This window comes from Cohnella cellulosilytica, from assembly GCF_042431195.1.
Lineage (GTDB): Bacteria > Bacillota > Bacilli > Paenibacillales > Paenibacillaceae > Cohnella > Cohnella cellulosilytica.
This window is the reverse complement of record NZ_JBHMDN010000035.1, coordinates 1-57,671: the sequence shown is the minus strand read 5'-3', so window position 1 is coordinate 57,671 and position 57,671 is coordinate 1. Positions and strand designations below refer to the sequence as shown.

Genomic DNA, 57,671 nt, shown 5'->3' with positions numbered 1-57,671 from the left:
TTTATTCACGCGGCGGATCTGCACCTCGACAGTCCGTTCAAGGGGCTGTCGAAGGCTCCGTCCGCCGTGCGGGAGCGGCTGCGCGAATCGACGTTCGCCGCGCTGCGCCGGCTCGGCGAGCTGGCAGCGCGGGAGCGCGTCGACTTCATCGTGCTCGCGGGCGACCTGTTCGACGCCGCGGACCGCTCCCTGCGCGCCCAGCTGCGGCTTCAGCACGTCCTCGGCGATCTGGCCGGGCATGGCATACGGACGTATATCGTAACCGGCAACCACGACCACGAGGGCGGCACGCAGGCCAAGCTGGATTGGCCGGACGGCGTGCACGTTTTCGGCTCGTCGCAGGTGGAATGCCGCGCGGCGCTTACCCGCGGCGGCGAATCGGCCGCCCATATTTACGGCATATCGTACCCGACGCGCGCCGTCGGGGACAATCTGGCGCTTCGCTTCAAGAAACGGGAGGGGGCGCCTTTTCATATTGCCGTGCTGCATGCGAACGTGAACGGCGACCCGGCGCACGACGATTACGCCCCCTGCCGGCTGGAGGAGCTGGCGGCGTCCGGCTTCGACTACTGGGCGCTGGGCCATGTGCACGATCGCCGCGTGCTCAGCGAGTACCCGCACGTCGTCTATCCCGGCAATCTCCAGGGGAGAAGCGTGCGGGAGACCGGGGGCAAGGGCGCCTACGTCGTGTCCGTCTCCGCCTCGGGGAGGGTGGACATGCAATTTCACGATCTCGCGGACGTTCTCTGGCGGGAGATCGCGGTTTCGATCGACGGGATGGAGCGCGAGCAGCAGCTTCAGGAGGCGCTGCTGGACGCGCTGGAGGAGGCTCGCCGCGCTTCGGCCGGACGCGCGACGATCGCGCGCCTTCGCCTGGAAGGGCGGGGAGCGCTGCATGAGCGTCTGATGCGGGCCGAAGCGGCCGAGGAGTGGCTGGAGGGGCTGAGGGAGAGCTTGACGCCGCCGGAGGAAGCCGACGACTGGGTGTGGCCGGAATCGCTGCACGTGCGCACGGCCGGGGAGCTTCGGCTGGAGCGGGCCGCCGAGGAAGACGGGTTTCTGGGCGAGCTCGTTCGCCGAGGGATGCTGGAGGCGGCCGATCCGGAGGCGGCGAAGGCGCTGCTGGACGAGGCGGCGGCGCCGCTGCGCAAGCAGCCGCGGCTTCGCCAGTGGCTGGACAGCCGCTCGCGCGAGGAGCGCGAGCAATGGATTCGCCGGGCGATGGAGCTGAGCGCTTCGCTGCTGCGCGACGAGGATGCGAAGTAGCCGCGAGCGAGGAGGTTCGGGAGAATGTACATAAGGGAAATCGAAGTGGACGGATACGGCGCGCTGAGCGGGCTGAGGCTCGCGCTCGGCGAAGGGCGGACAACGGTGCTCTACGGCCCCAACGAGGCCGGCAAAAGTACGTTGCTTCGTTTCGTGCGGAGCATGCTGTACGGCTTCCCCACGCGCAAGGAGCCGGTGGAGCGAGGGGAGCCGGTGTTCGGCGGCCGACATGGCGGACGCCTTGTTCTGGCAGACGCGGGCGGGCGCGAATGGCGGATTGAACGCCATGCGGAGCGGAGCGGCGAGATTCGGCTGAGGGACGATTCCGGGAACGAGCGGATCGTCGGTCAGGCGGAATGGGAGCGGCTGCTGCTGGGCGGTCTGTCGGAACGATTGTTTCGGCAGCTGTTCGCCGTGTCGCTCAACGAGCTGCATGAGCTGAGAACGCTGCAGGGCGAAGAGCTGGGCAACTATTTGTACCATGCGGGACTGGCCGGGGGCGCGTCGATTACGGAGGCGCGCCGCCGGATCGGCGCGGAGCTGGACCGCCTGTACCGGCCCAAGGGCTCGAACCAGGAGATGAATCGTCTGCTGGCGGGCATCAAGGAGCTGGAGACGGCGATACGCCAGAGCCGCGACGGCATCCGCGATTACGCCGAGACGACGGAAGAGCTGGAGCGGGTCGGGGAGCGGCTGGCGCGAATCGACGAAGAGCTGCCCGCGCTCAGGCTGGAGTCGGCCAAGCTGCAGGGCGCGCTGGACCTGCGGGAATGGTGGCTGAAGCGGGAGGCGCTGCTCGCGGAGATCGCCGAGGCGCGGTCGGTGCTTGCCGATCCTGCCGTGCCGCTGCTGTCCGAGGAAGCCGCCGGGAGCTGGGCCGAGCTGAGGAGCCGGCGCAGCGCCGCCGCGGACAGGCTGGCCGCGGAGAGGGAAGCGCTCGGGGAGCTGAGGCGGCAGCGGGATGGGCTGCGCTGGGACGACGAGCGGCTGTCGGCGTTCCCGGAGCTGGAGCGGCTGGAGGCGATGCGCGAAGGGATAGCGGCCAAGCGGGAGGAACGGATCGCGCTGGAAGCGGAGCGCGTGGCGGCGGACGATACGGTGCGTGGCTCGCTTGCGCTGATCTCCCCGGATTGGGGAGAGGCGGAGCTGGCTGCGTTCGGGGGCCTGGCGGCGGACCGCGAGCAGGTTCGGACGCTGCGGCATTCCCGCGAGGAGGCCGAGAGGGCGTCGATGACGCTGCAAGCCGAGCTTCGCAGACTGGAGCGGCAGCGCGAGGTGCTGCTGGAAGAGGAGGCGGCGATGCAGGCCGGGGAGGAGGCGGATGGACGGGAGCGGCCGATGACGCCGTCTGCGTTCGGCTTCCTGCCCCGGACGAAAGCCGAGCTGCTGCAAGCCTGGCATCAAGCGGAGGATGCCCGCAGAGCGTTCGAACGGATCGTCTCCGCGGGAGGAGCGGGATTGCCCGGGCGCGCGGTCCCTTCTCGCTCGGGAAGGGAGAAGGGCCGGGGCATTCCCGCGTGGCCCGTCTGGCTTGCGGCCGTCTTGGCGATCCTGGCGTTCGTCTGGCCGTTCCTGCCGGGGCAGGAGGAGCGGCTGTCGCCGGTTGCCTTTCTTTTCTCGGCGGCGCTGCTGGCGCTGGCAGCCGGTCTGGCCGCTTACGCCTGGAGCCGGCGGGGGAAAGAGGCCGCTGCGCAAGCCCCGGGGAATCGCGGGGCATCCCCCGAGGCGTATCTGGCCGGCCGGAGCCAGGTGAACGAGAAGCTGCGGCTGCTGCTGGACGGCGGGGAAGCCGCGGCGGCGTTCCTGGCGGAGGATTCGCCGGAAGAGGGCACGGAGGTTCCGGCCGAGGAAGCGGACGCCCACTGGCACAGGCTGCGCGAAGCGGTGCACGAGCAGATCGGGCTGTGGGAACGAAGCGAGCGCGCGGCCGCGCGAAGACAGCAATTGCAAGGCAGGATGCAGGAGCTGCTGAAGGAGAGAAATTTGATCGCACGCGACGCCGACGAGCAGCGTGCAGGACTGGAAGCGGCGGACGGGCAGTGGAGGGAGTGGCTGAGCACGCGCAGGCTGCCGCTCCATCTGACGCCGGGCGGAGCGTCGGAGCTGTTCGCCGCGGCGGAACGCGGGCAAACGGCGCTGCGGCACAGGAAGCGGCTGGAGGAGCGCATCGACGCGCTGGATCGCGCGATCGGCGATTTCGATCGGACGGCGGCCGCGCTCGCGGAGAAATGGCCGCCGCCCGCCGGACTGGGATCGGACGTCCATCTGGCCGTGCAATGGCTGTACCGAGAGACGGCGGGAGAGCGTTCCGCCAAGGAGGCGGCCGAGAGGCTGGAGGGCCAGATCGCGGTCGCGCTGGCCAAAGCGCAGGAAGCCGAACGCGAGCTGGAGCTTGCGAGTGAACGCGCTGCGGACATGCTTCGCGAGGCCGGAGTCCGCTCGGAGAGCGAGCTGGCCGAGCGGATACGCGTAGACGAGCGCTGCCGGGAGCTGCGCAGGGAGGCGCGCGAAATGCAGCTGCGGCTGGAATCGGGCCGGGACGCCGCCGCTCAAGCCGAGCTGTACGAGCTGCTGGGCGCGCTCGACGAAGCCTCGCTCGCCGCACTCGTCCAGGAGCGGCAGGCTCGTCTTGCCGAGGTCGAGACGAGCCGGGCGGAGCTGCTGGACCGCCGCGGGCGTCTGTCGCAGGAACTCGAAAGACTCCGCGGGGAGGCCGAGCAGGAGGACAAGCGGCAGCGGCTGGGAGAACTCGAAGACCAATTGGAGGCGCTGACCGAGCGTTACGCGGTTTTGGCGCTTGCGGACAGCTTGATCGTGCGCACGAAAGCGGTCTACGAGCAGGAGAAGCAGCCGGAGGTGCTGCTGCGGGCTTCGCGCTATTTTCGACAGATGACCGACGGGGCCTATTCCCGCATCGTCGCGCCCGGCGATTCGCGGACGCTGCTCGCGGAGACGGAGGGGCGCGCGCAGCTGGACAGCATTTACTTGAGCCGGGGGACGCAGGAGCAGCTTTACTTGGCGATGCGGTTCGCGCTGTGCGACGCGGCGTCTCCGGAGCATCCGCTGCCGCTGCTGATGGACGACTTGTTCGTCCATTTCGACGAGACGAGGCTGGCGCGCACGCTGCCGGTGCTGGAGGAGCTCGGGGGCACCAGGCAGGTGCTGATGTTTACCTGCCACCGCCATGTCGCGCAGACGATCGTCTCCGGCATTGCCGGAGCCAGCCTGCTTACGCTCGAAGCTTAGGCGGAGGGCCGGACGGATCGGGCGAGGGCGGACCGGGCGGCGGCAGCGGCAGCGCGCGGTCGCGGCCGATCAGGAACAGCCAGCCCAGGCTGAGCAGGCCGAACATCGGATACAGCGCCGAGAGCAGCGTGCCGAAGCCGAATTGCCCGGCGAGGAAGCAGAGCAGCAGCAAAGCCGCCGTCAGCATCCAGGGCGAGACTTTCGTCCGTTCGTGCAGTTGAAGCGTAAGCCCGTAGATGTCGGCGACAAGCGTCGTGAAGATTTCCATGAAGATCAGGAACACGTACACCCAGTGCAGCCACGCCCCGAGCTCCCGGGCAATCCCGCCCATCGGAATGTCGAACTGGTCGATGCCGGGCATGCGCGAAGCGAGAGCGAAATGTCCGGCAAGGAGCAGCGCTCCGATGCCGATTCCGCCCATCCAGGCGCCTTTGCGCAATACGAGGGCGTCGCCGATTGCCGAGCCCAGCGGAACGAGAACGGCCTGGGACATCGACAGATTAAAGGCGGCGTACAGAAACGGGGACAGCCAGGCCGCCCAGGGGGATTGCTCGTTCGGGGCGCGGAACCATTGATCCGATAACGGGTTGCGCAGCGTCTCGAACAAAAGAAACAGCGTAAAGAAGATCATCAGCGGGACGACGATCGTATTGATCGTCAGAATCGCGTTCATGCCTTTGCGCAGCAGCAGGAAGCAGGCGAACATCGTCACGATCAGCCCGGTCTGGTAGCTGAGGTTAAGATGCTCCGAGAAGACGGAGCCCGCGCCGGCCAGCATGACCGCGTTGACGCCGAGCAGCACGACCAGCATCGCGTGGCTGACCCAGCGTCCGGCATAATCCCCGAACAGGTGCTTGTTCAAATCCTCGTAAGACCTGGCGTTCAGCTTCGCCGACAGCAGCATCACCTTCGCGCCGATCCATACGAAAAAAAACGTGGAGACGATAATAAGATACGGTCCCCAATACCCGAATCGGGTGAAAAATTGCAGTACTTCCCTGCCGGAAGCAAAGCCCGCACCGACGACGGTTCCGATAAATACGAGCGCGACTTGAATGCTTCTGGCCCAATGTTTCATTCGCGGAACCCCCCGACCCCAACTCGTCCATTCTTATCTCTACTCTATGTTGCCGATTGGACGGGCATGACTCGGAAGGCACTCGGAGAGCGCTTTCGACGCGCAAACTCCGACAGTCGCCGGGGTCATGCCCTTATATTTCTGCTGCAACAATAACCGTTCGCCTGCCCTTATCGTTGGCTCTCGAACGGTTGTTGGCGTTAGGCGGCCTTGATTGCTCCGCACGATTTCACCCCTTTTCCGTACGATTTGACCCCCTGACGAACCCGGATTTCCCCCTAATGACTACGGTAGAACCTGCAAGCGACAATCGGATACGAAAAGGCGATAGATTCGCAATATCGTGGCGTTACGGCGGGAAGCTCCCTTTTCCTATAATCGAAGTGGTTGGAACGTCTAAAATAAGGGGGCATCGAGAGCGATGACAGAACGGGCGCCAAGAGAGCCGCTGCTTGTGTCGTCGGACGAACGGGCGGTTTGGCGGCAGACCGAGCCGAGATTTGCGTCAGGGCATCCGACGATCGACTTGGCATGGACAGGCGAAAAGCATCAAAGGATGGAAGGGTTCGGCGGATGCGTCAACGAATTAGGGTGGTTGGCGCTCAAGTCGACAAGCGAAGAAGCACGGGAGGAAGTGCTGAAGGCGCTGTTCGACAAGACCGGAGACGGGCTGCGCCTGGAGCTGAACCGGATTCCGATCGGAGCGACCGATTACTCCGTGAACTGGTACAGCTGCAACGACAATGAGGGCGATTACGAGATGGAGCGGTTTTCAATCGACCGCGATCGGCAGAATTTGCTGCCTTACGTCAAGGCGGCGCAAGCGATTCAGCCGGACATGAAATGGTTCGCTTCGCCGTGGAGCCCTCCTACGTGGATGAAGCATCCGCAAACGTACAACTACGGCAAACTGGTCGCGACGGAACGGAATTTGCAAGCCTACGCGCTCTATTTGCTAAAGTTTGCGGAAGCTTATGCGGAGGAAGGCGTGCGGATCGCGCAGCTTCATTTTCAGAACGAGCCCGTCACGCATCATCGCTTCCCTTCGTGTGTATGGACCGGGGAAGAAATGCGGGATTTTCTAAAGCATTATCTCGGTCCGTTGTTCCGGGAAAAGCAGCCGGAAATCGAGCTGTGGCTCGGCACGCTCAATACCGATTCGTACGACAGCTACGCAGGCGCCGTCCTGAACGATCCGGAAGCGAAAGCGTACGTGAGCGGCGTCGGTTATCAATGGGCGGGCAAGCAGGCGATTCAGCGAACGCATATCGCGTTTCCGGAAGTGCGGCTTATGCAGACGGAAAACGAATGCGGAGACGGCAAAAATATGTGGGAATACGCGCACTACATTTTTGGCCTGTTGTGGCATTATTTAAATAACGGCGTCGAAAGTTATGTCTATTGGAACATGGTGCTCCCCAAAGGCGGGGAATGCACGTGGGGCGGATACCAGAACAGCCTCGTCAACGTGGACCCGGATAACGGCGAGGTGACATGGAACCCTGAATTTTATTTGTTTAAGCATATGTGCCGCTTCGTCGGCAAAGGTGCGGACAGGCTTGGCCTCCGGGGAGGCTGGAGCGGCAACGCCATCGCGTTCGAGAACACCGAAGGGCGCAAAGCATTCATCGTGCATAATCCGCATGATGCGCCGAGAACGATTACGATCGCTTGCGAAGGGGCCGTCTACGAAGTGCCGATGACCGCGAAATCTTTTCATACGCTTGTTATTTGAACTTAAAAGGAGCGAAACCTTCCTATGACATGGCTATCTGTGAAAATGAAAAAGTCGGCATCCGTCGTGCTTGCAGCGACGCTTGTCGCCGGTTTGGTCGCAGGCTGCACGAACAGCAATAATGATAAGGGCAGCAGCGCCTCTCCGTCGGCCGAGGCCTCCCCTTCCGCTTCTTCGCCAAGCAATGCCGGCAGCAGCGGAGACAAAATTACGATCCGCTTCGCTTACAACTGGACGGGTGCGGACCCGAAAGCGTCGTATTTCGAAGGCAAGCTGAAGGAGTACGAGGCGAAGCACCCGGAAATCACCTTCAAATTCGAAGCGACACCGGGCGAGGAGCACCGCACGAAAATCAAAGTGGACACGACGGCCGGCAATTTGCCCGACATTTTCACCTACTGGCTCGGGCCGGTTAACCTCAAGCCGCTTGTCGATGCGAACGAAATTCTCGACATGGACGAATATTTAAGCAAGAGCGGCACGGTGAAAAAAGAGCAGTACACCGATATCGCCTGGTCGTTCTTCGATATCGAAGGCAAAAAATACGGTCTGCCGCTCGAAGCGTTCAAAGGCTTCTTCATGGCCAACCGCGAGCTGTTCCAAAAGTACAATCTCGAATATCCGAAAACATATGCCGATCTGACCGAAGTCGCCAAAGTGTTCAACGACAATGGCATCGTGCCGTTCAGCATGGGCAGTAAAAACGGCCAGCCTTCACACTTGTTTTTCAGCTATTTGGCGTACCAATTCCAGGACGGCTTCGACGACGCGCAGAAAATCCCGCAAACGTACCAATACGATACGGACGCGGTCCGCCAAGCGGCGCAAGCGGTCGCGCAGATGAAGGCGGACGGCATCTTCCCGAGCGACACGGTCGCCAATGGAGATTGGGGTCCGCAGCTGTCGCTCTATAACGAGGAAAAAGCGGCGATGGTGTACGAATTTCCGTGGATGATCGGCAATGTGAAGCAAGAGATTGTCGATAAGAGCGATCTGATCGACTTCCCTGCTCTCGAAGGTTCCGTCGTCGACCCGTCGTCTTATACGATCGGGGCCGTCGCGATGGGTCTGCTCATCAACCGCAAATCGTTCGAAGACCCGGCGAAGCAGCAGGCGCTCGTGGATTTCGCCGACTTCATCAACTCCGACGAGGTGCTGGGCGAAGTGGCGAAGGGCGGTTTGTTCCCGGCGAAGCAGATGGAGCTTGATCCGTCTACGCTGTCCCCGCTCTACGCCAAAGCGATGGAATTCACGAAAAACCAAAACGTATGGCCGCATCACGAGAGCTACGTTCCCGACAGCAACGCCTATTCCGTCATCCTGAGCTCTCTGGACGAACTGTTCGCGGGCTTCGTATCGCCCGATGAATATGTGTCCAAGACGCAGAAAGCGCTCGACAAGGCGAAGTGACGGATATCGCGGAACAAGGAGGAGGGGGCGCGTTCCCCTCCTTTTGTTTACGCAGCTGTGCAAGGGAGGAGGAGAAGACTATGCGGCGAAAACAAGATTCGCTTTTTTACGGCGGATTCGTCTTGCCCGCGGTGATCGTCTACACGCTGTTCATGATCTATCCTGTCGCGATGTCGGCGGGGTACAGCTTGACGGAGTGGAACGGGGTAACCGCCAAGACGTTCGGAGGGCTGGGCAATTATCAAGAGTTGATCGCGGACGGCGATTATTGGCAGGTCGTTCGCAATACGGGGCAATTAATCGCGTATTCTCTCGTCTTTCAGGTGGGAGCAGGGCTCGCGATCGCCTATTTGCTGGCGAAGGTCGTGCGAGGGTTCCGGTTTTACCGGTCGGTATACTTTATTCCGGTCATTATTTCGCCGGTTGCCATCGGCCTGATGTTTTCGCTGTTTTACAATTCGGATACCGGGCCTTTGAACCACTTGCTCGATTCGCTCGGTTTGTCCTCTTGGAAGAGACAGTGGCTGTCCGATCCGCACACGGTGCTGAAGGCGGTCATGGCGCCGCAAATCTGGCAGTACATCGGCCTGTACGTCGTCATTTTTCTGGCGGCGATCCAGCAGGTGCCGGAGGAGCTTGTCGAGAGCGCGCGGATGGACGGAGCCGGCCCGTTCCGGACGTTCTTCAACGTCGTTATGCCGCAAATCTGGGACGTGTTCCAGGTGTGCGTCATTCTGGCGGTGACGGGCTCGCTCAAGTCGTTCGACCACGCCTGGGTCATTACGTCGGGAGGGCCGGGCAACGCATCTTCGTTCATCGCCCTGCAAATGTTCAAAACCGCGTTTATCAGCAACGAAATCGGCTACGGCAGCGCGATGACGATTACGATTTTGGCCTATGCGACGCTGTTTACGGTGCTGTTTAAAAGAATTTGCGCCAGACTGTATAATTGAAAGGGGAATGGAGGATGACTTACGCCATAAGGCGGGCCGCAGGGTTGTCGCGGGGCCTCGTGCTCGCGGTTTTCGCTTTGTCGACGCTGTTCCCGTTTTATTGGGTGCTCGTCAGCTCGCTCAAAGACAAGCATCAAATTTACGCCAATCCGTTCGGCCTGCCGGCGAATTGGCATTGGGGCAACTATGCCGATATTTGGCAGACGGCGCATTTGTCGCGTTATTTTTGGAACAGTCTGTTCATCTCCGCCTGCGCGGTGGCGATTATGCTTCTCATTGGAGCGATGGCCGCGTACGTGCTTGCGCGGAAGGAGAGGAGCGGCTGGCTGTACGCGTACTTCACGCTCGGGATCATGATTCCGGTGCACGCCATTCTGATTCCGTCCTTTGTGCTGCTCAAGCAGCTTCATCTTCTGAATTCGCATTTCGGTTTGATTCTGATATACGTGGTAAGCAATCTGTCGCTGTGCGTGTTCATCCTGCACGGCTTTCTGAAGGGCATTCCGCGCGAGCTGGAGGAGGCGGCGGCCATCGACGGGTATGGCCGGGTGCGCACGTTCGTCTCCATCGTGCTTCCGCTCGCGAAGCCGGGGCTGGCGACGGTCGGGACGCTCGGCTTTCTGAATTGCTGGAACGAGTATTTGTTTGCTTACGTGCTGATCGGCAGCGAACCGTCGAAGACGCTGACGCAGGGCGTGATGGCGCTAACCGGGCAGTATTCGACCGACTACGCGCTCGTATGCGCCGGACTTGTCGTTTCGATGCTGCCGCTCTGGCTCGTGTATATGCTGTTTCAAGAACAGATTGTCAAAGGCATGACGGCGGGCGCGGTCAAAGGCTGATCGGTTCGACTTCGGGGAGGGCAAGCGCGATGGGCAAATTCAAACAACCGGGATGGCGGTCGCCGTCCATCCAGACGAAGCTGATCGGCGCGTTGTTCGTTATCGCGCTGCTGCCCGCCCTCGTCATCAATTGGTATTATTACGAACGCACGAACGTATCGTTGGAGCAGAAAATCAGATCCTATAACGAAGAACTGCTCAAACAATTAAGCGATAAAGTCGGTTTCGTATCCGAGCAGGTGAGGACGACCGAAACGCAGTTGATCGCGTATTCCGTTACTTCCCGGGCATTCATGGACTACGCGGAAAAGACGGGCGCGGAAAAGCTCGACACGCTCAAGAAGACGGAGGAGCTGCTCGCCAACTTCAAACGATCGTATCCCTATATTACGGAGATTTACATGGTCGGCTCCGACGGCACAATCTATTCGACCGATCCTTACTTGAACCGGGATGAATTAAAAGCGATGACCTGGGTCGAGGAAGCGCTCCGCACGCCGACAGGCCAAGCGGAGGGCGAACTGCTGCTCTCTCATACGCCGACCTATACGCTGCTGCAGGAGCGCGAGGTTCTGTCGTTCGTTCGCCAGGTCGGCGCTTACGGCACCCGCAGGGATCTCGCCCTGATCCAGATCGACGTCGACGCGGCCAAGTTCGGCTCATTATTGCAGCTTATGCCGACGGACCAGGCCGAGAGCGTCTTTCTCATGGACAAGCAAGGCCGCATCATTCAAGAGCGCACGTCGGCAGAGCTGTCGGATACGGCAGCGGCGGACATTCGCAAGCGAGTCGCAGGCAATACCGGAATCGCCACGACGACGGCGAAGTCGGACGGCCAGACGCTCATGCTGAGCGTGAGGCCGCTCGAAGAGCGCGGGTGGGCGATGGCGGTCGCCTCTCCGCTGTCGCGGTACAGCCTGGACTTCCGTCATTTGCGCAGCATCCTGCTTATCGTCGCCGGTCTCGCGCTCGCCGTTGCCGTTTTGTTCGCCATTTTGCTGTCGCATGGCATTCTTCGTCAATTCCATACGCTCATTCGCTCGATGAGAAGAGCAGGCGAGGGGCAACTGAACGTCAAAGTGCCGGTGTCGAACAGTCCGGACATCGGCATGGTCGCCGTCACGTTTAATACGATGGTGGAAAAAATCGATCAGCTGCTCAAGGATTCGGTGAAGAAGGAGGAGGAGAAGACGGCCGCCGAGCTGAAGGCGCTGCAGGCGCAAATCCAGCCGCATTTTATATACAACACGCTGAATTCGATCAAGTGGATGGCGATATCCGAAGGGGCGGACAAAATCGCCGACGCGGTCGTCGCGCTTGTGAAGGTGCTTCGTTTTACGTACCGAACGAACGAAATTTTCATTCCCATTAAAGACGAGATGGAGTTCATTCGGGATTATGTTCAGGTGCAGCGGATGCGGTTCGGGGAAAAAATCGAAGTGGAATACGAGTGGGATGAGCGGATCGACCGCTATTACACGCTCAAGTTCATCATTCAGCCGATCGTCGAAAACGCGATGATTCACGGCTTGGCCAACAAGGCGTACAACGGTCTCATCATCGTGCGCGGCGTGCTGGACGAAGCGAACCGGCAAATCCGGTTCGAGGTCGAAGACAACGGCGTCGGCTTCGCGCCGAAGCCGAGGGATCAAATGTCGGGCGTCGGCATGGCGAACGTAGACGACCGGATACGGATGCATTTCGGCGAACAGTATGGGCTAACTGTAGAGAAACCGCTGCGTCTCCATACGCGCATCGTCGTCACGATTCCGATTTTGACCGAAGGCAAGGTGGTCTAGATGTACGATATTTTGATCGTCGAAGACGAAATGCTGGTCACCGTCGGCATCGTCAACAGCATCGATTGGCGGGAGGCCGGGTTTAACGCTCCGCATACGGCGGCCAATGGCAACCAGGCGTGGGAGCTGATGGAGCAAATCAAATTCGACGTGATCATGACCGATATCAAAATGCCGGAGATGGACGGTCTCGATCTCGTCAGAACGATGCGCGACCATAACTATTCCGCGGAAGTGATCATCCTGAGCAGCTACACCGATTTCGAGTACGTAAGCGAAGCGCTGGAGCTGCAGACGTGCAGCTATTTGCACAAGCCTGCCATGATGCCGGCCGATATCGTTCAAGCGGTCAAGAAAGCGGCGGCGCGGCGGGAGGAGTCCAAGCGGCAAGCGCAGACGGCTCATCGAATTGAGCGGTTGTACCTTAACAGTGCAAGAAAGCTGAAGGAACGCTTGCTGCTCGACTTGCTCGCCGGCAGCGAAGTCGGCGACGCGCAGTGGCAGGAAGTGCCGCTTCAATGCGACCCGGCGGCGAGCATCGTTGCGGTTGTCCGTTTCCGCAACGGGGATCAAGTGCTGCAGAACTCCTTCAAGGGAGATGCAACGTTGTTCGCATATGCTGCGACGAATGTGATCGATGAAGTATTTCGCGCCGAATCCGGGTACGAGTCCGTCTGCAAAGCGCCGGACCTCGCCGTCATTTTGTTATCCGGTGCGTCGGAAGACAGGGAGGGGAAGCGGAGCGAGCGGTTCACGACACTGTCGCGCGTGCTGCGAACGTATTTCCAGCTCGATGTCGAGATGGCGCTGCAGACCGGGCCGATCGCCTTGCGCAAGCTATCGCAAGCCGCGGGCGCACTGCTCAAGGTGCTGGACGAACGCGAGCAGCGCGTGCCTGCGGATCGGCTGATCGTTGTTGAAGGAACCGCGGAGCCGCGCTGGACCTACCGCTCTGAGGAATGGCTCGACGGCGGCTGGTTTAGCGATTCGTTCCCCGGCGCGGCTAAGGTGGAACAAATTTATCGCGAGCTTGAACGCAAAAACGCCACGTATCGCCAGACGCTGGAGCTGAGCGGCATGCTGCTCGGTATGCTGCTGCAGCGCGCGGCATCTTATCCGGGCGTTCTGCACGAGCTGTACCGCGCCGAACCGGAGATGTACTCCCGGCTGCAAGCGCTGGGCGCGGCGCCGGAGCTGAAAAGGTACGTGATCGGGCTGTGGGGAACGGCGCAAACGCTTATGCAAAGCTCGCATCCGCAGGAAATCGAGAAGGCGCTGCAATATGTCGAACGGAATCTGCACGACCAGAAGCTCGGTCTCGAATCGGCGGCTGCGCTCGTCAACGTGAGCCGCGCGCATTTTAGCAGATTGTTTAAGGAACATACCGGGGAGACGTTCCACCAATACGTCACGAAGTCGCGTATCCGAAGAGCGGAGCATCTGGCCCGCACGACCGATCTGAAAATGTACGAAATCGCCGAGAAGGTAGGCTACCCCAGCTCCAAATATTTCAGCAAGCTGTACAAGAAGCGAATCGGCAAGCAGCTGTCCCATATCCGCTCGCACAAAAAACTCTAACCGGGATTTCCTCGGTTAGAGTTTTTACTGTATGCCCGGCAAAGGGCCATAGGCTATAGATTGCGGTCGAGCAGCTTAAGAGCAAGAACGTTCTGCGTATCGGGGTCCAGATCGAGCTTCAACCACCCTCCGGATACCTCCAGCGACAGGACGTTCGTTCGGCTGCCTTCGGGAATGCCGAGCAGCTCGGCTGCTTGAGCGCCTTTCATGCCGTAATCGAGCTTCTCGATTCCGGTGTCCACGGTTTTCGAAGCGATCTCGATGTAGACGACTTTATCCCGTTCGTTCAGGCCGACGGACAGGCCGTCGTACTCCCATATTTCGATCGTTTCGGCATCGTCGGGTAACGGGTAAGTGTCCTTGGGCGTTCCATAGCGCTTGATCACGTCTTTATCCGTATAACCGAGCTTAAGATAGGCGAGCGACGGAGATTTGGCTTGGAAGGACGAATGGTTCGGAACGGCCGGTTCCTCGGGCGAAACGGAGGAATGGACGGTCGACGTCTCCACGGAGGTCTCGGAAGGCTCCGTCGGTCCGCCGGATTCGACGGGCGGAGCTTCGGACGCGGAGGAGCTCTCTGGCTCGTCGTTATCGGACGCTTGCGGATTTGCGGAAGACTGCTGCTCGGGCAGCGGGAGCTTCGCCATGTTCGTTGGCGCTGACGGCGAAGTCGGAACCGAAACCGATGTCGGACCGGGACTCGAAGACGCCTCGGACTTGTCCGGCGGGGATGAAGTGCATGAGGCCAAGCTGACGGACAGGAGCAGTATGCTCCCGGCTCGCAAGAAAACCGGCAGATCGATCGTCATGTTTCATCCCTCCCTGAACTTCCCTTCATCTATATAAGACAAGACATAAGCTGGAAAAGTTTCGGATGTTTGAATTTATTTTTATTTTTCATGCTATTGTCGCATAAGGTCAAAATAACGCCGGGACTTTAGTCTTATTTTTGAACGGGGCTATTTTAGGTTCCGACTCGCTGAAAAATCCGAAAATCCGGTGTTGCGCGGGGCAAAAGGATATGGTACGTTAAACGGAAACGACAACGGGGGGTGGAGAAGACGATGGAGATTCTCAAGGAAAGAATTTTGAAAGAGGCCAGCGTCATCAATGCAGGGGTGTTGAAGTTGGATTCTCTGCTCAATCATAGCGTCGATCCTCAGCTGACGATGGAGATGGGCAAGGAATTCGCGATCCGGTTCGCGGGCGAACAGATTACGAAGGTGCTCACGGTGGAGTCCTCCGGCATTCCCGTCGCTTTCGCAACCGCGCTGCAATTCGGCGTTCCGCTCGTATTCGCGCGGAGGAAGAAGACGCTGCTTGAAGAACCCGATGCGTATTGCGAGCGCGTTCCTTCGTTTACGAAAGGAATCGTCACGGATCTGATCGTGTCCCGTCATCTGTTGAGCAAGGAAGACTCCGTGCTGTTCATTGACGATATTATCGCCAACGGCGACGCGGCGCGCGGATTGATCAAGATTATCGAGCAATCGGGAGCGAAGCTGAACGGAATCGGCATCGTGCTGGAGAAATCGTTCCAGGCCGGCGGCAAAGCGCTGCGCGACCTCGGATACCGTGTGGAGACGCTGGTGAGAATCCAATCTCTCGAGAACGATAAGATCACGTTCGAAGATTAGCAAATCGGGCGGCGTTCATTCTTCCGATCTTGACGGCAATCACGTATAATAGAATTATCCTGCAGAAGGGGAGGCGAACTGCAATGGCCAATTCGAATCAAATCAACTTGCCGGTCGACTTTTTCCTGAACAAGCTGGAAGAGGCTAAAATTCACTTCGAGCGCGCGCTCGATTGCAAGCATACGGAATTCGACGACCTGTATCCTTACATGATCGAGCATCCGCAATTTTTCTGGTATAAACGCTATGTAGCCTGGTCGGAGCTGCTGACGATCGTGAAGCTGTGCGAGCAATTGGAGCTTTCTTGGACGGAGAGCTTTGCGCCTCATCAGGCGGAATACGTACAGGGAAGAGTCATGTCCAGCAAAGTGCTCGACTACTGGTACGAGACGAACGATACGAAAGAACACGTCGGATAATGCGAATCGGCGACCCTATCGGAAAACCCGCTTGACGCCGTGTCCAGCGGGTTTTCCTGTGTCAACGGAAGAAGGAGGGAACGCAATGGACTTATTGAACGATGAACAATTGGACAAGCTGCGCGTGGACGGGACGAAAATCCGCATCGTCCGGGATGCGCTGGCGGAAAACGACGTAAGAGGCATCGTCGTCGCCTGGGATGAGGAATACGTATTGGTCCGCCGTCCCAATCGCAGGGTCATCAAAATCAAGCGGAGCTATCCGATTCAGCTGGCCAGCGAGGAGCGCAAATGGTCGGCTGAATGAAGCGGGCCCTCCGGAGGAATGCTGAGAGGAGGCGGGCGGTTAGGCTTTGGCCTGATCGCCTCTAACGATTCCCGGTAACGGAGGAGATCAATCGCATGACGCAACGGTTCGAAGAAGGCTCGCTGGACGCCAAAACGAAGCAGTTGATCGGTCTGGGCGCCGCTCTGTTGGCCAACAACGAGGCGCATACCCGCATGTACGCTCAAGAAGCCAGGGCGCTGGGAGCCAGCGACGAGCAGATTATGGAGACGGTACAGGTCGCCGCGGCCGCGGCGAGCGGGCAGGTTCTGGCCAATGGGACGGCATGGCTTCAAAGCGGATGGGCGGGGAACGTATTCGGCGCGACGCCGCTCCCGGGGGAAATCGGCCGCGATCCCGATCCGCTGCGGCATCTTCAGCTTAACGCGTTTCAGGATACGGAATTCGGCCAGGATGAGGAGCTCCCAGAGCTTCCGGAAGGGAACCTGTCGCCGTCCTTCTAGGGAGGGCGGATACGGATTATTAACTGAAAATTAGAACTTCGTAAAGTCGGCTTGACTTCGCTCGGAAATCTGTGCTATTTTAATATACGTGATTTCGGCAAGCGACTCGCTCTCAAGCTCCATTAATGAGGTCGATCGCGCGCGAAGTCCGCAACTGATATGCGGTCGTGGCGGAATTGGCAGACGCGCTGGCTTCAGGTGCCAGTGGTAGCAATACCGTGGAGGTTCGAGTCCTCTCGACCGCACCACCCCAAGAATGAACCAGCTCTTGAATCGGTCCCTGTGACGGTTCAGGAGCTTTTTGTTTAATTGGGATCTGTAATGTGTTGCTCATGACCTGCGCCGACGAAACCTTGGAGCTGTAAGAGATCATATCGACAATGCCGCATTCGATGGCCTCGTCCCGAACTTCCTGCGGCGTCCAATGCGAGGAGTAAGATTATGTCGTGTTAATATTGGGACTTGCCCATGTTGCCAAACAGCGAGAGAGTCATGAAGAGACGACTTTGTTCACTTGGCTATCAAGCCTTGAGGCCAAAGAAGACTCGAAGCAGTTTTATTTTGCAGATGATCTCCATAGGTGGCGATACTCATGCCGAACGATATAAATGCGATAAGCAGAAACGGTATGAAGCCGTGATCGACCCCTTTTAGAACATAATACCCGATGATTATGAGATAAGTCTGATGCAAAATATACACGGGAAAAGCAGCTGGGTTAAAGTAGTTCATAAAGGCTGATTTCCGGTTCAGATACTTTTTGCCATAACCGAGCATCGTAAGCAGAGTTACCCAAAAAAGAAGCAAGTGGAGAACTGTAAAGGCAAAGCCCGACTGACTCCCAGTGGTGTAGATTTCCCAGAATAGAAGGGCTGTTCCTATTAACGTCGCTACTAAATAGAGTCTGCGGCGTTGTTCAATCAGATCGATGATCGTATCACTGGTTGCTATGAAGTAACCTAATATAAAGTATCCGGCATAGAGGAAAATATTTTTACCGCTCACATCCGGCAGGGAGGAAAGAACGGACAAGCCCGCGAAAGGCAAGATAACGAGAAGGGGATGCCGCATCCAAGAAGGCGAATAACGTTTCCTGATTATCCGGATCATCAACGGCAAAAGACCGACCGAGATGAGAAAAAGGAACAGGATAAACCACAGATGTGCAGGGGAAATACCGCCTGCATATTCTGACCAATCAGAAATATCGGTAAAATAACGTTTTAGAAATACGAGGTAACTTTCTTCTTCGTGCAGGTGAAATTTCCTCGCATAATATCCCTGCGGAGGGACGATGATCAAAGCGCCAACAACAAGCGGAATCAATAATCGCAAGAAGCGCTCCTTAACAAAATGAGCTGCCGTTCTCCTCTGAAGAGCATAGAAACTCGACATACCGGCTAGAAGAAAGAGCAGTGGCATAAACCAGAAGGAGGAATGGATAATAAGCGATGAGAATGCATTCGTTTCCCCTTTGATATAAAACGGATTGAGGTCATCAAAAACTCTTGAAGTATGATAAATAAACAAATACAGGATGCCTATATTTCTAAGCCAATCGATGTAATCCTTGCGCACAGTGCTTCATCTCCTTACCTTCTGCTGGCGGACATATGGCCCGATTCGGATTCCATAATTATTTTATTGGCGGAGGCATCATCGCTTATGAGCTTACTGTCCCACTTGCCCTTCCACTTGAGATCAAGCGCGATATCATTGAGAAAGATATAGTCGATGCTTCCTGAGGAGCTTGAGGAATTAGCAATTATTTTCTCCAACTTATCGCTAAATACGATATGGCTGCTGCCGTTTTCCGTTTTTGTGTCCAGCTTGAAGATGTTGACCCCGTCCAAACGGATGGCACCGGACGTGGAACGGGCTGTAAGCTCGTCGCTTGAAATTTCCTTCATATTGATTTCCCCGTTCTGAGAGGTAACGACGATTGCTCGACTGTTGAGGTTCTCGATAGTTACCTTGCCGTTCTGACTGGAAACGGCAGTTCGATCCAGCCGGTTTTCCTTCCCATTTGTTTCCACACTCACAAATACATCCAGTTTGTTATTTAAGTTAACATTCAGCAGTTTGTGTGACTTGGTTTGCTTAATGACAAGAGCATTATTTTTCGATTCGACGAGGATATGGCTGCTATCGTACTTTCCCTTGGCAACAACCTGAACCTCGGTTTTATTTTCCTGACCTTCCTTGGTATCAATATGAACTTGGGCACTTTTGACATCGACCTGAATGCTTTGTATATCAGCTGCGATATAACTCTTGCTGCTTGAGGGGGAAGTCAGCGATTTGATTAAGACATACCCAAGAACTATAAAGACGATGGCGATGAGCAGCAGGATGGTGGATACTTTATTGTTTTTTGTCATTGTGTTTGAGCTCTCCCTTGGGCTTGCATTTTGTGGATAACGGAATTGAGACCTGCGGAATAGATGCTCAGCAACTCGTCTATAAGTTTGTTGTAAATTTCCCCCTCCACGTTATCCCTAAGAATCAGGCATAATCCTTCCACGAGTGAGGAGGAGATCATTCGAGCAAGAGCCGTTTCATATTCATTCAGGCTCCCGGTCCCCCTGACATTCAAAATCATGCACTCGATAACGGAAAAAGAAAGCTTGAATAAGTCGGGCTTTGCATGCGAGTACCTGGTTCCTTCACTTTGATTGAAGAAGATGCTCATTTCGGCGGTGAAGGTTTTGAACAAATCAATTAGCGTCGCTTCGATGTTACTGAAATACTTGAGCACATCGGGGGGCTCGTTACTGTAGCCAAAGTTAATTTTTTGACGCATTTCGGCCATGTTGGCCTCATAACGCTCATAGACGGGGCGTACGAGCTCTTCGAACAATTCATCCTTGCTCTTGTAGTACCGATAAACATTGCCGATCGCTACATTGGCGCTTTCAGCGATGTTACGCATAGAGGTTTTTAAATATCCCTCCCTGTTAAATTCCGCCAGAGCCGCTTTTCGAATTCTGTCACGAATCTCATCCTTTAAAATTTGCATTAGTAATCACCTTCTTAAATAAAATTCAAAAGTGAACAAGTTGTTCGCTATTGATCAATTGAACTATATCATAGCCAGAACCGATTGCACCCCGCCCACAGTCCAGTTCTTTCTTCAGGTTCCGTTCACTGGGCTTCAGAGCCCCAAACGGCATAGAATATGAAGCCGCTGGGAAAATTCCCGATCTTTTAGCTGTAATTTCTGTTGTTCCACTTGGGTTAACTGAATCGTATAAGAAAGATTTTTCAAAGAAAGCGGCGAGTAGGGGTTCTTTATAGTTCAAAGGGGTTTCTTCAATAATGAATAAATCAATGTGTAAGTAAGGTAAATGCCGATCCTGGCGACTGTAATTGAATTTCACTAATCACACATGCCAGCATGATTGATTCTTGCAAGCGACTTTGTCTAATGTCGCCTAGGTCAACAATTGTGACCCAACCAAGATCTTTAAGAAGAGCACTGACTTGATTTTTGGAAGCCATATTGTTTCCGGACATAAACATAATGGGAATGCCTTCTTTGAAAATGGGTTGGCTCATGATTTTGTCGCTGACAGTATTGAGTGTTTTAACAACATGACTTTCCGGCAACAATGTTTGGACGATTTCCCCCGCTGATGTATCAAGCAGTAACCGTGGTCCGTTGTGAAAATATACGGCATTATTGACGTCAATGACCGTCTTATTTTTCAAATAGCCAGGGTCGATGGCTTCAACCACATCTTTTAAACAAGACCAAGAGAGTGCGAGAATAATGATTTCGCCAAACCGGGCGGCATCATCAAATGATGCGACGCCCTCTGAATCACCCACCTCTTGCTTCCAAGAAGAGTGCTTTGGATCATGGGGATCTCGACTGCTGATTAATACCCGATGACCAGCCATAGCTAACCCTTTACCTAAAGTCTTGCCTACATTCCCCGCCCCAAGGATACCTATATTCATTCTCATCCTCTCCTCTCTAGGGTGATTATAGGAACTTTAAGTCTGGGAAACAATTAGGCACTTTTTGGTATCCAAGCTTTTGATTGTGTTATTGTGTATATTATTAAAATAGTAAAATAACGAGGTGATAGAATGCCTGTCCAGTTAAATGACTGCCCGGTAGAGATTGTACTATCTATGTTAAGCGGCAGATGGAAAATTCCTATATATCGGTTCTTATATAAAAATAACAAGCCAATACGTTATAGCGAATTGCAGCGGCATCTTCCGTCCATTTCGAAAAAAATACTAACAGAGCAGCTTCGCGAGCTTGAACATGACGGAATTATTGAAAGGAAATCATATCCGGAGTCACGACCAAGAGTAGAATATAGGTTGAGTTTGTCAGGACGATCAATGATTGTATTTCTTGATAAGATAAGTGATTGGGGGGAAAGGTACATCCTTTCGGAAAAGAGGGGGATGCAGCAAAATTAAGAATGAAGAAGAACAAAATGACAGACTTCTATCATAACTTTCATTCGTTTTTCGACTGAATTCGGGCTGCTGTACCGTTAACGTCGTCACTCACCGCCTCAAGACCATGCAGCATGCCGGCAGGATTGTTGTATTTTGATCATGGGCAAATTGTGGAGCAGGGTTGCCATGGCGAATTGCTTGCATCGAATAGCCTCTGTACGCCCGGATGTGGGATTGCCGCATGATGCAAGAGAGTGACGGTTGACTCTGTAAAGAATGTTATGGGGACATCTCCTTAGAGTTAAAAAAGCGCAATAAAGGAATTTTGTGTCCGCGACTGTCCAGAAAAGGATGCGTGATTTGACAAAGTGAAGAGGCGGTGACATAATTTTATATTGAATAAATTATTTAATCAAAAATATCTTGAGGAAATGAAGGGATTCAATTGAAGGATGAGTTTCTACCACTGTTCGAACCGTTTGATCTGCCGAGTGGAGTTCAGCTAAAAAACAGAATTGTGATGGCGCCAATGACCCATACGGCGTCCCATTTGGACGGCTCTGTTTCAGAAGTCGAAATCAAATATTATGTACGACGTGCAAGAGGGATCGGTATGCTTATAACGGGTTCGGCAGCGGTTATGGCAAACGGAGGTTTTCCGGGATCAGCAGCAGCCGACCGAGACGAGTTGATCCCGGGCTTGCGCAATCTCGCTTCTGCGGTTCAAAGCGTAGGCACTAAAGCTGTATTGCAAATCGCTCATGGCGGCCGCAAATGTCCGCCGTTTATAGATGATATTGTGGGTCCGAGCCCCATCCCCGAACCTAAAGAAGGTGCTATTGTCCCGCGTGAGTTGACCGCCGAAGAAATCCCCGACATTATCCGTGCTTTCGGTGAGGCGACAAGACGAGCGATTGAAGCGGGTTTTGACGGAGTGGAAATCCACGGCGCCAACGGATTTCTCATTCAACAGTTCTATTCGCCCCATACGAATAGGCGTGATGACGAGTGGGGAGGATCAAGGAAAGAACGAATGAGATTCCCTCTGGAAGTGGTAGATGAGGTTCGGCGTGTCGTCCAACTGCATGCCAAAAAATCATTTATTGTTGGTTATCGGATAACACCTGAAGAAGCCGAGACACCAGGCATTACGATGGATGACACGTTGGCGCTCGTCCAAGCTCTTGCGTTGAAGAAGATAGATTACCTCCATATTGCGCAAAATGACATTGGGTCTGGTTCTCAGCGTGCTAATGGCGACACTCGACCGTGCATTGAAATCATTAAAGAACACGCTGGCAATCTTCCCATTATCGGGGTCGGATCGATTCGTACAGCTGAAAATGCCGCTCAGGCATTACAAGCGGGGGTCCCTCTGATTGCTCTGGGGCGAGAACTTATTATGGACCCTGAATGGCTGAAGAAAATAGTACAAGGACGCGAAGACGATATCAAAACAAAGCTGGCCAAGACTGATCAACTCCAATTGGAGATACCCGATTCGTTGTGGGGGATTATTATGCGTGTCCCCGGATGGTTCCCGGTCGAAACGGAAGCATGAGTTAACGATGAGCAATTTGCATACCAGCGCATAAGCATCCTGGAAGCGGCGAAAGACATCTTTGCCCGCAAGGGCTGGGCAACTACCATCTCGGATATTGCCTCTGCTGCTAGCGTAAGCCCAGGATTGATTTATCATTACTTTGCGAACAAAGAAGCCATTTTTTGTGAACTGTTAGGTCAAACGATTCAATCTGATTTGGATATATTCCAGCAGCTCATGCAATCCGGGGATACGGCTGCGCAGCGTCTGGAAACGCTGATCTCCAGCATGCTTAAATTCAGGCAGGATCAAATTAAACGATTCGGAATCACTGTACAGGCTGCGAAGGAAACATCGTCGTCCGGCAACGAACTTGAAATCATGCGGAGGATTTTCAAAAATCTAAAAAGCGATGATGGGAATGCCAAGGATTTGCACGAACTTATGATGAAACGAATGCAGACCATACATGAGATTGTATTGCAATTGATTGTTGAGGGCCAAAAAAACGGAGAATTTGCTTTAGACCCGCCTCCCAAATTGGCCTTGATGATTTTCCAATCTATCCAAGGCTTAACTACGCTTGCACTCGACAAGCCAGAAGAATATGAACAACATTATCCTTATACAGACATCATCATGCGGATGCTGTATTCGTAGAAACTTTTAGGGATTGGTAAAACAAGGGTCGTTGTGACTTTCAAACATTTAACCTTATGGCATTAGGAAAAGTAGGCGTGAAACTCCGAAATCCCTTGATTCTACAGGGTTTACCGTTTTTTTCATTCCTCTGGAAACTCTCGTCTCTGTAAGCCGGAGGAAGCTTTCACCGGTTTAAGTAGGCGAGGGTATAGAAAACGAATTCCGAAAATTCCGCCACAAAATCCACCTGCTCATAAGGGATTCCGGATTGTTTATTGGCTTCTATTTGTACGGATGACAGCGAGGTGGACGGATATAATCCTATTGCGTATTGCAATTGCATACGAATGAATTTTGCGATGGTTTTGTCGTTCCATGCCGGGAAGACGGTACGCAAAATTTTAAATAAACTCGTGGAAGCCAAAGCGTATTTCTTTTTAAAATCCACAAGGCTTAGATGAAGTTTCCAAGGCGCATGATGCAACCATTCCCCAGGTGGCGCTCAATTGGCTGATTGCGAGTCACCCGGATGTGATCCCCATTCCCGGACAAAAAAATGCCAAACAGGCGGCAGCCAATGCAGCCGCCCTTAGCTGGAGGCTTACACCTGAAGAATTTAAGCGCATCAGCCGGACGGAGAGCGAGATCCGAAAAGCTCTGCGAAGCTAACCGACCTGCGCTTTCGAAAGACCGTTTCGACAATCGGCGAACCAATCGCCAATCGAGCTTGAAGACGAAACGGATAATGTTTCAGCGCTTATCACGCCCCAGGATGCTCCGGAATGATAAAGGAAACGACGGTGCCTTCGCCCGGCGCACTCCGGATAGATAGTCCTTGGCCGTACATCTGGATCAGACGGCGATTCGTGTTGGCGATTCCGATTCCCGGGCGCGACGGATCGGGGCGGTTCAGCAGCCGTTCAATCAGATCGGAGGTCATCCCGACGCCGTCATCCTGTACTTCAACGGACACGCCGTTGGCCGTGCGTCCCACTTTCAGCCGCAGCATCCCTCCGCTAGCCCGCTTCAAAATGCCGTGCCGGACGGCATTCTCCACCAGCGGCTGAATCGATAGCGGCGGGAGGGACAGGCGGATGTCCGATTCGATCTCCTGGACGACCGCCAGCCGCTCTCCGAAGCGTTCCTGCTCGATATACAGATAGGAGCGCACAAGCTCCAGCTCATGCTCGAGATCCACCATTGCGCTCGTATTCGAATAATCGAAGCTGATTCGCAGAAAGGTCGAGAAAGCATCGCCGATCCGGCGCATTTTGTCCGTATCGATCTCCCCGAGGGCGATCAGGGAATTGAGCGTGTTAAACAGGAAATGAGGCTTGATCTGCGCCTGCAGATAGGCCGCTTCCATCCGGAGCCGTTCCGACAGCGACCGTTTCAACGCAATAAGCGAGCGGATTCGATATTTCAGCTCCATCGCATCCGCAGGCTTGGTCACGTAGTCGTTGGCCCCGACGAGAAAGCCGGTATACATATCCGCCGGCTGGCCGCGCGCCGTCAACAGCAGCACCGGCAGCTCGGAGACGGAACGGCGCTCCCTTACTTTCTCCGTCAGCTCGTAACCCGACATGCCCGGCATCATGACGTCCGCGATCAACAAATCCCAATCGCCTTCCGCCAGCCGCTCCAACGCCTCATAACCCGATAATGCCTTGGCAACGCGATACGGCTCTGTCGACAGTATGCCTGCAAGCACATTCAGATTAATCGGATCGTCGTCTACAATCAGAATGCGAATCGGGCTATTCGGCGAATGGAGCCAATCCGGCAGCGTGAACCTGGCGGCCTGTTCGCCGTCCGCACCTTCAGGGAAGCGGTATTGGGCCTCCGCAATCGGCATGGCCGCCGCTTCATCTTCCGACGCTGCCGTTTCGTGCCGTAACGTATCTGCCGCCTCCGCCGCCGTGTCCGCCGCAGGCAGCCGGAAGAGGAACGCGGAGCCGCGCCCCGGCTCCGATTGCGCGATCAGTTCGCTTCCGTGCAGCTCGACCAACTGCTTGCAAATGCTCATGCCCAGGCCAAGGCCCCTGCCGTCGCTCCTGTTGTTCGTCCCTTGTACGTAAGGAACGAACAGGCCGGCCAACGTCTCCTCGTCCATGCCGACGCCGGTGTCCGATACCCGGATCTCGACCTGTCCGTTCACCGGCTCCGCCGAAACGGCGATTTCGCCTTCTTCGGTAAATTTGAACGCATTGTGCAGCAGATTATAAAGAATTTGCACGAACCGCTTCTCGTCCGCCCATACAGGGGGCAGCGAACGATCCAGCGCGAGGCGAAGCCGGACGGGCCTGCCCTCGGCCATAGGCTTGAGCATGCCGACAACGCCCGGCACGACGGCGCGAAGATCGAGAGGCCCGGGATGGAGCCTGATGCGCTGCTCCCGAAGCTGCGCCAAATCCAGCAGGTCGTCCAGGAGCGCGGACATGCGCCGGCTTACCGTTCCGACCAGCTCCAAAGCCTGCCGGCTGTCCTCCTCCAGCTTGTCCAGCTCCCGCGCATACACGCTGTTCGACAAATTCATGATGCCGTGCAGGGGCGTTCGCAGCTCGTGCGAAGTATTCGCCAGAAATTGATCCTTCATCCGGTCGGCAACCTGCAGCTGCTCGTACAGCCGCTCCACCTCGTCGGAGTTGCGGATATATTTTTTGAACCAATACACGGAGAACGCGGTAACGGCAATAAGCAGGTCGAACGGATAATAAACGCCCGACAAGTCCATATTGCCGATCTGGTTGTTCCAGATTAAATTGGACATGATGCATACGGCGGAAATGAGAATAAAATGGATATCTTTGTCTTCGGAGCGGCCGAATACGAGCTTCCCCACCGCCTTTACAAACCACGCCAGCGGGATCAGAAAAGCCAGCATATAAACGCCGGTATCCAGCATTCGGTTCACGGTCGAGATCGGCAGGAGCAGCGTGCCGAGAGCGAGGCCCAGCAGCATGGCCGTATAAGCTTTAAGTCCGACTCCCACGCTTCGCATATCGGCGAACTTACGATACATAAGCAGGAGCGCATAGTTTTGCACCATCACCGCAAGCACCCGTATTTTAATGCTCCAGGTATAATTGAGCGGGATCCATAGGTCCAACACTTTGTCGTGACCGCTGGCGACAACCAGGCCGACCGCCGCATAGATAAGACCGCTGATCAGAAGAGAACGGTTTTGCGGCTTATAGGCGTAGACGATGCCCGCGTATAAGCCATGCAGCAGCATGACCAGCAGCGTCATCTGTTGGAAATGGATCGAATAGGTTCTGGCCGACTCGATGTCCGACTGCAGCCCGAACTGCATGGAACGGACAAGTCCGCCCGACAGCGGCGAATCGTAATTGGCCACGCGCAGCAGCAGCTCGATCTCCGTGACGTCCGCTTCGTAGTAGGCCGCCGTATAGGAACGATTATTCGGCTTGTAGCTGTTCGGCTCGGCCGATACCGTCCCGGAGCCTTTCGTCGCCCTGCCGTTTATTTCAATTTCGGAGGAGGCCTTGATGCTGTCGACCGAGAATGCTGTCGGCCGCTTCAGCGGGTCGACCAAAATCCGCAGCCGGTATGTGCCGTATCCGTAGGCGCCGTTCGATCCGTTCTTCTCCCGACCGGACAGCGTTCCCCAATCGCCGGGAACATGCAGAGTCTGCCGCGGCCCATTCTCCGACCGGAGCTCCTCGCGCGACAAGAGCCGCCCCGGATACCAATCCCATTCCCCATTTAACGCCAGCGGTCCGGTTTCGTCCCAATTCCGTCCGCGCAGATCCAGCACGCCGTCCACAGCCTGCACGGATCGGTCCACCGGAAATAACAGCTCCGACCACAGCCATCGCAGTCCGAACAGCAGACCGAAAAGCAGGATGTACAACAATAAATTTCTATGCTTCATGAAGGAAGATACAGAGGTGTCCATATCTCATAAGTTCGACAGACCTTGGCAGAATCCTTGCGCTGTTCATGCGGCGAAAACATGTATATTGAGCAAATCGCGGCGGGGCGCGTAAGCTTAACCTTGTTTCCTGCGGAAAGGAAGCAAAAAGCATGGGCATAAGGAGCGGAGCGGCAATGCAAAAGAGAGATTGGGTAGAGGAAGCATGGGCGGAAGGGATCGCCAAAGTGCGAAGCGCAAGCCGGCGGATCGGCGCCCGATTTCCGCACGGATCGCATGACGGCCGGTATCAATTGATGCCGCCCGCCTATTGGACGGCGGGGTTTTGGACGGGGCTGCTCTGGTTGGCGGATCGCGAGCGGCCGGACGCGGAGCTGCGCGTTATCGCCGAACAATGCGAGGCCCGGCTGGACGAGCTGCTGCTGGATTACGATTCTCTGAGCCATGACGTCGGGTTCATGTGGACGTTAAGCGCGGTGGCGCAATGGCGGCTTGGAGGCGGCGCGGTCTCCAGGCGCAGAGGATTGCTCGCGGCCAGTCATCTGGCGGGCCGGTTTAATCTTCAGGGCCGATTTATCCGCGCCTGGAATTTGCCGGAACGGACGGGATGGGCGATTATCGATTGCCTGATGAATATGCCGCTCTTGTACTGGGCGACAGAGCAGACGGGCGATCCGCGCTTTCGGATGATCGCCGAAGCCCACACGCGGACGGCGGCCGGACATTTTCTCCGCGAGGACGGCTCCGTGCGCCATGTCGTCTGCTTTAACCCGGAGACCGGGGAGCGCGAAGGCGTTCTCGGGGGGCAAGGCTACGCGGAGAATTCGGCCTGGGCGCGAGGGACGGCATGGGGCCTGTACGGCTGGACGTTGGGCTTCCGCCATACCGGACGCGAAGAGTTTGCAACGGCGGCGCGGCGGGCTGCGGATTTTTTCCTGGAGAATCTTCCGGAGGATCGCGTCCCTTACTGGGATTTTCGCTTGCCTTCCTTCGCAGGGGCGCCGAGGGATTCGAGCGCGGCCGCGATTGCGGCCAGCGGATTGTTGGATCTGGCCGATACGGTCGGGGGAGAGAAGGGCGGCGATTACCGGGAGCAGGCGTTGGCCATTCTGCGATCGTTAACCGAAAATTATCGCGGAGACGATACGGAGGAAGCGATTCTGCTGCACGGCACGGGCAATCTGCCGATGAATCAGAATGTGGATCGCCCGCTGATCTACGGAGACTACTACTATATGGAGGCGCTCTCCAAATTAAAGGGACATCCCGGCCTGTGGGGGCCGTGGGACCGATGATGGCGGCACCTGTTAACGGCGCGAAATCATGTATATTGAACGGTTGTGCCCGGCTGCTGTACGATGAACGCAATTCGCCAGACAAGGAGGAGACGAAGGCGTGAAGCTTGCAGACAAATCGGCCGTATCCACGGTCCCTTCCTTGACCGGGCCCGCGTCGCCCCCGGTTCGCGGCAGACGGTATTCGAAGCGGACGCTGCGGCAGAATGTCCCGCTGTACATCATGTTTTTGCCGATTATTCTTTATTTTATCGTGTTCAAGTATTACCCCATGAGCGGCCTGGCGATCGCCTTCAAAAATTACAGGTTCGTCGACGGCATTTGGGGCAGTCAATGGAACGGGTGGGACAACTTCAAGCTGATTTTCAACAATGATCAAATTTCCGGAATTATATGGAACACTTTGCGGCTTAGCGGGCTGAATATTCTCGTCGGTTTTCCGATGCCGATCGTGCTGGCCGTCCTGGTGAACGAGGTGCGCAAAACGTGGTTCAAACGCTCGCTGCAGACGATGGTGTTCCTCCCGCACTTTCTGAACTGGATCATTGTGGGCGGGATCGTGCTTACGATCTTCTCGCAGAGCACCGGCACGGTGAACCGGCTGATGGACGCTTTGTTCGGCACGACGTATCCGTTCCTGTACGAGCCGTTTTCCTGGATTTCGGTTTTCCTGGCCACTACGGTGTGGAAAGAAACGGGTTGGGGAATGATCATCTACCTCGCGGCCTTGTCCTCGATCGACCAGAATCTGTATGAAGCGGCGGGCATGGACGGAGCGGGCAAGTGGCAGCAGATCTGGCGGATTACACTGCCCGGCATTATGCCGACGGTGATCATTATGCTTATTTTGCGAATCGGGCAGCTCATGGAAGTCGGTTTCGACCAGGTCTACATGCTGCAAAACAATACGGTCGCCGAGGTGGCCGAGGTAATCAGCACCTTCATGTACAAGATCGGCATACAGCAGGCGCACTTCAGCCTGGCGACGGCGATGGGACTGTTCGAATCCCTGGTCGGTCTGGCGCTGGTCGTCTCGGCGAATTTCCTGGCTCGCAGGTTCGGCCAAGGGTTATGGTAACGAGGAGGCTTCAGGGATGAACGGCACCAGAGGAGAGAAATGGTTCTACGGCATCAACTACATCGTACTGACGCTGATCGGTCTGAGCTGCGTGCTGCCGCTGCTGCATATTGCCGCGCTGTCGCTGAGCGACAAGTTCGCGCTGGCATCGGGAACGGTGAGCTTCTGGCCGGTGAATTTCAGCACGCTTGCCTACAAGGGGCTGTTCGAAGAAACGCCGGTGATGCAATCCTTCTACAACAGTGTCGTCATTACGCTTGTCGGAACGGCACTAAACATGATCTTCACCGTTCTGGCCGCGTATCCGCTGTCCAAAAAATATTTTATCGGCCGCAAGTTTTTTTCCTTCGCCGTCATTTTTACGATGCTTTTCGGAGCCGGGATGATTCCCAACTACTTGTTGGTCAAAAATTTGGGGCTGATCGACACCTACGGCGCGCTGTGGCTTCCGGGCCTGGTCAGCGTCTGGAATTTGATGGTGCTTCGAAGCTTCTTCGAGGGGCTGCCGGAGGAGCTGGAGGAAGCTGCCCGAATAGACGGCTGCTCGGAGTGGAGACTCCTGTTCCGCATTCTGCTGCCCTTGTCGCTGCCTGTTCTGGCCGCGCTGGCTCTCTTCTACGGCGTCTCGCATTGGAACGCTTTTATGAACGTGCTGCTCTATATGAACAGCTCGGGCAAATGGAACTTGTCCGTGCTGGTGCAGCAGCTGTTTCAAAACCAGCAGTTTTTCGACGAGGTGAGCAACACCCGGCGGGATTTGGCGATTTTCCTGACGCCTGAGGGCGTTAAAGCGGCCGGGGTCATCATTATGACGCTTCCGATGCTGATCGTTTATCCGTTCCTGCAAAAGTTTTTTGTCAAAGGGGTATTGATCGGAGCGGTGAAAGGCTGAAGCGGGTTGGCTGTCGGGCACGATAGGAAGGAGGTGGGGCCTGGACGGGACCATGCGCGGCAGCTGCAATAAAGGCTCCAACCGATTTTTCAAATTTGATGAGGGGTGACCGATCCGCATGAAGAGAAAACCACATAAAACGCTTGCCGTCTGTTTGGCCTTGCTGTTCATCGCCAGTACGCTGCTGGCCGCTTGCTCCGACAAGAAAGAGGATAAGAACGGTCAGACGCCCGCTTCGGGCAGTCCGGGTTCGAGCGCAAGCGCCGGTTCAAGCCCAAGCGCGGCGACGCCGGAAGAAAAGCCGGAAATTACCGTGTCGGTGTACGATCGCAACAACGTGCCGGAAGGCGAAGGAACGATCACGGACAACCGCTGGACGAAATGGATTAACGAGAACGCTCCGGTCAAGGTCAAGTTTGTTCCGATCCCGCGCAACTCCTCCCAGGACAAATTCAACGTCTTGTTCGCTTCCGGGGAAGCGCCCGACTTGATTTTCGAATACTCCAATCCCTTTATGAAAACGTTGGCGATGATGGGACAATTGATGGAGATTGATGATATTATTGCAGAGAGCTCGACCGCTTACAAAGAGGCTCTGGCAAGCGATCCGAACCTGCAGAAGCTGACCAACGTAAACGGCAAAACTTACTTCCTGGGCCGGAATGTCGGCTATGCAACGAACCACTACCTCATGATCCGCAAGGATTGGCTGGACAAATTGGGGCTGCCGATGCCGACGACGACGGAGCAATATTTGCAGGTGGCCGCAGCGTTCGCCAATCAGGACCCCGACGACAACGGGAAGAAGGACACGTTCGGCACCACTTTCTTCGATGTCGACTACTTCTTCGGCCTCGGCCAATCGACCAATGCGGCGGAGAAGGACTTGTCCGTCACGTCTTATTTCCTGACGCCGGACGATCAGTATTTGCGCAGCTGGGACCAGCCGGCGGCGGCCGTTCAATTCAAGAAGGACCTGTACGATTCGGGAGCGGTCGATCCGGATATTTTTGCCGACAAGGACGGCTCCAAGGCGCGGCAGGATTGGGTCAACGGCAAGCTCGGCATCTACGGCGCGGGCGGCTTGGAAACGTCGGGAGCGCTTAATACGTACGCCGACTTCATGGCCAACAATCCCGAGGCCGAGGTGGCGATTCTGACGCTGCCCGAATCCGAGTTCGGCAAGTTCTCGCCGGCAGGCGGCGTCCCGAACCTCCAGGTGGCCGCCGCGATCAACGCGACGGCCAAAAATCCGGAAGCCGTCATGAAGTACGTAGACTGGCTCATGAGCGACGAAGTTGTGCGCACCTTGAAATACGGAATCGAAGGCGAGCATTACGAGAGGGTCAGCGGCAACGAATGTCCCGTGCCGATCGATGCCGAGAAGAATAACCAAGAGCTGAATTGGAATGCGGACTTGCAGATGCTGTCCCCGATCGGGTTAATGGGCGACTGCGTGATGTTCTCCAAGACGCTGGACATGAGCAAGCCGACGGACAAAGCCTACAGCGACTTGGTCGATCAAGGCCGAGCGGCGTACATCACGGCCGATCGGCCGAACACTCCGGCCGTGTTCCTCCCGGTCGGGCTTCCCGACGATCTGGGCGTGATCAACAGCACGGCGATTACGACAATCGCGAACCTCTACTCGAAAGCGATCGTCAGCGGCTCCAAGTATACCGCGGACCAGGCGCTGGCCGATGCGAAAGCCGCATGGGAAAAAGCCGGAGGCGGCAAGGTTGACGAGTTCTTCGCGAAAGCTTACGCCGACAATAAAGCCAATGTGATCTATACCAAGGATTATTATAACGGGCTGAAGAAGTAACGGGACGGCGGTTTAAATCGAAGGGAAGCGGGACAAGGCGAGCGAACGCTCGTCTTGTCCTTCGGCTTTGTCGGGAAGGAGAGCCTTGATGAGAAAAAATTGGCTTTATCGCTTGCTGCTGTCCTACCTGCCCGTCTTCGTTATGGTTGTCTGCCTGTTTATGTTTATCGGGGTCGTCCAATTAAACAATCTTTCCCGGCAGGATGCGATGAAGTCCAGTCAGGCTTATGCCCGCAATCTTCAGAACAATATCGACATGTCGCTGCGCACGATCGAGATGATGATGATCGGGACAATTACAAAAAATACGACGCTGATGTCCTTCGCCGGAATGGAAAGCTCGCCCGAGTTCATTATCGATTTGTCCCAATTGCTGCAGGGGATGGCCGATACGAACGCTTTGATCGATTCCATTTATGTGTATCGGGCCTCGGACGGGGTGATCGTCAGCAACCAGACCAAGCTGACGCTCGATCAGTTCGCCGACAGCGCCTTTGTGGAGGAGAATTTGTCGGGGCAGCCGTCCGGATGGAGCGACCCCCGTTTGTTTCGCACGTTCGAGAACCGCGACGGCAGCGCGTCGGTGATCTCGATCGCCAAAGGCATTCCGCTCGGCAGCAAAGGAATCGCACTGCTTGTGGTGAATGTGAGCGTTAATGCGATCCGGGAATACTTTGCGAGCTTTGGCCAATCGGAAGTCAGCTACCTCTCGGTAACCGACCGCCGCGGGAGCGAGATTTACGGCCAAGCGGATCAGAAGCTGCACGCGAACCCGGTGACGCTCGAATCGTCCTATTCCGGCCTCACGTACCGCAGCGGTTTAAAGACGGAGTTTGCAGGCAATCTGTACCGTTACGTTACGAGCGGCTGGGTGCTTTTCGGTTTTCTGGGCCTGCTGTTAGGAATTTGGTGGGTCGTCTATATTTCCCACAAAAATTACAAGCCGATCGAGACGATCATGTCCCGCATTCAGAAGTACAATCAGCAGTATCGCAACCCGATCATCCGGGAGCCTTCCGGGGATGAGCTTAGCTATATCGACTATACGCTGACCAATATGATCGAAGCGACGCAGGACTACGTACATCGCAATCAGGAAAATCAGCGGTATCGCCGCTTGCGGTTATTGCAGGAGCTGGTCGAAGGAGTCGAGCCGATTCAGGAGACGGAATGGATCGAAACGCTGCGCGAGCTGGGGGTCGAGGTGTTCTCCAGCGCTTCCGTCAGCATCGTCGAGATAGATAAATATTCGGAGTTTATCCGCCGTTACTCACATGAGGACCAGAGGCTGTTCAAGTACATTTTGACCAAGGTGGTAGAGGAAACCGTCAAGGCGGATTCGTATCGCGTCTGGCAGGAGTGGATTACGAATCACCGTCTGGCCGTGATCTATTTCGGCATCGGAGAGGAACGGCTTCAGGCGGGCAACCGGATTGCGGCCCAATCCGAAGAGATTCGCGAGTGGCTGCAAAACCAGCTCAAGCTCACAGTAACCGTGGGCATCGGAATGGGAGTCGCGGAGGCGCAGGCCATCTCCCAATCCTACGACGCCGCGACCAAGGCGCTGAACTACAAATCGGCGCTCGGCAGCAATCGGGTCATCGGACATTGGGAGATCGAGGATTTGTCGCACGACGATCTGTTCGTTTATTTGCAATACGTGCGCACGATTGCCCAGGCCTTCCGCGTCGGCAGCGAAGGCTGGCAGGAGCAGCTGAAGCTGCTGTTCGACGGATTAAGGTCGCTGCTGCTGCCCAAGGAGGAAATCGACGGCGTTCTGAGCTATATGAATTATTATTTTCACCGGGAAATGACCGAGCTGCCTCCCGAATACCAGGAATTGTGGAACCAGGAATTTCGCGGACGCTGGGACGAGCGTCTGGAGACGCTGGATGAGCTGGAAGCCTTTTATGAGGAGCGCTTAAGCTCCTGCTTCTATTTAATGAAGAGCATGCGGGAGGAAAAAGGGAATCGCGTTGTCGTTCGCAGGGTCAGAGAATATATCGAAGCGCATTTTGACGATCCGGATCTGTCCTTGTCGATGCTCGGCGAACAGTTTCAGATGAACACCTCCAGTCTGAGCACGCTATTTAAGGAGGAATTCGGCGAGAAGTTTGTCGTTTATCTCTGCCAGGTGCGGATGGAACGCGCCAAGGAGCTGCTTCGAAACAGTGGTCTGCCCGTCCACGAAATATCGGGTAAAGTAGGATATCTGCATGCGATGTCTTTTATCCGCACCTTCAAGAAGACGGTCGGAGTCACGCCCGGCGATTACCGTAAAGCTCATCAGTGAAGATGCGGTCGGCGTGTTCCTATTGGCTTTATCGCGATCTGGGTCTATAATGAACAAGTCCATAAAATCATCAAGAGATTTCGAGGCAGGTTAGGAGAAAACGATAAGATGTCCGCAATAAAAAGTTACGATCGCTTAAGATTGGTCTTGCTGTTAGGCGCCTTCTCGGCGCTCGGTCCGCTTACGATCGACATGTATTTGCCGTCGTTCCCGGAGATTGCCGCCGATTACGGCACGCAAGCTTCCCTTGTTCAGCTTAGTTTGACAGCTTGTCTCATCGGCTTGGGGTTAGGCCAGATCATTATGGGGCCCTTAAGCGACGTTCATGGAAGACGCAAGCCGGTGATCGTCTCGCTGATGATCTATCTGGCCGCTTCGTTCGTCTGTGCGGTTTCCCCGAATATTTATTTCTTTATCGGTGCGCGTTTTATTCAAGGGTTCGCCGCTTCCGCGGGAATCGTCATCTCCAGGGCGGTTGTCCGGGATGTATACAGCGGACCGGAGCTGACGAAATTTTTCTCGCTGCTCATGCTCGTCAATAACCTGTTTCCGATGATTGCGCCGATGGCCGGCAGCGGCGTGATTTCTTTTACGACGTGGACGGGCGTGTTTTTCGTGCTGAGCGCGGTCGGGCTGCTGCTCGTTCTGATGGCGACGAGGAACTTAAAGGAGACGCTGCCCGTCGAGAACCGGGTATCCGCGAATTTCGGCGAGCTGCTCTCCGGCATTCAAGCTCTGCTTAAAGACCGGCTATTTCTCGGCTACGCGCTTGCGCAAGGCCTTATGATCGGGGGCGTATTCGCTTACGTATCGGGAACTCCGTTCGTATATCAGAATATTTACGGTGCTTCTCCGCAGCTGTTCGCGCTGTTGTTCGCCTCCAACGGAATCAGCCTGATCATCGGTTCCCAGATCGTCGGCCGCTTCAGCGGGGCGTTCTCGGAGCGCAAATTCGTAATTCTCGGTTTGCTGCTGTCCTGTACGGCCAGCTTCTCCGCCCTGCTCGTCATTTTGTTCCACGGTCCGTTAATCGCTTTGGTTATTCCGCTGTTCTTCTTTGTCGCGTCGATCGGCATGACGTCGACGGCCTCTTTCGTTCTGGCGATGGAATCGCAGAGCAAGCGGGCGGGAAGCGCGGCGGCGCTTCTGGGCCTGCTGCCGTTCGTGCTGGGAGCGTGCACGTCTCCGCTCGTCGGGGTGGCCGGGGAGAACTCCGCGGTGCCGATGGGAATTATTCTGTTGACGACAAGCGTACTCGCTTTAACGGCTTTTTTCGGGCTTACGTTCAGACCGAAAACAAAATCTGTCCGTAATTGTGCGGCAACCCCATCCTCTTAATCGTAAAGGAGTTTTGTTATGAGAGCGATCGTCCTTCATGCTCCGGGACAGCCGAGCGCATTAACCTTGCAGGAAATGCCCGTTCCCGAACCTGGCGCGGGCGAAATCCGGGTTCGCGTGCAGGCGGCCAGTCTGAATCCGGTAGATTACAAGATGGCCGCGAACGGACATCCCGCTTGGACGTATCCGTTCGTTCCGGGCGTCGATGGAGCCGGGATCGTGGACAAGCTTGGCGAAGGCGTGACGGAGTGGCGGGCAGGGGACCGTGTCGTCTACCACGGCAGCTTCGCGGAATATACGATTGTGAAAGCCCGTGCGATCGCCCGCATTGCCGATGAACTGACTTTCGAGGAGGCTGCGGCTTTTCCCTGCGCGGGACTGACTGCCTATCAAATTCTAAACCGGAAGATGAACATGCAGGCGGGAGGCTCCGTGCTCGTTCACGCGGGCGCGGGCGGCGTAGGCGGATATGCGATTCAATTGGCGCGGGCCTTCGGTGCCTCGCAGGTGATCACGACCGCCTCGGCGGATAATCACGATTACGTCAAGTCGTTGGGCGCCGACGTCGCCATCGATTACCATAGCGAGAACGTGCGCGAGCGCGTAATGGCATGGACGAACGGGCTGGGCGTCGACTATATCCTCAATTCGCTTAATCGAAAAACCGCCCAGGAGGATCTGGAGATGCTCGGCTTCGGCGGACAGCTGGGGTGCATAGCGGGCGCGCCCGAGACGGTGGCCGATTTCCAGCCGTCGCACAAAACGTTTACGGTCCACAAGCTGATGATCGCCGGAGCGCACGTATCGGGCGACGCGCGGGCCGAGCGGGATCTGGGCGTCATGGCGGAAGAGTTCATGAAGCTGATGGTCGCCGGGAAGATCGCTTCGACAATCAGCAAACAAATCGCGCTCGAGGATGTCCCGGCGGAGCTGACGAGGCTGTCCCAGCGTCATGTCAGAGGCAAGATTGTCGCGAGCTTATTATAGGATCGCAGTGATGCGGAAACGACGGCGTGGTACAGCGGCGCGATTCGCACCGCTCACGCCTACGGCCTGCTCGAGGGGGATACGGACGGGACGTTCCGTCACAGTCGGGATTGATCTAGATGGGAATGGCAGCTGAACGGAAAGGGGATCGGCCACGGCGACTGCTGCCGCGGCCGATTTTTATTTTCCGTATTTACGGCGGTAATGGCTTAGCGCCAAGAGCGGCCATATCGAATTATAGCTGTGGTAGCGAACGTAGAAATGCCCTGGGAGACCGGCCCCCGTCGGATAGGAGGCCGTCCAATCGTCCTCGTGAAGCAGCGCGGCCAGCCTGCGAATTCCTTGGACCAGCGAGGGCGGCGGCTCCGGATAGACGGATACGAGCGCGTCGATCGCCCATGCGGTTTGAGAGGGCGTGCTCCTCCCCAAGGGGACGTAACGGCGCTGACGGTCGCTGTCGCACGATTCTCCCCAGCCTCCGTCGTCGTTCTGAATTCGCAGCAGCCAGTCGGTTCCTTTACGGATCGACTCGTGCCGTTCGGGGGAAGCGGTGACCGAGGTTAGCCCGGTCAACGCGGCCCACGTGCCGTAAATGTAACAAATGCCCCATCGCCCGTACCACGATCCGTCTTCCTCCTGATGATCGTTTAACCAGTCGACCGCTTTTTTTACGAATCCGTGTCGTTCGTTCAGCCCTGCGAAGCTGCCCAGATATTCCAACGTTCGCCCCGTGAGATCGGCCTCCGACGGATCGATGGCGGCGGACTTGGCGCCCTCGATCGCGACCCAGGTGAGCAGCTGCCGATCGACGTTTCTTTCGAACGCGGGCCAGCCGCCGTCCCGATTCTGCATCGACAGAACCCAGTTAAGCCCGCGGTTCCACGATTCCCGATAAGCCGGTTCGGATCGCGCGAGATTGCGAATCGCCCGCAGGGCGGCGGTCGTATCGTCGACGTCGGGATTGATCGTATTGGTTTCCGAGAATCCCCACCCTCCGGGAACCGGATTGGCGTTATGCCGAGTCCAGTCTCCCGGTTTGCGGTGCTGCAGCGCAAGCAGGTACGAGGAGGCTTTGCGGATCGCGGGATGATGCTCCGTCGTTCCCGCTTCCTGCAGCGCATAAGTCAGCAGAGCGGTATCCCATACGGTCGACGGCGAGTTCTGGATCGTCGTTCCCTCCTCGGTTCGGCAGCGCATCCCGATCAGTCCGCGCATCGCTTGGACGATGAGGGGATGGCGCTTGTCATAGCCAAGGGCCAGAAACGCGAGAACCATAAGGAAGGTGCAGCTGGCGTAGCTGTATAAGGTTCCGTCCGCTTCGATCCGATCGCGCATGAACTTCTCGGCTTTGGCGAGCGCGGATTCATGAAGCGCTTTGGGGGCTCCAATCAGCTTGCTCACGCCAAGCTGCAGCCGATCCAGCCATTCTTGAACCGGCTTGGACGGCCGATCGTCGGATGGAGCTCGTTCGGTTTGCAGCGCGTCCAATTCGGGAGTGTCCTCCGTTCGCGCGGAATAATGTCGATTCGCCAGGATCAGCATCGGTGCAAGGTGGACTCTCGAATACCCCGAAAACTCGAAAAAGTTGATCGGAAAAGAGTCGGGGAGGAGAAGCATCTCTAGAGGGATGGAGGTCAGAGACAGCGGCCATCCGGTTTGTCCGGTGGCGGCGAGCAGACATCTGGTCAGAATGCCGGCGGTTTTGCCAAGCCCGCCCTGGGTTCTGACGTAACGTTCGGCTTTCCGCAGCGGAGCATCGGAAGCGCGGCTGTAACGGGAGTATAGAAGAGCGTAATAGGCTTCCACCGTTAGCGACAGATTCCCGTTGTCTTCATCCCGGTACCACTCCCAATGGCCTTCGGGTCGCTGCGCGCCAAGGATTCGATCGTGCAGCTGACGGATCAAAGCTTCTTCGCTGTCGATCTCGAGCACGCGGATAAGAATGATCGTATAAGCATCGATCGATATGCCGTTCTCGAAGCAATAACGCCACGAACCGTCAGCCTGCTGCCGACGAACGATATCGGCTGTCAGTCGACGGAGCTCCTCGTCTATCTCGCTGATTGCATTCCCCATTCCCGCAGTACCTCCGGAGACGTTTTAATCCACTATATGAAATCGGGCAGCGGGTAATGAGGATTCGCTTTCGAATATGAACTTGAAGTTATATAACCTATGGTTTATAATTAATGCAAAGAAACGGAGGTCGAAATACGTGCTCGACATCTACGACGTCATCGTCGAGCCTTCGCGCCGGCGCATCATGGACCGGCTGCTGCGAAGCGATGCCAGCGTCACCGAACTCGTGGAGGCTCTGGGAATGTCACAGCCGCTCGTCTCCAAGCATCTTCGAACGCTTCGCGACAGCGGTCTGGTGCGCGTCAAGGGCGTGGCTCAACGCCGCATTTATTCGCTCAACGCTCTTCCGCTTGCAGAGGTCGACGAATGGCTTACCGCCTACCGGGCCCAATGGAACCGGCATGTCGACGCGCTGGACAAGTACCTTGAGCAAAAGAAAAAATCAAAGGAGGATGAAGCCACATGATCATTTCCGATTCGGGAATTCCACAGCTTAATCGGGATGGAGACGAATGGGTGTTGGTGCTCACGCGCACGCTGGAGCACTCCATCGAGGAGGTATGGGCGGCGCTCACCGAGAAGGAACAGCTTCCCAAGTGGGGGCCGTTTCAAACGGAACGGGATCTGACCGCCGTTGGCGCGGTGCGGCTGAAGCCTATCGATATGCCGGACGAAGAGCAGCAACAAGGTGCCGTCCTCGAAGTCGATGAGCCGCATCTGCTTGTCCTCCGCTGGGGCGGCGATATTTTGCGCTGGGAGCTGAGCGGAGACCGGGAACGAACCGTCCTTGTTCTGCGTCATCGGTTCGCGGATCGCAAGCAGGCGCCGTCCTATGCCGCGGGTTGGCATCTGTGCCTGAACGGGCTTATCGGCCTGCTGGCCGGCGAGAAGATGCCGTCAATGGCGGGGCATAATGCTTACAACTACGGATACAGCGAGCTGCATGCGCAATATGCGAAGCAGCTAGGAATCGAGACGGACGGTGGGCGATGACATCCATCTGTCAGGCGTATATAGAGGCATTCAAGTAGGCGGAGGTTCAAGTCTCTCGACCGAACCAACCTTCTAATCCAGACTCTTCCTCGGAGGAGTCTTTTTTTATTGGGCATGCTTGAAGGCACCCTCCTCCGGCTCTTGGTGAAGTCCGAGGAGATCCGCCCGGCGGAATTTTATAGGATAAGCCCAGAACTTTATAGGATTTTCCCTGTGGGGCTCCCGACCCGATGTGTAGAATTAAACTGAATTTCAGAATGCCGGCCGGGCCTGCCTCGGTCTGGCGTTGGACGGCAGCCTGCTGCTGGCCGTATGGCGCATGGATGACGAAGAAGAGGCGATAGAGATTCCTCTGGGCGCAAGGGGACAGGGCATGACCACGGCCCGCTGCATCTATCCCGTGCATACCGGCAACGCGGTTGTTGGCTGGGACGCCGACCGATCCTTGCTAACCGTTCGTCTGCCGCAGCGTTATTCCGCGAGAGTCGTCCTATTACAAAAACGAAAGGGATGGACAGGATGAATCGTGTCAAGAGATGGAAGGGTAGATTAGCCGTTTTATGCGTATTCGCGATGATGTTTTCCGTATTTTCAACCTTTCCTGCTGCCGTTGGCGCGGCACCGGACGAACCGACTACGCATACCGGCACGCATATGCTGGACGCGGCGCTTAAAGGAGAATCCGGCAATTGGGCGTATTTGGAGCAAGAGGTTAACGGAATAACGACGAATACGGATTATACGTTCGGCATGTGGGTGAGAGGCGGCGGGATCATCAATATGAAGGTATCGGCCAACGGGTCCACCGTGGCTTATACCCGACCGGCCGCGACCGCCGAATGGACCTATGTTTCCGTCGATTTCAATTCCGGAGCCCACTCGGGCAAAATGGTATTTTCCATTGTCGACAGCGCGGCCACGGCATTCCCGCAAAATCAGGTTGCGGGAACGATGGCTGTGGACGACGCTTTTTTCGGCGTTAAAAACTCGAATCTTAATCTATTGCAAAACGCCGGCTTTGAAGAAGGGTTCGCCAAGTGGAATAAATACGAGAAGGACGTTTTCACGGTTGCCGAGGGGGTTCCGGAGTCGGATAACGGCGGAGAGGGCGAAGAGCCCACGGTGACGACAACGGTTTATTCGGGCGATTACTCGCTTAAAGCCGAGCTTCAAGGGAATCCGAGCAATTGGGCGTATATGACGCAAAAAGTTACGGGGTTGACCGCGGGCGCGAGCTATGAGCTTGGCATGTGGGTAAAAGGCGGCGGAGCCGCGACGCTAAAGCTGTCGAAAGGGTCCAGCGGAGGGAGCGCCCTGAAGTATGTAAGGCAGAAGGCGTCGAGCGACTGGGTGTATTGGCAGACGGAATATACGGCGGATTCCAACGAGGATTTATATGTTTCCATTTATGACAGCGCTTCCTTCTCGGGATCGGGAATATCCCAGGCGGAAGCGCAAGGAACGATGTATATCGACGATGTGTTTTTCGGCCTTCAGGATTCGAACGTCAACTTCCTGAAAAATCCGGGGTTTGAAGCGGCGAACGGTCTGCAGGAATGGACACAAGGCTCCAACAGCGCGCCAATCGTATTCTCCCTTCATGAGGGCACGGCGGGTAACGGCACTCCCGAAGGCCCTGGCGGCCCAACCGACCCAACGGACCCTACCGATCCGGAGAACCCGGATGACCCGGCAAATGTGTATGCCGGCAATCGTTCGATGCGGGCGACTCCCAAAGGCAAAAAGTCCGACTGGAAAACCGTAACGCAGCAAGTTGGCGGAATTGCCGCGAATACGGATTACAGCTTCGGCGCATGGATGAAAGGCAGCGGAGCGGTCACGATCAAGGCGGCGAAGAGCAATGGGGACGCCCTCGCATTTATAAGACCGAAAGCGACGAATACATGGACCTACGTCTCGACCGACTTTCATTCCGGCGCCTATTCCGGTGCCGTAACCTTTTCAATCACGGACAGTGCGGGGTTTGAGCTTCCGGAAGCGGAAGCGGCGGGAACGATGTACCTGGACGACGTCTATTTCGGGCAAACGGGCACAGAGAACCTGCTTAAAAACGGCGGCTTCGAGGAGCAGCTGAAATACTGGGGAGGAGACAAGGGAACCGTATTTACGCGTTACCCGGATCGCTCCGACAACCCTCCGGCGGAACAATACGACGGAATCGACAATCTGGGCGTCTACTCCTGGGACAGAAACCCGGAAGGGGTGGCCGATTTCGGAGAGTGGGTCGGCAGAACGCCGTATTACGCGGAAGACTTTCTGGAGCAGAATACATGGTCCGATCTGGAGGGCGGCAATCGTCTGACGGCCTGGCAAGGCACTCCCTTCGCCGAAAGCATGCTGTGGGCGGCTTATCCGTTTCCCAAGTCGGGAGGCAGTCTTGCCGCGGCCGCGAACGGGGATTACAACGACCATTACAGACAGTTGGGAGAAAACCTGATTGCCGCCGGAATGGGCAACGCCGCCATACGCTTCGGGCATGAGTTTAACGGCGGCTGGTACATCTGGTCGGTCGGGAACGCGAACGATCCCGATCATCTGCAGAAATGCCAGGACTTTGCGGAAGCCTTCCGCCAATTCGTTACGACGCTGAGAAGCATCGAGGGACAGCAGTTCAAGTTTGTCTGGAATCCGTCGACTTCGATCTGGGGCGTCGATCTTGAGGCGGCCTTTCCGGGCAGGGATTATGTGGATTTCATAGGGATCGACCACTACGATCAAAGCTGGGCCCAGAGCGGCGGCAAACCGATCTATGGAGCCGAGTATGAGAATGCCGATGACGCCGAGCGGCTGAGAAGACAACAGCTGGCCTGGAATGCGCAGGCGAACGACGGCAACTGGGGGCTCAATATGATCGCCAATTTTGCGGAAGATCAAGGCGTGCCGCTCGGCATATGCGAATGGGGACTTGCGTTAAGGTCGGACGGAATGGGCGGCGGCGACAATCCTTATTTCATCGAGAAGATGTACGAATGGATCGAAAATCAGAATGTCGCGTGGCATGTCTACTTTAACGTATCCGCAAGCGACGGCGACCACGATCTGTACGACACGATCGTATTTCCCAAGTCCTCGGCCAAGTTCAGCCAGCTGTGGAATCCGAACGGAGCGCCGAGCACGACTCCGGCCATCGAGCCTGGCGACATTGCCGGAATCAGCGAGCCCTATGTGAAAATCGAAGGCGAAGACGGCGTACTTACGGGAAGCGTCCATAAGCTTCACGGCGATCCATGGGCTTCCGGCGGAGAAATCGCGATTATGTATAAATCGGGCAACGCGCTTTCCTTTGCGAATGCCAACAAGGCGGATAACGGAATCGCCATCGTCTATCAAGGCTGGCAATCCGACCAGAAGGCCTCGCTTTACGTCAACGGCGCATTGGTAAAAAAGAATATTCTGTTTAAGCAGAACGGGCGATCCTGGTCGCACAGCTACGGCTATGTCGTCATTGACGACGTCCCCATTCCGGAAGGGGCGACCGTAAAGCTGCAAATCAATCCGGACGACGAACAAGACAACTTCGATAACTTCAAGGTGGACTATATTTTGCTTCTGGGCGCCACGGGCGAGTATGTGAAGCCCGAAGCCGGAGGCGATGGCGATACCGGCGAAGAGCCGGATTCGATTTCCATACCTTCGCGAACTTCGTTTACCCATAGCGGAGTTTGGGCGCTGACGGCGAATGTCAAAGGCACCGGCGACACCAACGGCTCAAGCTACTCCGCGCAGCCTACGCTGACGGCGGGAACAAGCTATACCTTCGGAGCCTGGATTAAAGGTGCGGGACGGATGGCGCTCGTCATTCAAAATACGACAAGCTGGTCGGAGGTGCTGGTCAAGCCTTTCGACGCAACGAACGAGTGGCGGTATGTCTCGGCAGCCTACACCCCGACGACGACGGGCAAATACAACATTAAGCTCGGAGACCGCGATTCCAGCGGCAATTCCGGACGTATTTACATCGACGATGTAAAGCTGGCGGCAGCGGACGGCAGCGGCAGTCTGATCGAAGAGGACTTCGAGGACGGGGGCGTCAAATGGTGGCATCCGCAAAATCATTTCACGATGATCGATTATTCCGCGCCCGGCGACAGCGCGAACGCCCATAGCGGAAGCCGGGCGATGAAAGTTAACGCGGAGGCCGCAACGGTCGGACAAGAAACGCGCCTTTCTCCCAATCTTTCGTTACAAGCGAATGAAAGCTATACCTTTAAGCTGTGGGCGAAGGGCGATGGGGACTTCTCGGTTGAATTGCAGAGCGCGATCGACGGGCGGAAGATCGCCGACGAGAGCTTCTCGATCCGCTCGGGAGACTGGGAAGAAAAGACCTTTGCGATCCATCCGGAGGCCACCGCCGACTATACGCTTACACTTATAAATAAAAGCAGCGAAGGCGTTCTGTACCTGGACGATCTGCTGCTGCATGCGGCGGGTCGGAATAATCTGCTTCCGAACTGCGATTTCGAGCTCGGCCAAACGAACTGGAGCGAAAATGCGGCATTTTCGATTATCGACTTTAGTCAACTCGTTGTTACAGATGGGCTGATTGATCCTCTCGACAGCTTGGACAAGGTAAAGGAGAGCTCCAATATTCGGATCGACGGCACCCATACGAGCTGGTACGGCGGGGATTCGGCCAGAGCGGCCAAAGCGGGGAGCGGAGACGGGTATTTGATTTACGATTCGCAATCCGAAATTCAATCCGTTTCTATTTCTTTGTACGAGGACGGCGAATATACGGCCGCTCCGCTAACGGTTGCCGTTTCCGACGGCGGCGCATATCGGGAGGTTGTTCTAACCGCGGATACTTACGCCAACGACGCGAAGACCGGCATGCCGCTGGTCGTGTACGAGAGCTACGAGATTCCGGCCGGGATGAATTTGCTTAAAATCACCCTGACCGATCATGCCGATCCGAACGCCGTGCAGATTTCGGAGGTTGTCATCAATGCCAACTCGGCGCCCGTTACGGCAGATCCGAATTCCGGAGAAATCACGGCGGGGCAATGGCTGACGTTCAGCACAATCGAGCCCGGCGGCGAAATCTACTACACGATTAAAGGAGTCCAGGCCAGGACAAGGTACACGGGCCCGATCAGGCTGGATCAGTCTGCAGCCTTAACCGCTTGGACGGAGACGGAAGGCAAGAAAAAAAGCATCGTCAGAACGTTTGTTTACACGAACGCAGACGATCTTGTCGTGGATCGATTCGGACAAATAAGATCGGCCGAATTTACCGGGAAAATACACAATGACGACGAATTCGCGCAGGCTGCCGCGAGCGACGAACAATTTTACGACAGTCTGGTCGGCCCGGGCGACAGGGATGCGTACGGGGGGCTTGCGGGAAGCAAAAGCGTCTATCAACTGAACGAAACGGGATTTTTCCATATTGAGAAGCTCAACGGAAAGTCGGTCATGGTAGACCCGATCGGCAATCTCTATTTTAATCTGGCAGTCAACGGTACGGGATATGTGGACGAAACCTTCACTGTCGTCAACGGGCGCGAGTCCGTGTACGAGTGGCTTCCCGGCACAACGGGAGATTTTAAGACCGCTTACGACGGAAGCGGCAACTTCTCGTTCTATGTGGCCAACCTGATTCGCCAAAGCGGGCAGCCCTTTAACCAAGCGCAATATTCCGCGGACAGCGTGGAGCTCGTGAAATCGCTCGGCTTTACGGGCCTTGGCGCATGGTCGAACGCCGGCGGCATGCCTTATGTCGCCTGGCTTCCCATGCCGAATCTCAAAATCGGGGACAGCGGGTTATTCGATATTTTCCACCCGGATATGTTGAACCAGATGGACGCCAAATTCAGCGCTTTGGCGAACAATCGGGACGATGGCGATTTAATCGGGTATCTGTTTGGCAACGAGCTTCCGTACGATAAGCTGAAATCTGCCGTACCGGCCGCAAGCGCCTCTACCGGAAGCAAGGCGAGACTTGTGACGATGCTGGCCGCCAAATACGGCAGTATAGAAAGCTTTAATACCGCATGGGGACTGGATTTTGCCAGCTTTGACGCGCTGCGGAACAGCGCCTTTGCCGCCAAGACGGCGCTTGCGGCGCAGGATATGGACGAATTCACCAAGCTTTATTTGGACGAATTGTATAAGCAAATTGCGTATTACGCGAAGAAGTACGACCCCAATCACTTGGTTATGGGCGACCGCTGGTTGGCCAACGTCATGAACGACAGCAAGCTGCGGGAGTATCTGAGCGAATATGCCGGGAAGTACATGGATGTGCTCACTTACAACTACTATACCTACGATCTCAACCTGGATATGCTCGAGCACTTATATGAGGTGGCGGGGCAAACGCCGTTTATAATGACGGAATTTCATTACGGCGATCCGACGACCGGGCTTACCTTCGCGGCAAGAATGGCGGAAGATGAGCATGAGAAAGGACTGATGTATCGCAATTACGTAGAGAAGGCGGCAGCGTCGGGCTTTGTCGTAGGCGCCAACTGGTTCGCCTATTTCGATCAGGCGCCTACGGGCAGATGGTTTCAGGGGCTTAACGGCGAAGCCGGGGCCATCGGACTGATCAATGTCGCCAATCGTCCCTATCGGGATTTCCTGGCATCGGTATCGGACACCAATGGCAGCATCTACGATATTCTGTTGGGCCGTACAGCGCCTTACAGCTATTCGTTTAAGCCCGGACAAGGCGAAAGAGCCTCCGACAAGGTGCTTCAGGTCACAAAATCCGGTACGACGCCTGCCATCGGAGCTTTCAGCGAGCCATGGGAGCAAGCGGTTACCGCGAATTTGACGGACGTCGATCTGGTTCTCGGCTTGATGAAGCAAGGAATCGGCGGGCAAATGAGCCTGACGTGGGACGACGAATATTTCTATATTCGCGCCCATATCGACGACTCTACGCCGATGCAAAGCCCCAATGTAATAAAGGGGATGACCGTGCCCGCCGCCAAGGCTTATTTATGGGCAGGCGATGCCGTCGAATTGTTCATCGGCCCGTCCAATGTAGACGAAGGCGGGGCCATGCAGTTCAACGATAGTCAAATTTTGCTGGCTGCGGCGCCGGACGAGCAGGGCGCGGTGCAGACCGCCTACTATTGGACGGGATACCGGGAGCAGGAGCAGCCGGAGATCGATATGGCGGCGCAGTTGGACGCGGATGGCAAGGGGTATACGATCGACGCGAAAATTGCGTTTGCGGATATGGGTCTCGCAGATATTGGAGACGGAACCGTCATCCGCTACGATATGGGCTTCGATGAAGGCGGCGCGAACGGGCGCGAGCGGCAATTTTATTGGAACGGCGTGGACGGCAACTCCTCGAATCGGGAGAAGTGGGGCCAAATCGTTCTCAAGGAAAGCGGCCAGGACGACGACCAGGACCCGGACGGCGGTGGAGGCGGCGATAACGGCGGCCAAAATCCAGGCCTTCCTTCAAGCCCGGGGAACGGCTACGCGAATGCAGCATCGCCGGATTCGATTGAGGCCAACGGAAGACCGGTTCACGCTCTGGAATACGACCAGTCAAGCCATGCCTACACAGCGACGCTGGCTTCCGTGGAGGGGTCGTCGTATCTGAAAATAACGGGAAAAACGTTGGCTGCCATGTCCGATTTGAATCCGGGGTCGGTCATTAACATCTTCACGCCGTTTGGCGGCTACAGCCTGCCGACGAAGCTGGCGGAAGTTATCCCCGATCTTGCGGCGCTGCTTGAGCGCAATAATCTGACGGAAGGGGATATCAGCCTTAAAATTACCTTAACGGATACATCGAAAGCGAGCTCGGTGCTCGATACGGTCGGCGGCTTCTATCCGAACGGCAAAGTGATCGCCAGTGCGAGCTATGCGATCGAAGTCCTGAATAACAATAACGGACATACGATCCTGTCGGCGGCGCGGCTCGGAGAAGACCTCTCCAGAACGATTCGTCTTCCGGAGTCGTTCGAGCTTCCGGAGTTCTTCGGCGTGTGGAGGATTGACGAGTCGTCCGGGAGCTTGGCGTTTGTCCCGCATGCCCTGCGAGAAATCGACGGCATCGGTTATGTCGTTATCGCATCCCCTGCCGAAGGCACGTACGTCGTCGCCGCAAATCACGTTCAATTCGAGGACGTGCCGCAAGGGAAATGGTACACGAAAGCGATCGAACAAGCGGCGGCCAAACGGCTTGTTATAGGAGTCGGAGGGGAGAAATACGCGCCTTCCAGAACGATTACGCGAGCCGAGTTTACGCGTATGATTAGCAACCTGCTGCAGCTCGCGGAGGATGAAGCGGGAGGGCAGCTGCCGAACGGACCGCTCACGCGGGAGGAGATGGCAAATCTCATCGCGGCGGCAGCCAAGCACGCTAAGGGGATAGAGCCAACGGGGAACAGGGATCCTGGTTCTCAATTGAAGGATTTCGGAAGCGTGGATGAAAAGTATATCGAGGATATAACAACGGTGTATCGACTCCAAATCATGCAAGGCGTCGCTTCGGACAGATTCGATCCGCAGGGCGCCGTAACGCGCGCGCAGGCGGCCGTCGTTTTAATGAATATGGCCCAGCGCTTCGGATTGATCAAGGTTGGCGATCTCTATTCGGGAGGAGCTTGAACAACTTTATAGTATTTTACCAGAAATTTAAGATTTGCCTTCTACAGAAGAAATCGACGGTTCTCTACAATAAAGGAACAACAGAAATCAAGAAGGTGATGGGATTGAGTAAAGCCGATATCTCGATCGACAAGAGGATGGGGGTCGGAGCAAGGAACGGAAGCCGGCTTTGGAAGCGGGTCCGCGGAAACCTTGACATGTACGCGCTGCTGCTTCCGGGGTTGATCTTCTTGTTATTGTTCAAATATACACCGATGTACGGCATTCTGATAGCCTTTCAGGATTTCAATATTTTCGCGGGCATCCCGGGCAGCGAATGGGTGGGAATGGAACAGTTCAAGAAGCTGATTCATTCGGATGAGTTCGCGCAGGTGCTTACCAATACGTTGTTGATCAGCTTGTACAAGATCGTGATCCTGTTTCCGATCCCGATCGTGATCGCGCTGTTTCTGAACGAAGTGGGACGCATGTTCTTCAAGCGGACGATTCAGACGATCATTTACTTGCCGCATTTTCTGTCCTGGGTCATCATTTCCGGTTTGTTCGTGACGATCCTGTCGCCGACGGGCGGACTGGTGAACGAGATCATTCGTTTTCTGGGGGGACAGCCGATCTCCTTCCTGACCGACAATCATTTTTTCCGCAGCGTAGTCGTCTTCACGGCGGGGTGGAAGGAAGTGGGCTGGAACGCGATCGTCTTTATCGCCGCGGTCGCCGGAATCGAACAGGAGCAATACGAAGCGGCGGCGATTGACGGGGCGGGACGAATCCGGCAGATGATCTCGATTACGCTTCCGGGCATTATGGCGACGGTCGTCCTCATGTTCATCCTGCGGATCGGCAGTCTGCTGGAGGCCGGGACGGAACAGATTCTGACCCTGTACAATCCGCTCGTCTACAAAAGCGGGGACGTCATCGGAACATTCGTATACCGCATGGGGCTCGGACAGCAGGATTACAGCTTCAGCACGGCGGTCGGACTGTTCAATTCCGCAGTCGGCTTCCTGCTCATCGTCATAGGAAATAGGCTCAGCAGAAAATTTCTGCATCGAAGCATCTGGTAGGAGGAGCGTTATGCGTAGTAAAAAAATGGGCGATTACGTGCTCGACAGTGTGATCTATATCGTTCTCATCGGCATGGGGATGGCGACGCTGCTCCCGTTCGTGAATGTATTGTCCAAATCGATCAGCGAGGAATGGGCGATTGTGTCGGGCAGGGTGGGGCTGCTGCCGGTCGGCTTTCAGCTCGATACGATGCGTTTTGTCATCACCTCCAATCAATTTCTTCATTCGCTGTACATCTCGGTGCTCGTTACCGCCGTCGGGACGCTGGCCTCTCTGCTGATTACGGTCATGACGGCCTATCCTTTGTCGAAGCGGGATGTCCCGGGCACAGGGATACTGATTGTTCTATTTATTTTCACGATGATGTTTAACGGCGGCATCATTCCGAATTATTTGCTCATTCGCGAATTGCACTTGATCGATAACCTCGCTTCTCTGATTTTGCCGGCCTTGATCAGCGTGTTTAATATGCTGGTGATCAAGAGCTACTTCGAGAGTCTTCCGGAAAGTCTGGAGGAATCCGCGAAGCTCGAGGGCGCGCGGAATTACACGATCCTGTTCCGGATCGTGCTTCCGCTAAGCGGTCCCGTGATGGCGACAATCGGGCTGTTCTACGCGGTGTATTATTGGAACGATTATTTCAACCCTATGATCTACATCAACAGCACCGCTTTAAAGCCGCTTCAACTCTACTTGCAGGACATTGTCATGAATGCCGACACGTCCTCGGAGCTGAATCGGAGCGCCGACGATCTGATGAACGTTCCTGCGGAAGGAGTCCGGGCGGCGACGGTGATCGCTTCTACGGTCCCGATTCTGCTGGTTTACCCGTTCCTGCAGAAATATTTTATCAAGGGCGTTATGATCGGTTCGGTAAAAGGGTAAGCGCAGCAGCGCATTAATTCGACCGGGGGTACCCGAGAGATTAATGATATATAATACTTCATTAGGAGGGTCATACAATGTTTAAAGGTTTTAAGGTGCTTCAAGCAGTGGCATTATCGTCGCTTCTGGTTACGGTTGCGTCGGCTTGCGGGTCGAACAACGGGGAGAATCAGGCTTCAAGCAGCGCTCCGAGCGGCGCTTCGAGCCCGGCCGCGGCCGAGAGTCCAACTGCGGATACGCCGAAGCCGACCTTGAAAAGATTGGGCGTATGGCAGGACAGCGATTATAATAATTATCCCGTGGCGAAAATGCTCGAGGAGGAAACGGGCTACAAAGTTCAGTACGACATGCTCCCGCAGGATAAAGCAGCCGACAAGCTCAACCTGCTGCTGGCCTCCGGGGATGCCTACGATATTGTAAACTACAACAGCGATATGGCGTTATATTCGGATTATGCCCAGAAGGGCGCGCTAACCGATCTGACTCCGCTGATCGAGCAGTACGGGCCGAATATTACCCAATCGGTTTCACAGCAATCGCTGGATGCGCTCAAGGTTGACGGCAAGCTGTACGCCATTCCGACGAAGGTTACTTATCAGGTTAACAGCAGCATTTTGATCCGGACGGACTGGTTGGACAAGGTTGGCATGCCGATGCCGACCACGACGGACGAGCTGACGGCGGTGCTTCGGGCGTTTAAGGAACAGGATCCGGGCGGCAACGGAGACAATGACGTTCCGCTCACGATTAACGGCGACCAAGCGATGCTCGATAATCTTGTAGGCGCGTTCGGAATGGCGAATACGTGGAACGATGTGGACGGGCAGCTGGTATCCCGCATCATGGACCCGGCTTACAAGGATTATGTCGGTTATTTGTCCGGCCTCTATCAGGAAGGCCTGCTTGACCGCGAATTCGTAGTCAACAAGGGTGCAACGACCAAAGAGAAGTTTACCAGCGGCAGAGCCGGGGCGATTGTCGTTCACTGGGCCGATTTTGCCGGAATCGTCGAAGCGTTGACGAAAAATATTCCGGATGCGCAAATTTCGTTTGTCGGAGCTTTGAAGGGTCCGAACGGCGAGGCGGGATTCGTGGCGAATGTCGGTTTCGACCGCTTGACCTTCATTCCGAAAGCATCGAAGCATCCGGACGACGCGATCAAATGGATCAATGCGACACTGGAACCGGAGACGTTCAAAAAACTGGCCATCGGGGAAGAAGGCGTGCACTATACGGAAGAGAACGGCGCCTATCTGCCGATCCTCCCGCTCTTTAACGACGAGCGCAACCTTGCGAACAACTTCATGTCGGGAGTCGACGAGAAGCTGTATCCGTTGTACTGGCAAGCCCGCGCTCATAAAAACCCGGTGCAATTCGAGGCGTTCGATTTTCTGAACAACAAGCAGCCGGACGAAGTCAAAATTCCGAACCTGCTGTCTCTGGCTCCTTATATGCCGGTGCATGCTAAAAACAATATGCAATTGGAATCCATGGTTACCGATTATACCATCAAGCTTATCGCGGGCGCGGAGCCAATGTCCGGACTCGAAGCTTTCCAGGCCAAGTATCAAGCGGCCGGCGGAGAAGCAAGCGCTAAGGAAATCAACGATTGGTATGCTACCGTTCAAAAATAATAAACGAAGCGGCAGCGGCTTGGCATCAGAGCCTGCCGCTTCCTTTCCTGTGGAGGGAGATAACTCGATGAACCTTGCAGTGTTTGCATTCGAACGTCAAGTCCAGTCCTATCTGCGCGCAGACGTCATCGTCATCGGCGGCGGTCCCGCCGGGACGGCCGCGGCGATCAGCGCGGCGCGTTGCGGCAAGCGAGTCGTGCTGCTGGAAAAATCGGCGCAGTTGGGCGGGATGGGGACGCTCGCCAACGTCAGCGTCTTTATGCCTGTCGGCAACGTAACCGGAATCTATCGCGAAATCGTCTCGGAGATGCTGAGCGAATATTTGCCTCCGGATCACGATCGGTCGATATCCCCGCAGTATTCGCCGTTCCTGCTTCGGCAATATTTGAACGAGAAGATGAAGAAGGAGCAGGTACAAGTCTTCTTCCATTGCGAATTCGTGGGCGTTATTCGAGAGGGGCGCCGGATCAAGGCGGTTGTCGCATCGACCCGGGAAGGGTTGAAAGCCTTCGAAGGGGAGCGCTTCATCGATTGTACGGGCGACGCCAGGGTGGCGATTGACGCGGGCGTGCCTTCCCATTCGGGAAGAGAAGAGGACGGCTTGACGCAGCCGATGACGCTGATGTTCACGATGCAGAATACGGGGAAAAAAGTGGTCCCCCTACTGCCTGAAGGATGTTATCCTTACGAGAAGGAATCCGATCTGCCGCAAGGAAGACGACTCTACTGGGAGCAAAATAACGATGGCACGCTGCTCGTCAACATGTCGCGAGTCAAAGCGAACGGAGCTAAAATAGAGGATGTCAATTATGCGGAGGCGGAAGCGTTAAAGCAGGTTTTCTCCATCGCCCATTACTTGCAGAAAACAGGGTTCGAAACGTATGCGATCTCCCATATCGCTCCCCAGACCGGCGTCCGGGAGACGAATCAAATTCAAGGTCTTTATACATTGAGCGAGCAGGACGTCGTGAACGGAGCGCGGTTCCCGGATGTCGTGGCGCAGACGAATTACGAGATCGATATCCATAGTCCCGATGCGTCGAAAACGACGGACGAACGCAAGGTTGACGGATACGACATTCCCTATCGCTGCATGGTGCCCGAGGAAATCGACAACCTGCTCGTAGCGGGCAGGTCGATCTCCGCGACGCATGTAGCGATGTCGTCCATGCGCGTACAGGCGACTTGTTTCGCGTTAGGGCAGGCCGCGGGCGCTGCAGCGGCGATATCGCTGGACGAATCCAACGCGATGAACGAGATTTCGATAAATAAACTGCACGCCGTGCTGGAGCTTCAAGGCGTTAAGTTTATCGGCAGATAAGCGTTCCGGCGGCGGGCTTCGGATGAGAGGGCAAGGGGGACGGCGCAATGTATAAGCTGCTAATCGTAGACGACGAGCCGACCGTAAGATTCGGTTTGCGCTCCTATTTCGACTGGTCATCTTACGGAATTGAAGTAATAGGAGAGGCCGATGACGGAGACGTTGCTCTCGAAATGATAGAGAAGGAGCAGCCCGATCTGATCTTAACCGACGTTCGCATGCCGAATATGGACGGGCTGGCGTTGTCCCGGCAGGTTTCCGCGTTATATCCGCAATGCAAGATCATGTTTGTCAGCGGGCACGGCGATGCCGATTACTTGAAATCGGCTTTAAAGGTAAACGCGGTAGACTACATCTTCAAACCGGTTAATCTGCAGGAACTGAGCGCGGTGATGACGCGAGTCGTCGCGGATTTGGATGCGGAGCGGGCGGAGCGGCGCCACAAACAGGAGATGCAGGTTAAGCTGAACGAGGGCATGCCGCTGCTGCGCGAGAAGCTGCTGCTGTCTCTGATCAGCGGCAGCGCGTCAAAGCCGGAGCTTCGCGAGCGGATACAATTTCTCGGGCTGGAGCTGCCTGTCGATGCGCCATACTGGGTCATGGTCGTCTCGGTAGACGACAGGGCCGAAGTGATGGGCCATCGTTCGGAGCGGGATCGTCAGCTGCTCTGGTATTCCATTTTGAACATTTACCAGGAACTGATCGACACTCATCTTCGGGGCTATGCTTTCGAATACCAGGTCGGGGAATTCGTCGGCGTTCTGAGGGCGGACATCGCCGGAGGCACCGCTTCCGATGCTGCGGAAGCCTTGTTGGCTTTGGCCGGAAACGTTCGCGAAAATTTGGAGCGCTGGCTCAAGATCGGCGTAACGATCGGAATCGGCGATCAAGTAAATACGCTGTCCGACGTAACTTATGCATACAAGCAGGCTCGCGAAGCCGCCGACCATAAATGGTATTTGGGCAAAAACCGCATCATCACGATGGATGGCCTCGAGTACCCGCAGTTGGATGCCGACAGGATGAACAAGTACGATCCCGTTTATACCGAGCAGCTGATTTCGGCCTTAAAAGCCGCCGACTCCGACAAGCTGAAGCAAGTTCTCGATCCTATTTTCGCAGATTTGAATCGCGCCAGACGGGACGGACTGAAATACGGACGCAACGTATGCCAGCAGATCGTCCTCGCGGTAGGGCAGCTGCTGCTGGAGCTTGGCGTCCAATCTCCGGAGCTGGAGGCGACCGAATCTGCGCTGTGGGAGGCGCTGTTCGAGAAAGAGACGTCCGACGAGATGCGGCATTTGATTGAATCTTATCTATCCGCGGTTTGCGAACGGATTGGCGAGAAACGAATCGGCAAAATGGCCAATTTGGTCGAACGGGTGCGCGCCGTTATCGAAGAGAATTACTCGGACGCCAGTCTGACCATGGCGGATATCGGCAAAGCGGTCTATTTGACGCCGACCTATGTCAGTCTGCTTTTCAAGCAGGAAACCGGACAGACCCTTAATGAATATTTAACGCAAGTGCGGGTGGACAAAGCCAAGGAGCTGCTGCGCGATCCCCAGTACAAGTTTTACGACATCTGTTATGCCATCGGGTACACGGACCCCAGCTATTTCACCAAGCTGTTCAAGAAGGTTACCGGAATGACGCCGAGCGTCTATCGTGATACTCATGCGTGAAGACCGTGAATTCGTGCCGCATCGTCGTCCCGCGAACGGAATCGGCGCTCTGCATCGCATCCTGCGTCGTTTCTCGATTCCGCGTCCGTGGCTGCTGGCTTATTTGCTGCTGATCGTCGTTCCCGCGGCCATCTTCTTGTACGGTTATTACGAGCGCTCCTCCGCTATCTTGAAGAGCGAAGTGATGAGGACGATGCAGCAGGCGCTGAAGCAAGCGGGCAGCAATCTTTCCTATCGGCTGGAGCATATCGAAGACATTAGCAATGCGGCGTTCATGAACGCCAATCTCCATTCCTACCTCTCCGTCGGAGCCGACGATCAATCGATTGGCATCCAACTCCAGGTCATCAAAGATTTGAGGTATCTGGTCGAAACGGTGCAATCCAATTCCGACGTGTTCCACGTGCGCCTGTTCGTGGATAAATCCAAAATCTATTCGGGCGAGCGGATCAACTTTTTCACGCTGGACAGCTTGAAGAGCCGCCCCTGGTTTCCCGCGATTATCGCAGCCAACGGAAACATCGTATGGACAGGCTCTTATGAGGAAAGCTTTCTGGACGGGGGAGATGCGAATATCTTCTCCTCCGCTCGCATGCTGCGGGACCCCGAAAACTACGACAAGGTGTCCGGGGTGTTGATGGTCGACGTGAAGGAGAGTTTGGTATCCGATATTTTGGCGGAGCTTCAATTCTCGCCCGGCACGCAGGTTTATCTCGTCGATCCCGCCGGGGACATTATTTTTCATCCGGAACGATCGTTGATCGGGACGAAAATTGACCCCTCTATCCTGGCCGTATTGAACGAGGGGAACGAAGGGGTTCAGACGGTTAAGCTGAATGGAACCGTCAACGATGTGTTGTTTACGACATTAAATCCGGCCGGCTGGAAGCTGGTGGCCCAGGGCACCGATTCCCAACTGTCGCCGCACTCGGTTAAGCTGACGCAGAGGTCGGAATGGACTTCGCTGATCGAGTATGTCGCGTTGTTTCTTGTGCTGCCGTTTGTCCTTCTGGCCATTATCGTGCGCGGGATGAACCGCAGAGTGAATCATGTCATCACGATTATTCGCAAGGAAGGGACGGACAGCCTGAACGAAATCCCGAATGTAAACGGCGATTTTCATATGCTCGAACGCAGCGTCGACCATTTGATTATTCGTGTGCGCACGCTTGTCGAGGAGAAGTACAAGGCCCAAATTCATGAGCGCGAGGCGCAATTGCTGGCGCTGCAAGCGCAGATCAATCCGCATTTTCTCTACAACACGCTGGATACGATCAATTGGATCGCCATCGGCAAGGGCGCGTCGGACATTAGCCAGATGATCGACAATCTGGCGAAATACTTCCGGCTCAGTCTGAATCAGGGGAAGAACATCGTCAGCGTGGAGGACGAGCTGCGTCTGGCCCAGGTTTATTTGGAAATTCAACAGAGCCGTTTTCTGGATACGTTCGACTTCAAGCTGGACGTTCAGCCGGAGCTTACGGATTATCAGATTCCGAAGCTGATCCTTCAGCCTATCGTCGAGAACGCGCTGCTGCACGGGATTCGCAAAGCGAAGGACAGACGGGGCTTGATTGTCATCTCCGCAAGGGAGGACAAGGGGGATCTGATCTTCGCCGTGTCCGACAACGGGATCGGGATGGAGGAGGCGTTTGCGCAGCAGCTTATCATCCAGGCGCAGACCGGATCGAACGGCAATCGCTCGGGTTCGGCGAATGGAAGCTCTTATGGCCTGTTCAATGTCAATGAGCGCATTAAGCTGTATGCGGGCGACGATTACGGAGTCGACGTGCATTCCCGGCCCGGCGCCGGGACAACCGTAACGGTTCGATTAAAGGCCGAGCCGGCGAAGGGTCATGGGGGCATAGCGGAATAGGCCGAATCGGTCGGCGTCGCGCTTATGAGGTTCGGAGCGGCCGAGTGCGGCAAATATTCGCTTTTTGCCGATATCCCATTCGCTCAGGAAACGTGTCCCCCGCCGTTTTTCGTATTGTTTCCATAGCTGAAAATGGATATAATTTACTGAAAAGGGTTTGAAGGAGCGGCGGCCTATGAACTCAAATTCGAATTCCGATAGCATTCATCAGCGACACGACACCTCGTACCGTTTTTTATTGTCGAGTAAAAAGCTGTTCGTGGAATTGCTTCGTTCCTTCATAGACCGGGGCTGGGTGCAGGCGGTGGATGAAGAGCACGTTCAGGAAATTCCGCATTCCTTCGTGCTTCAGGATTTCAAGCGCCAAGAGGCGGACGTGGTGTACCGGGTGAACTTGAATGGACAGGACGTCGTGTTTTACTTGCTGCTGGAGATGCAGTCGAGTATAGATTATCGAATGCCGTACCGACTGCTGCTGTATCAGGTGGAAATTTGGCGTTATTTGCTGCAGAACGAGGAGGGTTCGCCGGCCAACCGGAAAACCTTTCAATTGCCGCCGATTATCCCGATTGT

Annotated in this window: 42 protein-coding genes, 1 tRNA gene and 2 pseudogenes (1 of these 45 running past the window's edge); 35 read left to right on the top strand and 10 right to left on the bottom strand. The window is 55.8% G+C overall.

Going from position 1 to position 57,671, the window contains the following annotated elements; translation table 11 throughout:
* Together ACFFT4_RS24990 and ACFFT4_RS24985 are read left to right on the top strand one after the other, a co-directional pair.
* Window positions 1-1,266, top strand: the 3' portion of a protein-coding gene (locus tag ACFFT4_RS24990; protein WP_378051683.1) for a metallophosphoesterase family protein. It extends 18 nt beyond the left edge of the window; the window shows 1,266 of its 1,284 coding nt (coding positions 19-1,284); its start codon lies off the left edge, out of view; the stop codon is at window positions 1,264-1,266.
* A gap of 24 nt (window positions 1,267-1,290) precedes the next feature.
* Window positions 1,291-4,512, top strand: coding sequence for an AAA family ATPase (locus tag ACFFT4_RS24985; RefSeq protein WP_378051682.1), 3,222 nt, complete (start codon window positions 1,291-1,293; stop codon window positions 4,510-4,512).
* Here the strand turns inward: ACFFT4_RS24985 and ACFFT4_RS24980 are convergent.
* Window positions 4,496-5,590 carry a YkvI family membrane protein gene (locus tag ACFFT4_RS24980; RefSeq protein WP_378051681.1) on the bottom strand — a complete coding sequence of 365 codons (1,095 nt, stop codon included), beginning with the start codon at window positions 5,588-5,590 and terminating at the stop codon, window positions 4,496-4,498. The two genes, ACFFT4_RS24985 and ACFFT4_RS24980, sit on opposite strands and share 17 nt — an antisense overlap.
* Before the next feature lie 421 nt (window positions 5,591-6,011).
* On the opposite strand from ACFFT4_RS24980, the gene ACFFT4_RS24975 reads away from it, so the two are divergent.
* The 6 genes from ACFFT4_RS24975 to ACFFT4_RS24950 all read left to right on the top strand — a co-directional run bounded on the left by ACFFT4_RS24975 (window position 6,012) and on the right by ACFFT4_RS24950 (window position 13,907).
* A complete protein-coding gene (locus tag ACFFT4_RS24975; protein ID WP_378051680.1) occupies window positions 6,012-7,325 on the top strand; it encodes a glycoside hydrolase family 30 protein in 1,314 nt (437 codons plus the stop codon).
* A 24-nt stretch (window positions 7,326-7,349) separates the two neighbouring features.
* The gene (locus tag ACFFT4_RS24970; protein ID WP_378051679.1) at window positions 7,350-8,735 is read left to right on the top strand and encodes an ABC transporter substrate-binding protein; all 1,386 of its coding nucleotides are present in this window, start codon (window positions 7,350-7,352) and stop codon (window positions 8,733-8,735) included.
* Between the two features lie 80 nt (window positions 8,736-8,815).
* Entirely contained in the window at window positions 8,816-9,688 is an 873-nt protein-coding gene (locus tag ACFFT4_RS24965; protein WP_378051678.1) for a carbohydrate ABC transporter permease, read from the top strand.
* A gap of 14 nt (window positions 9,689-9,702) precedes the next feature.
* Window positions 9,703-10,530 (top strand): carbohydrate ABC transporter permease, encoded by an 828-nt coding sequence (locus tag ACFFT4_RS24960; RefSeq protein ID WP_378051677.1) that lies wholly within the window; start codon window positions 9,703-9,705, stop codon window positions 10,528-10,530.
* A gap of 29 nt (window positions 10,531-10,559) precedes the next feature.
* On the top strand, window positions 10,560-12,329 hold the full coding sequence (locus tag ACFFT4_RS24955) for a cache domain-containing sensor histidine kinase (RefSeq protein ID WP_378051676.1): 1,770 nt from the start codon (window positions 10,560-10,562) through the stop codon (window positions 12,327-12,329).
* Window positions 12,330-13,907, top strand: a complete 1,578-nt coding sequence (locus ACFFT4_RS24950; RefSeq protein ID WP_378051675.1) for a response regulator — start codon at window positions 12,330-12,332, stop codon at window positions 13,905-13,907. It begins immediately after the preceding gene.
* Between the two features lie 53 nt (window positions 13,908-13,960).
* Here the strand turns inward: ACFFT4_RS24950 and ACFFT4_RS24945 are convergent, their stop codons facing one another.
* Window positions 13,961-14,716 carry a hypothetical protein gene (locus tag ACFFT4_RS24945; protein WP_378051674.1) on the bottom strand — a complete coding sequence of 252 codons (756 nt, stop codon included), beginning with the start codon at window positions 14,714-14,716 and terminating at the stop codon, window positions 13,961-13,963.
* A gap of 255 nt (window positions 14,717-14,971) precedes the next feature.
* Between ACFFT4_RS24945 and ACFFT4_RS24940 the strand changes: the two genes are divergently transcribed.
* The 5 genes from ACFFT4_RS24940 to ACFFT4_RS24920 all read left to right on the top strand — a co-directional run bounded on the left by ACFFT4_RS24940 (window position 14,972) and on the right by ACFFT4_RS24920 (window position 17,000).
* On the top strand, window positions 14,972-15,544 hold the full coding sequence (locus ACFFT4_RS24940) for a xanthine phosphoribosyltransferase (RefSeq protein WP_378051673.1): 573 nt from the start codon (window positions 14,972-14,974) through the stop codon (window positions 15,542-15,544).
* An 83-nt stretch (window positions 15,545-15,627) separates the two neighbouring features.
* A complete protein-coding gene (locus ACFFT4_RS24935; protein WP_378051672.1) occupies window positions 15,628-15,963 on the top strand; it encodes a hypothetical protein in 336 nt (111 codons plus the stop codon).
* A gap of 85 nt (window positions 15,964-16,048) precedes the next feature.
* The gene (locus ACFFT4_RS24930) at window positions 16,049-16,270 is read left to right on the top strand and encodes a hypothetical protein (protein WP_378051671.1); all 222 of its coding nucleotides are present in this window, start codon (window positions 16,049-16,051) and stop codon (window positions 16,268-16,270) included.
* Between the two features lie 95 nt (window positions 16,271-16,365).
* Entirely contained in the window at window positions 16,366-16,752 is a 387-nt protein-coding gene (locus tag ACFFT4_RS24925) for a carboxymuconolactone decarboxylase family protein (protein ID WP_378051670.1), read from the top strand.
* A gap of 161 nt (window positions 16,753-16,913) precedes the next feature.
* Window positions 16,914-17,000: transfer RNA gene (locus ACFFT4_RS24920), tRNA-Leu, on the top strand.
* 262 nt (window positions 17,001-17,262) lie between these two features.
* Here ACFFT4_RS24920 and ACFFT4_RS24915 read toward each other — a convergent pair.
* Genes ACFFT4_RS24915 through ACFFT4_RS24895 form a run of 5 tightly spaced genes read right to left on the bottom strand, consistent with a single transcriptional unit; the run spans window position 17,263 to window position 20,715 of the window.
* Window positions 17,263-18,330: an acyltransferase family protein gene (locus ACFFT4_RS24915; protein ID WP_378051669.1), complete on the bottom strand. Its 1,068-nt coding sequence runs from the start codon at window positions 18,328-18,330 to the stop codon at window positions 17,263-17,265.
* A 14-nt stretch (window positions 18,331-18,344) separates the two neighbouring features.
* Window positions 18,345-19,133, bottom strand: coding sequence for a DUF4097 family beta strand repeat-containing protein (locus ACFFT4_RS24910; RefSeq protein WP_378051668.1), 789 nt, complete (start codon window positions 19,131-19,133; stop codon window positions 18,345-18,347).
* Complete coding sequence (locus ACFFT4_RS24905) at window positions 19,130-19,771, bottom strand: TetR/AcrR family transcriptional regulator (protein WP_378051667.1); 642 nt, start codon at window positions 19,769-19,771, stop codon at window positions 19,130-19,132. Before ACFFT4_RS24905 ends, ACFFT4_RS24910 begins: the two co-directional genes overlap by 4 nt.
* Before the next feature lie 25 nt (window positions 19,772-19,796).
* Complete coding sequence (locus ACFFT4_RS24900) at window positions 19,797-20,054, bottom strand: hypothetical protein (protein WP_378051666.1); 258 nt, start codon at window positions 20,052-20,054, stop codon at window positions 19,797-19,799.
* A 25-nt stretch (window positions 20,055-20,079) separates the two neighbouring features.
* Window positions 20,080-20,715 (bottom strand): NADPH-dependent F420 reductase, encoded by a 636-nt coding sequence (locus ACFFT4_RS24895; protein WP_378051665.1) that lies wholly within the window; start codon window positions 20,713-20,715, stop codon window positions 20,080-20,082.
* Window positions 20,716-20,847: 132 nt separating this feature from the next.
* On the opposite strand from ACFFT4_RS24895, the gene ACFFT4_RS24890 reads away from it, so the two are divergent.
* The 3 genes from ACFFT4_RS24890 (at window position 20,848) to ACFFT4_RS24880 (ending at window position 23,377) form a co-directional block, all read left to right on the top strand.
* Window positions 20,848-21,192: a winged helix-turn-helix transcriptional regulator gene (locus ACFFT4_RS24890; protein WP_378051664.1), complete on the top strand. Its 345-nt coding sequence runs from the start codon at window positions 20,848-20,850 to the stop codon at window positions 21,190-21,192.
* A 427-nt stretch (window positions 21,193-21,619) separates the two neighbouring features.
* Window positions 21,620-22,735 carry an NADH-dependent flavin oxidoreductase gene (locus ACFFT4_RS24885; protein ID WP_378051662.1) on the top strand — a complete coding sequence of 372 codons (1,116 nt, stop codon included), beginning with the start codon at window positions 21,620-21,622 and terminating at the stop codon, window positions 22,733-22,735.
* A gap of 30 nt (window positions 22,736-22,765) precedes the next feature.
* Window positions 22,766-23,377 carry a TetR/AcrR family transcriptional regulator gene (locus ACFFT4_RS24880; protein WP_378051752.1) on the top strand — a complete coding sequence of 204 codons (612 nt, stop codon included), beginning with the start codon at window positions 22,766-22,768 and terminating at the stop codon, window positions 23,375-23,377.
* Window positions 23,378-23,543: 166 nt separating this feature from the next.
* Here ACFFT4_RS24880 and ACFFT4_RS24875 read toward each other — a convergent pair whose 3' ends face one another.
* The gene (locus ACFFT4_RS24875) at window positions 23,544-23,807 is read right to left on the bottom strand and encodes a hypothetical protein (protein ID WP_378051751.1); all 264 of its coding nucleotides are present in this window, start codon (window positions 23,805-23,807) and stop codon (window positions 23,544-23,546) included.
* A gap of 17 nt (window positions 23,808-23,824) precedes the next feature.
* Here ACFFT4_RS24875 and ACFFT4_RS24870 point away from each other — a divergent pair.
* Window positions 23,825-24,028: pseudogene (locus tag ACFFT4_RS24870) on the top strand (aldo/keto reductase); the annotation flags it as partial.
* 91 nt (window positions 24,029-24,119) lie between these two features.
* On the opposite strand, the gene ACFFT4_RS24865 reads toward ACFFT4_RS24870, so the two are convergent.
* A complete protein-coding gene (locus ACFFT4_RS24865; RefSeq protein ID WP_378051661.1) occupies window positions 24,120-27,233 on the bottom strand; it encodes an ATP-binding response regulator in 3,114 nt (1,037 codons plus the stop codon).
* 197 nt (window positions 27,234-27,430) lie between these two features.
* Between ACFFT4_RS24865 and ACFFT4_RS24860 the strand changes: the two genes are divergently transcribed.
* From ACFFT4_RS24860 to ACFFT4_RS24825, 8 genes and pseudogenes are all read left to right on the top strand, one after another.
* Window positions 27,431-28,549: a glycosyl hydrolase gene (locus ACFFT4_RS24860; protein WP_378051660.1), complete on the top strand. Its 1,119-nt coding sequence runs from the start codon at window positions 27,431-27,433 to the stop codon at window positions 28,547-28,549.
* A gap of 100 nt (window positions 28,550-28,649) precedes the next feature.
* Window positions 28,650-29,627 carry an ABC transporter permease gene (locus ACFFT4_RS24855; protein WP_378051659.1) on the top strand — a complete coding sequence of 326 codons (978 nt, stop codon included), beginning with the start codon at window positions 28,650-28,652 and terminating at the stop codon, window positions 29,625-29,627.
* 16 nt (window positions 29,628-29,643) lie between these two features.
* A complete protein-coding gene (locus ACFFT4_RS24850; RefSeq protein ID WP_378051658.1) occupies window positions 29,644-30,519 on the top strand; it encodes a carbohydrate ABC transporter permease in 876 nt (291 codons plus the stop codon).
* A gap of 118 nt (window positions 30,520-30,637) precedes the next feature.
* Window positions 30,638-32,344, top strand: coding sequence for an extracellular solute-binding protein (locus ACFFT4_RS24845; RefSeq protein WP_378051657.1), 1,707 nt, complete (start codon window positions 30,638-30,640; stop codon window positions 32,342-32,344).
* A gap of 88 nt (window positions 32,345-32,432) precedes the next feature.
* Window positions 32,433-34,637 (top strand): helix-turn-helix domain-containing protein, encoded by a 2,205-nt coding sequence (locus ACFFT4_RS24840; protein ID WP_378051656.1) that lies wholly within the window; start codon window positions 32,433-32,435, stop codon window positions 34,635-34,637.
* Between the two features lie 108 nt (window positions 34,638-34,745).
* Window positions 34,746-35,975, top strand: a complete 1,230-nt coding sequence (locus ACFFT4_RS24835; protein WP_378051654.1) for a multidrug effflux MFS transporter — start codon at window positions 34,746-34,748, stop codon at window positions 35,973-35,975.
* 18 nt (window positions 35,976-35,993) lie between these two features.
* Window positions 35,994-36,962, top strand: coding sequence for a zinc-binding dehydrogenase (locus ACFFT4_RS24830; protein WP_378051653.1), 969 nt, complete (start codon window positions 35,994-35,996; stop codon window positions 36,960-36,962).
* An 18-nt stretch (window positions 36,963-36,980) separates the two neighbouring features.
* Window positions 36,981-37,076: pseudogene (locus tag ACFFT4_RS24825) on the top strand (S-layer homology domain-containing protein); the annotation flags it as partial.
* Between the two features lie 66 nt (window positions 37,077-37,142).
* On the opposite strand, the gene ACFFT4_RS24820 reads toward ACFFT4_RS24825, so the two are convergent.
* Complete coding sequence (locus ACFFT4_RS24820) at window positions 37,143-39,038, bottom strand: terpene cyclase/mutase family protein (protein WP_378051651.1); 1,896 nt, start codon at window positions 39,036-39,038, stop codon at window positions 37,143-37,145.
* A 139-nt stretch (window positions 39,039-39,177) separates the two neighbouring features.
* On the opposite strand from ACFFT4_RS24820, the gene ACFFT4_RS24815 reads away from it, so the two are divergent.
* From ACFFT4_RS24815 to ACFFT4_RS24770, 10 genes are all read left to right on the top strand, one after another.
* Window positions 39,178-39,507, top strand: a complete 330-nt coding sequence (locus ACFFT4_RS24815) for an ArsR/SmtB family transcription factor (protein ID WP_378051650.1) — start codon at window positions 39,178-39,180, stop codon at window positions 39,505-39,507.
* Entirely contained in the window at window positions 39,504-40,034 is a 531-nt protein-coding gene (locus ACFFT4_RS24810) for an SRPBCC family protein (RefSeq protein ID WP_378051649.1), read from the top strand. Before ACFFT4_RS24815 ends, ACFFT4_RS24810 begins: the two co-directional genes overlap by 4 nt.
* Window positions 40,035-40,553: 519 nt before the next feature.
* Entirely contained in the window at window positions 40,554-48,632 is an 8,079-nt protein-coding gene (locus tag ACFFT4_RS24805; protein ID WP_378051648.1) for a carbohydrate binding domain-containing protein, read from the top strand.
* A gap of 137 nt (window positions 48,633-48,769) precedes the next feature.
* The gene (locus tag ACFFT4_RS24800) at window positions 48,770-49,696 is read left to right on the top strand and encodes an ABC transporter permease (protein ID WP_378051749.1); all 927 of its coding nucleotides are present in this window, start codon (window positions 48,770-48,772) and stop codon (window positions 49,694-49,696) included.
* Window positions 49,697-49,706: 10 nt separating this feature from the next.
* Window positions 49,707-50,582 (top strand): carbohydrate ABC transporter permease, encoded by an 876-nt coding sequence (locus tag ACFFT4_RS24795; protein WP_378051647.1) that lies wholly within the window; start codon window positions 49,707-49,709, stop codon window positions 50,580-50,582.
* A 77-nt stretch (window positions 50,583-50,659) separates the two neighbouring features.
* Window positions 50,660-52,216, top strand: a complete 1,557-nt coding sequence (locus ACFFT4_RS24790; RefSeq protein ID WP_378051646.1) for an extracellular solute-binding protein — start codon at window positions 50,660-50,662, stop codon at window positions 52,214-52,216.
* A gap of 67 nt (window positions 52,217-52,283) precedes the next feature.
* The gene (locus ACFFT4_RS24785; RefSeq protein WP_378051645.1) at window positions 52,284-53,537 is read left to right on the top strand and encodes an FAD-dependent oxidoreductase; all 1,254 of its coding nucleotides are present in this window, start codon (window positions 52,284-52,286) and stop codon (window positions 53,535-53,537) included.
* 47 nt (window positions 53,538-53,584) lie between these two features.
* Window positions 53,585-55,222, top strand: coding sequence for a response regulator (locus ACFFT4_RS24780; protein WP_378051644.1), 1,638 nt, complete (start codon window positions 53,585-53,587; stop codon window positions 55,220-55,222).
* Complete coding sequence (locus ACFFT4_RS24775) at window positions 55,215-57,098, top strand: cache domain-containing sensor histidine kinase (protein WP_378051748.1); 1,884 nt, start codon at window positions 55,215-55,217, stop codon at window positions 57,096-57,098. Before ACFFT4_RS24780 ends, ACFFT4_RS24775 begins: the two co-directional genes overlap by 8 nt.
* Before the next feature lie 175 nt (window positions 57,099-57,273).
* On the top strand, window positions 57,274-57,671 hold a 398-nt coding region (locus ACFFT4_RS24770; RefSeq protein WP_378051643.1), incomplete at its 3' end, for an Rpn family recombination-promoting nuclease/putative transposase.

Excerpts from the sequence above, each read along its gene's own strand:
- ACFFT4_RS24985 (WP_378051682.1), top strand. The coding sequence starts at position 1,291 with ATGTACATAAGGGAAATCGAAGTGGACGGATACGGCGCGCTGAGCGGG.
- ACFFT4_RS24980 (WP_378051681.1), bottom strand. The coding sequence starts at position 5,590 with ATGAAACATTGGGCCAGAAGCATTCAAGTCGCGCTCGTATTTATCGGA.
- ACFFT4_RS24975 (WP_378051680.1), top strand. The coding sequence starts at position 6,012 with ATGACAGAACGGGCGCCAAGAGAGCCGCTGCTTGTGTCGTCGGACGAA.
- ACFFT4_RS24970 (WP_378051679.1), top strand. The coding sequence starts at position 7,350 with ATGACATGGCTATCTGTGAAAATGAAAAAGTCGGCATCCGTCGTGCTT.
- ACFFT4_RS24965 (WP_378051678.1), top strand. The coding sequence starts at position 8,816 with ATGCGGCGAAAACAAGATTCGCTTTTTTACGGCGGATTCGTCTTGCCC.
- ACFFT4_RS24960 (WP_378051677.1), top strand. The coding sequence starts at position 9,703 with ATGACTTACGCCATAAGGCGGGCCGCAGGGTTGTCGCGGGGCCTCGTG.
- ACFFT4_RS24955 (WP_378051676.1), top strand. The coding sequence starts at position 10,560 with ATGGGCAAATTCAAACAACCGGGATGGCGGTCGCCGTCCATCCAGACG.
- ACFFT4_RS24950 (WP_378051675.1), top strand. The coding sequence starts at position 12,330 with ATGTACGATATTTTGATCGTCGAAGACGAAATGCTGGTCACCGTCGGC.
- ACFFT4_RS24945 (WP_378051674.1), bottom strand. The coding sequence starts at position 14,716 with ATGACGATCGATCTGCCGGTTTTCTTGCGAGCCGGGAGCATACTGCTC.
- ACFFT4_RS24940 (WP_378051673.1), top strand. The coding sequence starts at position 14,972 with ATGGAGATTCTCAAGGAAAGAATTTTGAAAGAGGCCAGCGTCATCAAT.
- ACFFT4_RS24935 (WP_378051672.1), top strand. The coding sequence starts at position 15,628 with ATGGCCAATTCGAATCAAATCAACTTGCCGGTCGACTTTTTCCTGAAC.
- ACFFT4_RS24930 (WP_378051671.1), top strand. The coding sequence starts at position 16,049 with ATGGACTTATTGAACGATGAACAATTGGACAAGCTGCGCGTGGACGGG.
- ACFFT4_RS24925 (WP_378051670.1), top strand. The coding sequence starts at position 16,366 with ATGACGCAACGGTTCGAAGAAGGCTCGCTGGACGCCAAAACGAAGCAG.
- ACFFT4_RS24910 (WP_378051668.1), bottom strand. The coding sequence starts at position 19,133 with ATGACAAAAAACAATAAAGTATCCACCATCCTGCTGCTCATCGCCATC.
- ACFFT4_RS24905 (WP_378051667.1), bottom strand. The coding sequence starts at position 19,771 with ATGCAAATTTTAAAGGATGAGATTCGTGACAGAATTCGAAAAGCGGCT.
- ACFFT4_RS24895 (WP_378051665.1), bottom strand. The coding sequence starts at position 20,715 with ATGAATATAGGTATCCTTGGGGCGGGGAATGTAGGCAAGACTTTAGGT.
- ACFFT4_RS24890 (WP_378051664.1), top strand. The coding sequence starts at position 20,848 with ATGCCTGTCCAGTTAAATGACTGCCCGGTAGAGATTGTACTATCTATG.
- ACFFT4_RS24860 (WP_378051660.1), top strand. The coding sequence starts at position 27,431 with ATGCAAAAGAGAGATTGGGTAGAGGAAGCATGGGCGGAAGGGATCGCC.
- ACFFT4_RS24850 (WP_378051658.1), top strand. The coding sequence starts at position 29,644 with ATGAACGGCACCAGAGGAGAGAAATGGTTCTACGGCATCAACTACATC.
- ACFFT4_RS24845 (WP_378051657.1), top strand. The coding sequence starts at position 30,638 with ATGAAGAGAAAACCACATAAAACGCTTGCCGTCTGTTTGGCCTTGCTG.
- ACFFT4_RS24840 (WP_378051656.1), top strand. The coding sequence starts at position 32,433 with ATGAGAAAAAATTGGCTTTATCGCTTGCTGCTGTCCTACCTGCCCGTC.
- ACFFT4_RS24835 (WP_378051654.1), top strand. The coding sequence starts at position 34,746 with ATGTCCGCAATAAAAAGTTACGATCGCTTAAGATTGGTCTTGCTGTTA.
- ACFFT4_RS24830 (WP_378051653.1), top strand. The coding sequence starts at position 35,994 with ATGAGAGCGATCGTCCTTCATGCTCCGGGACAGCCGAGCGCATTAACC.
- ACFFT4_RS24820 (WP_378051651.1), bottom strand. The coding sequence starts at position 39,038 with ATGGGGAATGCAATCAGCGAGATAGACGAGGAGCTCCGTCGACTGACA.
- ACFFT4_RS24810 (WP_378051649.1), top strand. The coding sequence starts at position 39,504 with ATGATCATTTCCGATTCGGGAATTCCACAGCTTAATCGGGATGGAGAC.
- ACFFT4_RS24805 (WP_378051648.1), top strand. The coding sequence starts at position 40,554 with ATGAATCGTGTCAAGAGATGGAAGGGTAGATTAGCCGTTTTATGCGTA.
- ACFFT4_RS24800 (WP_378051749.1), top strand. The coding sequence starts at position 48,770 with ATGGGGGTCGGAGCAAGGAACGGAAGCCGGCTTTGGAAGCGGGTCCGC.
- ACFFT4_RS24795 (WP_378051647.1), top strand. The coding sequence starts at position 49,707 with ATGCGTAGTAAAAAAATGGGCGATTACGTGCTCGACAGTGTGATCTAT.
- ACFFT4_RS24790 (WP_378051646.1), top strand. The coding sequence starts at position 50,660 with ATGTTTAAAGGTTTTAAGGTGCTTCAAGCAGTGGCATTATCGTCGCTT.
- ACFFT4_RS24785 (WP_378051645.1), top strand. The coding sequence starts at position 52,284 with ATGAACCTTGCAGTGTTTGCATTCGAACGTCAAGTCCAGTCCTATCTG.
- ACFFT4_RS24780 (WP_378051644.1), top strand. The coding sequence starts at position 53,585 with ATGTATAAGCTGCTAATCGTAGACGACGAGCCGACCGTAAGATTCGGT.
- ACFFT4_RS24775 (WP_378051748.1), top strand. The coding sequence starts at position 55,215 with ATGCGTGAAGACCGTGAATTCGTGCCGCATCGTCGTCCCGCGAACGGA.